At 67.6% G+C, this 57,671-nt stretch carries 49 protein-coding genes; 18 read left to right on the top strand and 31 right to left on the bottom strand.

What is annotated here, in order from left to right:
* The first annotated feature begins 1,854 nt into the window (after positions 1-1,854).
* Positions 1,855-1,992 (top strand): hypothetical protein, encoded by a 138-nt coding sequence (locus ACWIVK_RS09535; protein ID WP_448576426.1) that lies wholly within the window; start codon positions 1,855-1,857, stop codon positions 1,990-1,992.
* Positions 1,993-2,726: 734 nt separating this feature from the next.
* Here ACWIVK_RS09535 and dnaK read toward each other — a convergent pair.
* From dnaK to prfB, 5 genes are all read right to left on the bottom strand, one after another.
* On the bottom strand, positions 2,727-4,628 hold the full coding sequence (gene dnaK / locus ACWIVK_RS09530; protein ID WP_448576424.1) for a molecular chaperone DnaK: 1,902 nt from the start codon (positions 4,626-4,628) through the stop codon (positions 2,727-2,729).
* 2 nt (positions 4,629-4,630) lie between these two features.
* Positions 4,631-5,284: a nucleotide exchange factor GrpE gene (locus ACWIVK_RS09525; protein ID WP_448576423.1), complete on the bottom strand. Its 654-nt coding sequence runs from the start codon at positions 5,282-5,284 to the stop codon at positions 4,631-4,633.
* Positions 5,285-5,286: 2 nt separating this feature from the next.
* A complete protein-coding gene (hrcA, locus tag ACWIVK_RS09520; protein WP_448576422.1) occupies positions 5,287-6,333 on the bottom strand; it encodes a heat-inducible transcriptional repressor HrcA in 1,047 nt (348 codons plus the stop codon).
* A gap of 170 nt (positions 6,334-6,503) precedes the next feature.
* Positions 6,504-7,679 carry a peptidase MA family metallohydrolase gene (locus ACWIVK_RS09515; protein WP_448576421.1) on the bottom strand — a complete coding sequence of 392 codons (1,176 nt, stop codon included), beginning with the start codon at positions 7,677-7,679 and terminating at the stop codon, positions 6,504-6,506.
* Positions 7,648-8,773, bottom strand: a protein-coding gene (gene prfB / locus ACWIVK_RS09510) for a peptide chain release factor 2 (protein WP_448576420.1) whose coding sequence is annotated in 2 segments (ribosomal slippage) — positions 7,648-8,703 and positions 8,705-8,773 — 1,125 coding nt in all. Because the reading frame shifts where the segments join, the coding sequence is not laid out codon by codon here. The genes ACWIVK_RS09515 and prfB overlap by 32 nt, the downstream gene beginning before the upstream one ends.
* Before the next feature lie 186 nt (positions 8,774-8,959).
* On the opposite strand from prfB, the gene ACWIVK_RS09505 reads away from it, so the two are divergent.
* Positions 8,960-9,400 carry an RrF2 family transcriptional regulator gene (locus ACWIVK_RS09505; RefSeq protein ID WP_015922580.1) on the top strand — a complete coding sequence of 147 codons (441 nt, stop codon included), beginning with the start codon at positions 8,960-8,962 and terminating at the stop codon, positions 9,398-9,400.
* Between the two features lie 34 nt (positions 9,401-9,434).
* Positions 9,435-10,607: a cysteine desulfurase NifS gene (nifS, locus tag ACWIVK_RS09500; protein WP_448576419.1), complete on the top strand. Its 1,173-nt coding sequence runs from the start codon at positions 9,435-9,437 to the stop codon at positions 10,605-10,607.
* An 866-nt stretch (positions 10,608-11,473) separates the two neighbouring features.
* On the opposite strand, the gene scpB is transcribed toward nifS, so the two are convergent.
* The 8 genes from scpB to ACWIVK_RS09460 all read right to left on the bottom strand — a co-directional run bounded on the left by scpB (position 11,474) and on the right by ACWIVK_RS09460 (position 19,252).
* On the bottom strand, positions 11,474-12,088 hold the full coding sequence (gene scpB / locus ACWIVK_RS09495; RefSeq protein ID WP_448576417.1) for an SMC-Scp complex subunit ScpB: 615 nt from the start codon (positions 12,086-12,088) through the stop codon (positions 11,474-11,476).
* A complete protein-coding gene (locus ACWIVK_RS09490) occupies positions 12,075-12,794 on the bottom strand; it encodes a segregation and condensation protein A (protein ID WP_448576416.1) in 720 nt (239 codons plus the stop codon). Before ACWIVK_RS09490 ends, scpB begins: the two co-directional genes overlap by 14 nt.
* A gap of 13 nt (positions 12,795-12,807) precedes the next feature.
* Positions 12,808-13,452, bottom strand: a complete 645-nt coding sequence (locus ACWIVK_RS09485; protein WP_448576415.1) for a site-2 protease family protein — start codon at positions 13,450-13,452, stop codon at positions 12,808-12,810.
* A gap of 6 nt (positions 13,453-13,458) precedes the next feature.
* Complete coding sequence (locus tag ACWIVK_RS09480) at positions 13,459-14,493, bottom strand: ABC transporter ATP-binding protein (RefSeq protein WP_448576414.1); 1,035 nt, start codon at positions 14,491-14,493, stop codon at positions 13,459-13,461.
* Positions 14,483-15,508 (bottom strand): ABC transporter ATP-binding protein, encoded by a 1,026-nt coding sequence (locus tag ACWIVK_RS09475; RefSeq protein ID WP_448576413.1) that lies wholly within the window; start codon positions 15,506-15,508, stop codon positions 14,483-14,485. The genes ACWIVK_RS09480 and ACWIVK_RS09475 overlap by 11 nt, the downstream gene beginning before the upstream one ends.
* Before the next feature lie 191 nt (positions 15,509-15,699).
* A complete protein-coding gene (locus ACWIVK_RS09470) occupies positions 15,700-17,424 on the bottom strand; it encodes an ABC transporter substrate-binding protein (protein ID WP_448576412.1) in 1,725 nt (574 codons plus the stop codon).
* A 74-nt stretch (positions 17,425-17,498) separates the two neighbouring features.
* The gene (locus tag ACWIVK_RS09465; protein WP_448576411.1) at positions 17,499-18,449 is read right to left on the bottom strand and encodes a branched-chain amino acid transaminase; all 951 of its coding nucleotides are present in this window, start codon (positions 18,447-18,449) and stop codon (positions 17,499-17,501) included.
* 38 nt (positions 18,450-18,487) lie between these two features.
* Positions 18,488-19,252 carry an HpcH/HpaI aldolase family protein gene (locus ACWIVK_RS09460; RefSeq protein ID WP_448576409.1) on the bottom strand — a complete coding sequence of 255 codons (765 nt, stop codon included), beginning with the start codon at positions 19,250-19,252 and terminating at the stop codon, positions 18,488-18,490.
* 149 nt (positions 19,253-19,401) lie between these two features.
* On the opposite strand from ACWIVK_RS09460, the gene ACWIVK_RS09455 reads away from it, so the two are divergent.
* The 9 genes from ACWIVK_RS09455 to tatC all read left to right on the top strand — a co-directional run bounded on the left by ACWIVK_RS09455 (position 19,402) and on the right by tatC (position 26,569).
* Positions 19,402-19,926: a YceD family protein gene (locus ACWIVK_RS09455; protein ID WP_448576407.1), complete on the top strand. Its 525-nt coding sequence runs from the start codon at positions 19,402-19,404 to the stop codon at positions 19,924-19,926.
* A gap of 96 nt (positions 19,927-20,022) precedes the next feature.
* Positions 20,023-20,232 carry a 50S ribosomal protein L32 gene (gene rpmF / locus ACWIVK_RS09450; protein WP_448576406.1) on the top strand — a complete coding sequence of 70 codons (210 nt, stop codon included), beginning with the start codon at positions 20,023-20,025 and terminating at the stop codon, positions 20,230-20,232.
* A 27-nt stretch (positions 20,233-20,259) separates the two neighbouring features.
* On the top strand, positions 20,260-21,267 hold the full coding sequence (locus ACWIVK_RS09445; RefSeq protein WP_448576405.1) for a beta-ketoacyl-ACP synthase III: 1,008 nt from the start codon (positions 20,260-20,262) through the stop codon (positions 21,265-21,267).
* A 4-nt stretch (positions 21,268-21,271) separates the two neighbouring features.
* Positions 21,272-22,210: an ACP S-malonyltransferase gene (gene fabD, locus ACWIVK_RS09440; protein ID WP_448576403.1), complete on the top strand. Its 939-nt coding sequence runs from the start codon at positions 21,272-21,274 to the stop codon at positions 22,208-22,210.
* Positions 22,207-22,956, top strand: a complete 750-nt coding sequence (fabG, locus tag ACWIVK_RS09435) for a 3-oxoacyl-[acyl-carrier-protein] reductase (RefSeq protein ID WP_448576402.1) — start codon at positions 22,207-22,209, stop codon at positions 22,954-22,956. Before fabD ends, fabG begins: the two co-directional genes overlap by 4 nt.
* A 5-nt stretch (positions 22,957-22,961) precedes the next feature.
* A complete protein-coding gene (gene accC, locus ACWIVK_RS09430) occupies positions 22,962-24,314 on the top strand; it encodes an acetyl-CoA carboxylase biotin carboxylase subunit (protein ID WP_448576401.1) in 1,353 nt (450 codons plus the stop codon).
* Positions 24,315-24,392: 78 nt separating this feature from the next.
* Positions 24,393-24,899, top strand: a complete 507-nt coding sequence (gene nusB, locus ACWIVK_RS09425) for a transcription antitermination factor NusB (RefSeq protein ID WP_448576400.1) — start codon at positions 24,393-24,395, stop codon at positions 24,897-24,899.
* Positions 24,900-25,442: 543 nt separating this feature from the next.
* A complete protein-coding gene (acpP, locus tag ACWIVK_RS09420; RefSeq protein WP_015922563.1) occupies positions 25,443-25,688 on the top strand; it encodes an acyl carrier protein in 246 nt (81 codons plus the stop codon).
* 104 nt (positions 25,689-25,792) lie between these two features.
* The gene (gene tatC, locus ACWIVK_RS09415) at positions 25,793-26,569 is read left to right on the top strand and encodes a twin-arginine translocase subunit TatC (RefSeq protein ID WP_448576399.1); all 777 of its coding nucleotides are present in this window, start codon (positions 25,793-25,795) and stop codon (positions 26,567-26,569) included.
* A 6-nt stretch (positions 26,570-26,575) separates the two neighbouring features.
* Here the strand turns inward: tatC and ACWIVK_RS09410 are convergent, their stop codons facing one another.
* Positions 26,576-28,342, bottom strand: coding sequence for an Rqc2 family fibronectin-binding protein (locus ACWIVK_RS09410; RefSeq protein ID WP_448576398.1), 1,767 nt, complete (start codon positions 28,340-28,342; stop codon positions 26,576-26,578).
* Between the two features lie 116 nt (positions 28,343-28,458).
* On the opposite strand from ACWIVK_RS09410, the gene ACWIVK_RS09405 reads away from it, so the two are divergent.
* Positions 28,459-29,112 (top strand): guanylate kinase, encoded by a 654-nt coding sequence (locus ACWIVK_RS09405; RefSeq protein WP_448576397.1) that lies wholly within the window; start codon positions 28,459-28,461, stop codon positions 29,110-29,112.
* 3 nt (positions 29,113-29,115) lie between these two features.
* On the opposite strand, the gene def is transcribed toward ACWIVK_RS09405, so the two are convergent.
* Genes def through ACWIVK_RS09390 form a run of 3 tightly spaced genes read right to left on the bottom strand, consistent with a single transcriptional unit; the run spans position 29,116 to position 33,148 of the window.
* Complete coding sequence (gene def, locus ACWIVK_RS09400) at positions 29,116-29,646, bottom strand: peptide deformylase (RefSeq protein WP_448576396.1); 531 nt, start codon at positions 29,644-29,646, stop codon at positions 29,116-29,118.
* Positions 29,647-29,690: 44 nt separating this feature from the next.
* Positions 29,691-32,129 carry a replication restart helicase PriA gene (gene priA / locus ACWIVK_RS09395; RefSeq protein WP_448576395.1) on the bottom strand — a complete coding sequence of 813 codons (2,439 nt, stop codon included), beginning with the start codon at positions 32,127-32,129 and terminating at the stop codon, positions 29,691-29,693.
* Positions 32,126-33,148, bottom strand: coding sequence for a D-cysteine desulfhydrase family protein (locus tag ACWIVK_RS09390; RefSeq protein ID WP_448576394.1), 1,023 nt, complete (start codon positions 33,146-33,148; stop codon positions 32,126-32,128). Before ACWIVK_RS09390 ends, priA begins: the two co-directional genes overlap by 4 nt.
* A gap of 101 nt (positions 33,149-33,249) precedes the next feature.
* On the opposite strand from ACWIVK_RS09390, the gene ACWIVK_RS09385 reads away from it, so the two are divergent.
* The gene (locus tag ACWIVK_RS09385) at positions 33,250-34,629 is read left to right on the top strand and encodes an aspartate aminotransferase family protein (protein ID WP_448576393.1); all 1,380 of its coding nucleotides are present in this window, start codon (positions 33,250-33,252) and stop codon (positions 34,627-34,629) included.
* 18 nt (positions 34,630-34,647) lie between these two features.
* Here ACWIVK_RS09385 and ACWIVK_RS09380 read toward each other — a convergent pair whose 3' ends face one another.
* From ACWIVK_RS09380 to dprA, 9 genes are all read right to left on the bottom strand, one after another.
* Entirely contained in the window at positions 34,648-35,610 is a 963-nt protein-coding gene (locus tag ACWIVK_RS09380) for a branched-chain amino acid transaminase (RefSeq protein ID WP_448576392.1), read from the bottom strand.
* A 189-nt stretch (positions 35,611-35,799) separates the two neighbouring features.
* Positions 35,800-37,587: a peptide ABC transporter substrate-binding protein gene (locus ACWIVK_RS09375; RefSeq protein ID WP_448576391.1), complete on the bottom strand. Its 1,788-nt coding sequence runs from the start codon at positions 37,585-37,587 to the stop codon at positions 35,800-35,802.
* Between the two features lie 19 nt (positions 37,588-37,606).
* A complete protein-coding gene (locus ACWIVK_RS09370) occupies positions 37,607-38,584 on the bottom strand; it encodes an ROK family protein (RefSeq protein WP_448576390.1) in 978 nt (325 codons plus the stop codon).
* Between the two features lie 7 nt (positions 38,585-38,591).
* Positions 38,592-39,314, bottom strand: a complete 723-nt coding sequence (locus ACWIVK_RS09365) for a glycosyltransferase family 2 protein (RefSeq protein WP_448576389.1) — start codon at positions 39,312-39,314, stop codon at positions 38,592-38,594.
* 18 nt (positions 39,315-39,332) lie between these two features.
* On the bottom strand, positions 39,333-40,757 hold the full coding sequence (gene hslU, locus ACWIVK_RS09360; RefSeq protein ID WP_448576388.1) for an ATP-dependent protease ATPase subunit HslU: 1,425 nt from the start codon (positions 40,755-40,757) through the stop codon (positions 39,333-39,335).
* Complete coding sequence (hslV, locus tag ACWIVK_RS09355; RefSeq protein WP_448576387.1) at positions 40,735-41,328, bottom strand: ATP-dependent protease subunit HslV; 594 nt, start codon at positions 41,326-41,328, stop codon at positions 40,735-40,737. Before hslV ends, hslU begins: the two co-directional genes overlap by 23 nt.
* Positions 41,329-41,383: 55 nt before the next feature.
* Complete coding sequence (gene topA, locus ACWIVK_RS09350) at positions 41,384-43,621, bottom strand: type I DNA topoisomerase (protein ID WP_448576386.1); 2,238 nt, start codon at positions 43,619-43,621, stop codon at positions 41,384-41,386.
* A 46-nt stretch (positions 43,622-43,667) separates the two neighbouring features.
* Complete coding sequence (locus ACWIVK_RS09345) at positions 43,668-44,741, bottom strand: mannose-1-phosphate guanylyltransferase (RefSeq protein ID WP_448576385.1); 1,074 nt, start codon at positions 44,739-44,741, stop codon at positions 43,668-43,670.
* The gene (gene dprA / locus ACWIVK_RS09340; protein WP_448576384.1) at positions 44,738-45,841 is read right to left on the bottom strand and encodes a DNA-processing protein DprA; all 1,104 of its coding nucleotides are present in this window, start codon (positions 45,839-45,841) and stop codon (positions 44,738-44,740) included. Before dprA ends, ACWIVK_RS09345 begins: the two co-directional genes overlap by 4 nt.
* A 104-nt stretch (positions 45,842-45,945) precedes the next feature.
* Between dprA and ACWIVK_RS09335 the strand changes: the two genes are divergently transcribed.
* From ACWIVK_RS09335 to ACWIVK_RS09320, 4 genes are all read left to right on the top strand, one after another.
* Positions 45,946-46,665 carry a response regulator gene (locus tag ACWIVK_RS09335; protein ID WP_448576382.1) on the top strand — a complete coding sequence of 240 codons (720 nt, stop codon included), beginning with the start codon at positions 45,946-45,948 and terminating at the stop codon, positions 46,663-46,665.
* Positions 46,666-46,730: 65 nt separating this feature from the next.
* Positions 46,731-47,996: a sensor histidine kinase gene (locus ACWIVK_RS09330; RefSeq protein WP_448576381.1), complete on the top strand. Its 1,266-nt coding sequence runs from the start codon at positions 46,731-46,733 to the stop codon at positions 47,994-47,996.
* Positions 47,997-48,331: 335 nt separating this feature from the next.
* Complete coding sequence (locus ACWIVK_RS09325) at positions 48,332-50,800, top strand: hypothetical protein (RefSeq protein WP_448576380.1); 2,469 nt, start codon at positions 48,332-48,334, stop codon at positions 50,798-50,800.
* 136 nt (positions 50,801-50,936) lie between these two features.
* Positions 50,937-51,299 carry an SPW repeat domain-containing protein gene (locus ACWIVK_RS09320; protein WP_448576379.1) on the top strand — a complete coding sequence of 121 codons (363 nt, stop codon included), beginning with the start codon at positions 50,937-50,939 and terminating at the stop codon, positions 51,297-51,299.
* 223 nt (positions 51,300-51,522) lie between these two features.
* On the opposite strand, the gene ACWIVK_RS09315 is transcribed toward ACWIVK_RS09320, so the two are convergent.
* The 5 genes from ACWIVK_RS09315 to ACWIVK_RS09295 all read right to left on the bottom strand — a co-directional run bounded on the left by ACWIVK_RS09315 (position 51,523) and on the right by ACWIVK_RS09295 (position 57,176).
* Positions 51,523-52,821, bottom strand: coding sequence for a DUF1015 family protein (locus ACWIVK_RS09315; RefSeq protein ID WP_448576378.1), 1,299 nt, complete (start codon positions 52,819-52,821; stop codon positions 51,523-51,525).
* Between the two features lie 18 nt (positions 52,822-52,839).
* On the bottom strand, positions 52,840-53,232 hold the full coding sequence (locus ACWIVK_RS09310) for a hypothetical protein (protein ID WP_448576377.1): 393 nt from the start codon (positions 53,230-53,232) through the stop codon (positions 52,840-52,842).
* Between the two features lie 78 nt (positions 53,233-53,310).
* Complete coding sequence (locus tag ACWIVK_RS09305) at positions 53,311-54,462, bottom strand: glycosyltransferase family 4 protein (RefSeq protein WP_448576376.1); 1,152 nt, start codon at positions 54,460-54,462, stop codon at positions 53,311-53,313.
* 10 nt (positions 54,463-54,472) lie between these two features.
* Positions 54,473-56,251, bottom strand: a complete 1,779-nt coding sequence (locus ACWIVK_RS09300) for a glycosyltransferase (protein ID WP_448576375.1) — start codon at positions 56,249-56,251, stop codon at positions 54,473-54,475.
* A complete protein-coding gene (locus ACWIVK_RS09295) occupies positions 56,238-57,176 on the bottom strand; it encodes a glycosyltransferase family 2 protein (RefSeq protein WP_448576374.1) in 939 nt (312 codons plus the stop codon). Before ACWIVK_RS09295 ends, ACWIVK_RS09300 begins: the two co-directional genes overlap by 14 nt.
* Positions 57,177-57,671 lie beyond the last annotated feature (495 nt).

The following is a 57,671-nucleotide window of genomic DNA, read 5'->3' as shown; positions in this document are numbered from 1 at the left end:
TCACGGGCGAGTAACCGTGCCGAGTACTGTGTTGTGCTGACCTGTCCCCGCATCCGGAACAGCCCTTCCAGCCGTGGCCCAACGAGCGAGGCAGCGGTGCGAGACCGATGACGCTGGACGGGCCCCAGCGCTGACCACACCAGTGCCGCAACCCCCGTTTCCGGGCTTGCAACAGACCGAACCGACCGTCACCCCGACGCGCCAGCGCGCCGCGCGCCGGCGAAAGCCCGGACACAACGAACGCGCTCTTTTCCACCCGGGAGGCCAGTGGATCGTGAAGCTGGTCGCGACTGGGCGCGAGCGGGTGCGGGTACCCGATTCCCGCGCCGTCAGCGAAACAGGGCAGTGGGACCCGCGAGAGTCGACGCAGTCGATAGCTCGGTGAGGACAGGAAGGAAACTGTGCCGCTTTGGTTTCACAGCGGCGGTACGAGTCGCGGGTGCCTCGTGCATCCCGCCAGCCGGGTGGTCGGCGAGCGGTCAGCGATCAGGGTCACCGGGCCGTTTTCCCACCGCTGCGCGGGCCGAGTCGGACGGTCGGGTGCGCTCGCGGACACAGCCTCGTCAACCGGCTCGCCGAACGCGCTCGCGCTATCGGCGGCCCGGCGCGCTGGTCACTGGCTCATATGGCCGCGGGCGCGTCCCGCACCTCTGGCTGTTCCGTCGCCGACCGCTCACGCGAGGGGCCAGTCGCGCCCTGTCGGGGGGCCCCTGCCTGCCGAGCAGGGCGGACAGGTTCAGCTGGGTAGGGCTGCTGATCGGAAAGTCAGATCGTCGTCGATCGCACGGTGAGCGTGCGACACCCCAGGCGGCGGAGCGCTCGGGTCACGAAGGTCAGTTGGGCATCAGGCTACCGGCAGGCGCCGCGCGCCTCGGCTGCGCGTCTTCCGGGTTCCGTCACCAGCTGGATCGTGCGCGGCGCTCTGCCATGGGGAGATCGTCCTCATAGTGTGGTAGGCCGTCGCGACGCGGTCCCCCGACCGGCGGCTGTGCCTGCCGCCGCGATGTCGCCGGTAAAACGCCGACGTGCCGGAGTCAGGCGCCGCTTGGTCTGCTACCTTCAACGGCCCAGGCGAGTCCACCTCGGCCAGTCGCCTACGGTTGGGCTGTCCCAAGTACCGCAGGAGCGTACCGCGCAGTCGGTTCCCGGGTCTCCAGCCCGGCGGGCGAGGCAGCGCCTCGCCCCTACATGGGGGCGCTGTTCTCCGTTGCGGCTCGTGTGCGTTACGGCACGACTGTCCCCGACTGGTAGGGGTCAGGCGGTGCCTGACCCGCCGGCCCTGCCGGGCCGGTAAACCCATGCCGTTGGTCGCCGCGCTGCCGTTGCCGATATCGACGGGCCGGTGGCCACGATCGATTGCCGCGCCCCAGGCGCATTCGGGCGAGGCGGCGCCTCGCCTCTACACAAATGGGGCGCCGTATCGCAGGTTGGACATCTTTTTGTCACGGGTCAGCGGCCCGCCCATGTTGTAGGGCTCAGGCGGTTGCCTGACCCTCCGGCCCGGGAGGGCCGGGAATCCTCGACCGGTGTTGGAGGTGTGGTGTTGCCTGATTCGTCGACGCCCGGGATTCGTCGCCACGGTATTTGCCGCGCTGGCGCGCAGCGGGCGACGCAGCGCGTCGCCCCTACAAGGTTCGGTGACGCGTCCCTGGTCAGGCGTCCAGGTGCCTCGAACGGGCGGTGCTGGCCCGGTCTCGTCGGTATCAGGCGATGCCTAGACACGCCGGCCCGCGCGGGCTGGCGCACCTCGGTGCAACGCGATGGCCACGGCATGGCCCGGATGGTGGAACGGACAGGTGGTCGTGACAGCGACGCGGCGGGCGAGGCAGCGCCCTCGCCTCTACAAGGGGCACCATGCGCCGCTTTGCGTTCGAGAGCCTGTCCCGTGCCGATGCATATACCGACGCAGCGGCGGTCATCGAGCGCCCGACGATCCCGATTTTGTTGGGGTCGGGCGTGCCCGATCCGCCGGCCCGCGCGGGCTGGGGATGACCGCAGCGGTGGCCAGCGATATGTTCGTCACATAAAAACCGTGCTGCCGAGCGCTGGTCGGGGCCCGAGCGGTGGATGGACGCCGGTCCACCGTTCGATGGGACGGTGCCAAGCCGCAAGTGGGGCGGGCGAGGTAGCGCCTCGCCCCTACCGGTTTGGCCGGCGGTTGCTCGGTGCCGCCTCTACTTGTCTCGGTTGCGCAGTGTCGACATCGTGTCGTAGGGATCAGGCGGTTGCCTGACCCGCCGGTCCCCTGGGCCGGCAAAGAGACCGCGGCTGGTCGCCAGGGTGTCATGGCGACTGGCCGTGCGGGGAAAGGGGTCGCGGTCGATTGCCGTGCCGATGACGCGGCGGGCGACTCAGCGCATCGCCCCTACCGGGGTTGCCTGGCGTCGCCACGAGACGGCCTATGGTGCCATGGACGGGTGGCGGCCCCGTCCTGTAGGGGGCAGGCGATGCCTGGCCGGGTCCGGCAAGCCAGGGCAGGCGCGGTGGGCAACATGTTGCCCGGCTCGTTGACGCCGACGGTCGTGTGCCACGCGGTTTGCTGTGCTGTCGCGCGGCGGGGGAGGTGCTGCCTCGCCTCTACGGGTGGCGCTCATCAGCGGGCGGAGCCACCCTCACCCCCGCGGCCCTCTCTCCCACGCGACGCGGGAGAAGGGGCGCAGCCGAGCGGCGGGGGTGAGGGGTATACCGAGGTTACCCAGCCCGCACCGAGGGTGCGGGCTGCTCCCTCACACCTCGCGGTACTCGCCCTCGACCGTCTCCTCGCCGGGCGCGCCGCTCGTGCGCCCACCGCCGTCTGGCCCGGTGGAGGCTGTCGCGCCGGCCTGCTCGTACATGCGGGCGCCGACCTGGGAGAGGGTCCGCGCCAGCTCGTCGTAGGCCGGGCGCAGGCGTGCCGTGTTCATCGGGTCGCGCTCGACGATCTCGCGCACCGCCTGCATCTTGTTCTCGAGCTCCAGCTTGAGGTCGGAGGGGATGCGGTCCGAGAACTCGTTCAGCGTCTTCTCAGCTTGGTAGAGGAGCGCCTCGGCCTGGTTGCGCAGCTCGATCGCTTCCCGCTTGCGGCGGTCCTCCTCGGCATGCTCCTCCGCCTCGCGAATCATGCGCTGGATCTCTTCCTCGGTCAGGCCGGTCGAGGCCGTGATGGTGATCTTCTGCTCGCGACCGGTGGCCAGGTCACGCGCCGAGACGGTCAGGATGCCGTTGGCGTCGATGTCGAACGTCACCTCGATCTTCGGCACGCCACGCGGTGCCGGCGGGATCCCGTCCAGGATGAACCGACCGAGCGTCTTGTTGTCGGCCGCCATCGGCCGCTCGCCCTGCACGACGTGGATCTCCACCTGGGTCTGGTTGTCCGACGCCGTGGTGAAGATCTGGCTCTTGCGAGTCGGGATGGTCGTGTTGCGTGGGATGATCGGCGTCGCCACCCCACCCAGGGTCTCGATGGCCAGCGTCAGCGGCGTCACGTCGAGCAGCAGGACCTCCTTGACTTCACCAGCCAGGACGCCCGCCTGGATCGCCGCGCCGATCGCCACCACCTCGTCCGGGTTGATCCCCTTGTGCGGCTCCTTGCCGAAGAACTCCTGCACCTTGCGCTGAATGAGCGGCATCCGCGTCTGTCCGCCGACCAGCACGACCTCGTCGACGTCGCGCGGTGAGAGTCCCGCGTCCTTGAGCGCTTGCTCCATCGGCGGGATCGTCTTCTCCACGAGATCGGCGACCAGCTGCTCCAACTTGGAGCGTGTCAGTGTCTTGACCAGGTGCTTCGGCCCGGTGGCGTCCGCCGTGATGAAGGGCAGGTTGATCTCCGTCTGCTGCACGCTGGAGAGCTCGATCTTGGCTTTCTCGGCTGCTTCCTTCAGACGCTGCAAGGCCATCCGGTCCTGGCGCAGGTCGATGCCGGTCTCGCGCTTGAACTCGTCGCAGAGCCAGTCGATGATCCGCTGGTCGAAGTCGTCGCCACCCAGGTGGGTGTCGCCGTTAGTGGCCAGGACCTGGAAGACCCCCTCCGAGATGTCGAGGATCGAGATGTCGTAGGTCCCACCGCCCAGGTCGTAGACCGCCACCTTCTCCTCGCCCTTCTTGTCCAGCCCGTAGGCGAGGGCCGAGGCGGTCGGCTCGTTGATGATGCGGAGCACTTCCAGCCCGGCGATCCGACCGGCGTCCTTGGTCGCGTTCCGCTGGCTGTCGTCGAAGTAGGCCGGCACGGTGATCACCGCCTTGTCGACCTTCTCGCCCAGGTAGGCCTCGGCGTCCTGCTTGAGCTTTTGCAGGATCATGGCCGAGATCTCCTGCGGCGTGTACCAGCGGTCACCCATCTTGACCTCGACGCCGCCGTTCTGGGCGCGTCGGACTTGGTAGGGTACCAGCTTGATGGTGCGCTGCACTTCGGGGTCGTCGAAGCGGCGACCCATGAAGCGCTTGATCGAATAGATCGTGTTCTCCGGATTGGTGATGGCCTGGCGCTTGGCGAAGCGGCCGACCAGTCGCTCGCCGGTCGGGGTGATCGCCACGACCGACGGCGTCAGTCGCTCTCCCTCGGCATTGGGGATCACGACCGGTTCACCGCCTTCGATCACTGCCATCACCGAGTTCGTGGTTCCCAAGTCGATTCCGATGACCCGTCCCATGGTTACTCCTCACCTCGCTTTCCGTCCGTCGTCGTTTCTGCCGGCATTTCCGGTGGACTCGCGCGACGCTCGACCCGGACCAGTGCCGGGCGCAGCACCCGCCCCCGCAAGCGGTACCCGCGCCGGATCTCTTCGACCACCACATGGTGCGGTCCTTCGCCGCTGACCGCCACTGCCTCGTGTTCCTCGGGTGAGAACGGCTTGCCGACCGCCTCGATCGGCTGGACTCCCTCGGCTTCCAGCACGCTCCAGAGCTTGCGCTCGATCAGGAGCAGCCCCTGTACCCACGGGGAGTCGACGACGTCCGGCGGCAGGTGGGCGATCGCCAGATGGAAGTCGTCGAGGACCGGCAGGAGCTTGGCGATGAGCTCCATGTGTGCAAGGTGCTTGAACTCTTCCAGTTCCTGCTCCACCCGGCGCTTGTAGTTCAGGAACTCGGCGCGCGCCCGCCGCGCCTGGTCCAGATACTCTTCGCTGAGCTGCTTGAGGTGCTCGATTTCCTGCCGCAACGCTTCCACCTCGTCAGCCGGGCCGAGCGGTGGCGGCTGCACCTCTTCTGGTGTCGCCACTTCGCTGGCCACCGGCACTGGCTCGGCTGCCTCGGCGACCCGCTCGCTTGCCTGCACCTGTTCCATCGGTTCTGGTCGCTCGTCCATGCTCATCCTCCCTCCCGATCCGGCCCACCGGAGAGTTCGCTCATCAACTCGGAAACGACTGAAGCTAGGAAGCGCACCGCCGCCACGGCGCGTGCGTAAGCCATCCGCTGCGGACCGAGCACGCCCAGCCAGCCGGTGCTCTCCACTCCCGAGCGATAGGCGGTGAGGACAAGGCTGAACGGGCGCAGCTCGTGCAGCGCCAGGTCCGAGCCGATCAGCACGCGCACTTCCTCGCTCGGATCCAGCCGCGGCAGGAGCCAAGTCAAGAGCATGCCACCACGGAGCACCTCCAGCAAAATGTGCGCCAGATTCGCCTGGGCGAACTCCGGCTGCCGGATGACGTGTTCCAGCCCTTCGGCATAGAGCTCCGAGCGCTGCTGGTGCTCGATGAAGTGCAGCGCCTCGGCGATGCGCTGGAGGACGAGCGCCGCGATCGGTTCGGCACCCTCTGCTCGTCGCTCGATCGCCGCGCGGTCCAGCCAGCGCAACTCCGGATTGAGGCGCTGGCTGAGCGTGCTCAGTTCGTCCTGCTCCAGCGGTCGCGGCAGCTCGAGCAGTGACTGGTGGATCGCCCCCGATTGCGTCACCAGGACGAGCAGCACCACGCGCCGGCGCAGGCTGATCAGCTCGAAGTGGCGCAGACGCTCCACGCGGGCGCGCGGCGGCGTCACCAGCCCGACGTTGCCGCTCGTCTCCGCGAGCACCGAGGCCGCCAGCTTGAGCCAGCTCGGAACCTGCTGCTCGACTTGTCGGAACTGATGCCGGATCATCAGCTGCTCTTCCGGCGTGAGCTGGCTCTCCTCCATCAAGTGCTGGACGTAATAGCGCAACCCGTGCTCGGTGGGGACGCGCCCCGCCGAGGTGTGCGGGTGGGCGAGGAAGTCCAGCGCCTCCAGCACGCTCATGTCGTTACGCACTGTGGCCGGGCTCACGCCGAGCGACGCGCGTTCGACCAGCGCCTTCGAGCCTACCGCGCGGCCCGAGCGCAGGTATTCCTCGACCACGTGACGCAGGATCTGTCGCTGTCGTTCGGTCAACTGCACGCTCATCGCACCTCGCTTAGCACTCGCTCCCACCGAGTGCTAGCCTACGGCAAGGATAAGCCTTGCTACGAATCGTGTCAAGGTCGAGGCGAGGGAAAGGGCCGGCTGGCCGATCTGGGCCTCGGTGGTGGTCCGGCGCACGGAGGCCGGCTCCTGGGCCAGGTCCGGCTGGCGCGCTAGCGGAGTACGATGCCGGCCGCGCTCACCGGGAGAAGCGGACTGGCCGCGCGCGGCTCCGCTGAGCGGGTGCGGGAGGCGCGCTGGGCGAGCCAGGCCCGCCATGCGCGGTCCAGTCGGTCGACGTCGATCCCGAGGCTTCGGGTGAGCGCCTCGTCGTCGCTTATCCCATCGCGATAGGCCGCGAGCAGCCGAGCGATCCCCTCCTCGCCGTAGGTCGTCAGCAGGTAATCGACGACGCTCCGGCTCGCCGCATAGCCGAGCAGGGCTGCCTCCGGATCGGTCCCGAAGCTCGCGCTCAGGGCCCGGAGCGAGGGGAGCGTCCCCGATCGGCGAGCGCGTTCCAGTGCAGCGTCCAGCCACGGCTCGGCCACTTCTTGATACCGCGTCGCCAAGCCCTCGTCGAGCCAGGATGGTGGAGTGCCGAAGGGGTTCTCGGTCGCCTGCGCGACGATCAGGTGCACGACCTCGTGACTGAGAAGACGCGCCAGTTCCTCAGCTGCGCCCACTCCGGGCACCACGCCCCCTAGCACGAGCCGGTACTGTGGGATGGCGACACCACCGATCCATTCCTCGCTCTGGAGCGGCAAGGCGGTCCGCAGTGCCTCCGGTGACGGGTAGAGGACGATCCGCACGGGGCCAGAGAGCGCGAGGCCGAAGCGCTGGCTGAAGAGACTGATCGCGCGCTCGCTCACCGTGAGCGCGGTCTCGACGTAATCGGGGTCGGCCACGGCGCTGAACAGTTGGACCGGTCCGCGGCTCCGCTCGACCCATCGGTAGCGCGTATCGCGATACGCCAATCGCTGCTCCGGTGATTCGACGACCCTGCCGTCAGCCAGGACGAGCCGCCAACGATAGGCGACGTCGATGAACGGCGGTAGGTAGTTGACGCGCATATCGCGCGCGTAGCGCAGCGTGATGGTGGTTCCTGGTTCCACCGGTGGACGGGCGACGAAGGTGACTGCGCCGTCGACCGGCCGGTAGCGGAGTTCCACCCGCTCGATCGGCTGCTCGGCCGTGGCGACCAGCGTGAAGACGATCCGCTCGGGAAACGCGACGACCGCACCGAGGTCCTGGAACTGGACCCGCGGTGCGGCTAGGCTCGCGCTCGGGCCGAGCGCCAGGAACGCGAGGAGCAGGAGACTAGCGATCGCTCGCCGCAGTCGTCTCCTCACCCTCGGCTGCCTGCTGGTGCAAGTAAGCCTCGATGAACGGATCGATTTCCCCTTCCAGGACTGCCTGGATGTTCGGCGTGCTGACCTCGGTGCGGTGGTCGGTGACCATCGTATACGGGTGCAGGACGTAGGAGCGGATCCGGTTCCCCCACCCGGTCACCACCGGCTTCCCCTTGAGGCGGGCCTGCTCTTCCTGGCGCTGCCGGATCTTCAGCTCCAGGAGGCGCGCCTTGAGGATCTTCATCGCCGTCTCGCGGTTCTGGATCTGCGAGCGCTCGTTCTGGCAGGTGACCACGATCCCGGTCGGCAGGTGCGTAATGCGCACGGCCGATTCGGTCTTGTTGACGTGCTGGCCACCGTGTCCGGAAGCGCGGAAGGTATCGATGCGGATATCCTCGTCGCGGATCTCGACGTCGTCATCTTCCTCGACGAGCGGCAGGACCTCGACGAGCGCGAACGAGGTATGTCGCCGGTGCGCGGCATCGAACGGGGAGAGTCGCACCAGGCGGTGCGTCCCGGCCTCACCCTTCAAGTAGCCGTAGGCATAGGGGCCGCGCACCTCGACGGTTGCGCTCTTGATGCCCGCCTCTTCCCCCTCCAGGAGATCGACGACTTCGGCCGCGAAGCCGACCCGCTGTGCCCAGCGCAGGTACATGCGCAGGAGCATCTCGGCCCAGTCCTGGGCGTCGACCCCGCCGGTTCCGGCATGGACTGCCAGGATGGCGTCGTGCCCGTCATACTGGCCGGTGAGGAGCAAGCGCAGCTCCAACTGCCGGACCCGCTCGGCGAGTTCCGTTGCCTCCTGCTCGACCTGCCCCGCCAGCTCCAGGTCGTCGCTCGCCAGCGCGCGCAATTCGAGGAGATCGCGTGCTTGCTGGGAGAGCGTCTCCCATTCCTGGACGAGGTCGCGCAACTGGCTCAGGCGCCGGAGCAGCGATTGGGCGCGCTGCGGGTCCTGCCAGAGGTCCGGATCAGCGGCCTCGTGCTCCAGCTGCTCGATCTGCCGACGCTTGCTGGGCAGGTCAAAGACGCACCCCGATCCGATCGAGCCGCTCGACCAGTTCTTCCAAATCGATGAGCATCGGCTGTGCCATCGTCCACCACCTCCCACGGAAAAGCGGCTGGCCACATGGCCAGCCTCTGCTCCAGTATAGCAGAAACACCATCCGGTTGACGAATCCCGAGCGGTGCGGTAAGGTAAAAGCGCGGGGCGAGAATCATTCTCAGCTGCGAGGAAGTCGCAGGTCGTCTCGCCTGCTTCCAGCGATAGGACACGAGCCATGAAGGTTTCGACGCGTGGCGAGTACGGATTGCGAGCGATGGTTTCGCTGGCCCGCATGTACGGGCGCGGCCCCATGCCGTTGAGCGTCATCGCGCAGGACTCGGCCGTGCCGCTGGCGTACTTGGAGCAGCTCATGCTGCCGTTGCGTCGGGCCGGGCTCGTCGTGTCCACCCGCGGCGCCCATGGGGGCTACGAGTTGGCTCGCCCACCCGAGCAGGTGAAGGTCGGCGAGATCTACCGCGTGATGGAAGGGCCGATCGCTCCCATGGACTGCGTGCGCGAGGACGCCGACGAGGATATCTGCCCGATGATCGACGGTTGTGCGACGCGGATCGTCTGGCTCAAGCTGCGCGACAGCATCGTCGAGGTCTTGGACTCTACGACGCTGGCCGATCTGATCAGTCACGCACCGCGTCCACGCGCCGAGCAGCCGGTCTGATGCCGGACGCGGTCGTCGATACTGGGAGGGATGCGTGAACCGAACCGAGATCTACCTCGATCATGCGGCGACCACCCCGGTCGATCCCCGCGTGCTCGAGGCGATGCTCCCCTTTTTTACCGAACGATTCGGGAATCCCTCGAGCATCTACGCGGCGGGGCGCGAGGCCCGCGCCGCGCTCGATCAGGCGCGTGCCCGCATCGCTCGTCTCCTCAACTGCCAAGCACGCGAGATCGTCTTCACCAGCGGCGGCACCGAGAGCGATAACCTCGCCATCAAAGGTGTCGCGTTCTGGCACCTCGTGAACGGGCGCGGTCGGCACATCGTGACCACCGCTTTCGAGCACCATGCTGTTCTCCACAGCGCTGAGTACCTCGAGCGGTTCGGCTTCCACGTCACCTACGTCGCACCGGACGCGGATGGGATCGTCCAGCCGGAAGCGATCGAGGCAGCGCTCCGTCCGGATACCATTCTCGTTTCCGTGATGTACGCCAACAACGAGATCGGCACGATCCAGCCGATCCGCGAGATCGCCCACTTGTGCCGCGAGCGCGGCATCACCGTCCACACCGATGCCGTCCAGGCAGCTGGCACGTTGCCACTCGATGTCGAGGAGCTCGGTGTCGACCTGCTTTCCATCAGTGCCCATAAGTTCTACGGACCGAAGGGTGTCGGATTGCTCTACGTGCGCAGCGGGACGCCCATCCTCTGGCAGCAGCATGGCGGTGCGCAGGAGAGCAACCGGCGCGCGGGCACGGAGAACGTCCCCGGCATTATCGGCATGGCGCGAGCGCTCGAGCTAGCGTACGAGGAACTCGACGAGCGCAACGCGCATGTCCAGGCGCTGCGCGACCGGTTGATCGAGGGGATTCTCCAGCGCATCCCGGACAGTCGCCTGAACGGGCACCGCCACCAACGGCTGCCCAACAATGTCAACGTGACCTTCGCCGGCGTCGATGGCGAGACGTTGCTCTTGAACCTCGACCTGCACGGGATCGCCGCCTCCTCTGGATCGGCCTGCACGACCGGTTCTACGGAGCCGAGCCACGTTTTGCTCGCCATCGGCCTGACGCCCGAGCAAGCCCGCAGTAGCGTGCGCCTCACGCTCGGCAAGGACAATAGCGCGAGCCAAATCGAGCGGACGCTCGACGTGCTCGAGGAAACGGTCGCCCGGCTGCGCAGGCTGGCTGGCGCACGGATGCGCTAGTCTCCGAGCGACGAGTCCCATCGCCTCCCCATCAGGCGGCTACGTGCTGCGCCCCAGTCCTGGACGGCACCCCGCCGATGTCGGCCGACGTCGCTGCGATGATCGGGCGGTGCCCTAGTCCGGGAGGGGTCAGACGGTGCCTCGTCCCGATAGGATGGGCCGATGCGTCGGCGGTGCGGCGGACACCCGCCCGAGGCGGGCGGCACGGCTGCCGCCTGTAGGGGTCAGACGCTGCCTGACCCGCCGACCCGGAGGGCCGGGAATCATGTCGCGACCGGTCGGCGGGGTGGCATTCCGATCATTGCTGGCCGGTGTGTGCCGAGGGTTGGCCGCGCCGAATGGCCTGGCCGGGCGACGCAGCGCGTCGCCCCTACAGGGGTATGCCATGCGTCCCCGGTCGGGCATTCGTGTGTGACGGGTGGGCGCAATTCCCGTTTGGTAGGGGTCAGGCAGTGCCTGTCCCGCTGGCCCGGAGGGCGGCAAACCCGTACCGATGGTTAGTGCAGTGTCGTTGTCGATCGCCGTGCGGGCAGCCGGCCGCGAGGAATTGCCGTGCCCGTGGTGCGGCGGGCGAGGCAGCGCCTCGCCCCTACACGGGTGGTCCGGCGCTGCATCGCTGGTCGGCCAGTTATGCGCCATGCTTTGGCGCCACCGCCCCCGTTTTGTAGGGGTCAGGCGGTGCCTGACCCGCCGGCCCGGAGGGCCGGCAAACGACACCGTCGCCGATCGCCTGTGTGCGGTCGCGGTCACCGCGGGGCAACGGCCACGGTATTCGGCGCGACGCCATTGCGGCCAGCGACACCGCCCGTCGTTCCGACGGTGCCGGTGAGGCGTCCCCGCGGGAGGGCGCGTTCCGTGGGGAAGGGTCACAGTCGGGCAGTGGCCGACCTCGTGGCGGCTCTGTCGCCGGTTACCCGGCGGGTCGAGCTGGCCGGTGCGCGCTCCGTCTCGCGCCGCCGTTCAGCCAGGAGGGTCGCTAACTCGTCCGGCAACGGTGGAAGCGCCTCCAGGCTCGGGAGGCCGAATCGCTCGAGGAAGAGCGGGGTGGTTCCGTATTCGACCGGTTGCCCAGGCGTCGGTCGTCGGCCGCGCGGCTCGACCAGCCCGTAGGCGAGCAACGTCTGGAGCGCCGCGCTCGAGTCGACGCCTCGCACGGTATCGATTTCGGCTCGCGTGACCGGTTGCAGGTAGGCGACGATCGCCAAGGTCTCCAGTGCGGCCGGCGAGAGGCGTCCCGTTTCGCCGCCTATCAGCTGCGCGATCAGCGGCCCATGTTCGGCCGCCGTGGCCAACTGCACCGTGTCGCCGTGTGCGAGCAGCATCAGTCCTAGTTCAGCTGCACGCTCGGCCAGTTCGTGCAGCGTGGCTTCCAGTTCCTCCGCTGTGCATTCGAGGAGGGCAGCCAGTCGCTCGCGTGCAACCGGCTCCCCGGCCGCGAAGAGGAGCGCGCCGAGCGCGGCGACGCGATCAGTGCGAGCCATGGTCGTCCCTCCGCTCTACCCAGATCTCGCCGAACGGTTCTGGCTGTTCGAGCGTGACCACTCGTCGCCGGGCCAGGACGAGGAGCGCCAGGAGCCCGACCACTACTTCCGGTCGAGTCGGCCGCGCGCCTAAAAGTTCGCGGAACTTGCGACGCCCGGCGAGTCGCTCGCGGATGCGGGCCATCATCGCGGTGAGCGAGATGACCGGTGTCCAGCGGAGGGGCAGTGCCGCGGGGCGCTGCCGTCGCGCCCAGCGCGCAAGTGCACGCTGCAACTGGGCCGGGTCGCCGGTCGGGGCAGTGCGCGGCGCACGCGGGAGGGCAGGCCGCGTCCAGCAGCGGAGCCCCGCGTTTGCCCGTGCCTGCAGCCATACCGCCGCGTCCCGGAAGGCGCGATACCGTTCCAGCTCTTGGACGAGTGACTGAGCGTCCTCGTCCGCGACCTCGTGGTGCGGGAGGAGGGCTCGCGCTTTGAGCACGGTCAAGCGGCTGGCGACGACCAGGAAGTCGGCGAGAAGTTCGGGCTGGTGCGCTTCCAGCGTCTCCAGGGCAGCCAGGAACTGCTCGGTCACAGCGCGGAGCGAGACCGCGGTGATGGGCAGCTGCCGCGACTCGACCAGTTGCAGCAGGAGATCCAGCGGCCCACTGAATGGCCCAGCACTGACCGGAACGTCCCGCAATCGCGTGGAGGGAAAGATCAGGCGCATGCTGTCCTCGAACTCAGAGTGGTGCCCCGCCGACCACGAGCCGGAACAGCAGGCGATAGACGGGCAGGTACATCGCGGCGAGGATGCTGCCACCCAGACTGCCGAAGACGATCAGGACCAGCAAGATCCCGACGCCGTAGCGCTCGAGCGGTGCCAGGACCGGGTACCAGAAGGCTGGCAGCAGCCCGAGCAGGATCTTCAAGCCGTCGAGCGGCGGGATCGGGATGAGATTGAACGCCGCGAGCAATAGGTTCACCAGGATGAGGCGCTGCACGAACAGCGTCACCTGTTCAGGTGCTGCCGGGAGACCGAACCGGTAGGGAAGCGCGAAGCCGATGGCGATGATCACGTTGGAAAGTGGTCCGGCCAGCGCCGTCAACGCCATCCCGCGATGCCCCCAGCGCAAGCGATTGGGGTTGACCGGTACGGGTCTCCCCCAGCCGATGCCGAAGCCCAAAAAGACGATCATCAAGAGACCGATCGAGCCGATCGGATCGAGGTGCGCCAGCGGGTTCAGCGTCACCCGGCCTTGACGCGCAGCCGTGTCGTCACCTAAACGCAAGGCGGTCCACGCGTGCGCGAACTCGTGGACCGTGATGGCGATCACGAAGGCGACGAGCGTGGCGAGGATCGTTTGTGGGTCGAGTCGTCCCAGCACGGCGCGTTACGGCGTGCAGCCAGGATAGAGGTGGCAGGCGACGAAGTGACCACCACCCTGATCGACGAACCGCGGCTCGACCTTGGCGCAGACGTCCATGGCGTACGGGCAGCGCGTATGGAACCGGCAGCCGCTCGGCGGGTTGATCGGGCTGGGGACGTCGCCCGTCAGAATGATCCGCTCGCGCTTCTTTTCGATCTTGGGATCCGGAATCGGGACTGCGCTCAACAGTGCCTTGGTGTAGGGATGCAGCGGATCATCGTAGAGCGCATTGCGGTCCGCGAGCTCGACGATCTTGCCGAGGTACATGACGGCGACCCGGTCCGAGATGTGCCGCACCACGCTCAGATCGTGCGCGATGAAGAGATAGGTGAGATGGAACTTCTCTTGCAGCTCCTCGAGCAGGTTGATGATCTGGGCTTGGATCGAGACGTCGAGCGCCGAGACCGGCTCGTCGGCCACGATGAACTCCGGATTGGCCGCCAGGGCACGGGCGATACCGATCCGTTGCCGCTGCCCACCGGAGAACTCGTGCGGGTAGCGGTTGGCGAAGTAGGGGTTGAGTCCGACGACCTCGAGGAGTTCCTGGACTCGCTGGTTCCGTTGTTCCTTGGGGACGAGATTGTGGATCTGCATCGGCTCGGCGATGATGCTCCCGACCGTCATGCGCGGGTTGAGCGAGGCGTAGGGGTCTTGGAAGATCATCTGCATGTGCCGGCGCATTTTGCGCATCTCACCCGGCGGCAGCTTGGTCAGGTCGACGCCGTTGAAGAGCACTTCCCCCGCCGTCGGCTTGTAGAGCTGGAGGATCGCCCGACCGGTCGTGCTCTTGCCGCAGCCGCTCTCTCCCACTAGCCCGAGCGTTTCGCCCCGAAAGATCTGGAACGAGATATCGTCGACCGCCTTCACCCAGCCGATGCGTCGCTGCAAGATGATCCCCCGGGTGAGCGGGAAGTACATCTTGAGGTTGCGGACATCGAGCAGGACTTCCCGATCGCGCCGACCGCTCGTCGTCGGTGCCGGACGCAGTTCAGTTGCCATCGTCAGCCCTCACCTCTCCGTGCCGTCGTGGACCAGCGAGCGACACCTCTTCCCAATACCAGCAAGCTGATCGGTGTACCGGGTTCACGTCGAAGAGCGGCGGATTCTTCTCGCTGCACTTCTCCCGCGCGAAATCGCAACGCGGGACGAAGGGGCACATGTCGGGCAAATCGATCAAGTCCGGGGGAAGTCCGCGGATCGGATTGAGTCGTTCCTTGCGCGGCGCGTCCAGCCGCGGGATCGAATTCAACAAGCCGACTGTGTAGGGATGCTTCGGGTTCTCGAACAGTTCCTCGGTCGGCGCTGTCTCCACGATGTGACCGGCGTACATCACGTTGATCCGGTCGGTCATGCCGGCGACGACGCCGAGGTCGTGGGTGATCAAGATGAGCGCCGTGTTGTGCTCGCGCTGCAGCGTGCGGATCAAGTCGAGGATCTGGGCTTGGATCGTCACGTCCAGGGCGGTCGTGGGCTCGTCGGCGATGAGCAGGGACGGGTTGCAGGAGAGCGCCATCGCGATCATCACGCGCTGGCGCATCCCGCCTGAGAACTGGTGAGGATACTGATCCACCCGTTGCTCGGCGTTGGGGATGCCGACCATCTTGAGGAGTTCGATGGCCCGCTGCCGTGCCTGCTGCTTGCTCATCCCAAGATGGAGTTCCAAGGCCTCGCTGATCTGCCGGTTGATCGTCAAGACGGGGTTGAGCGAAGTCATCGGATCCTGGAAGATCATCGCGATCTTCCGGCCGCGGATCGACCGCACCTCGTCGTCGCTCATCTTCAGGATGTCTTCGCCCTCGAAAATGATCTCGCCGCTGACGATTTTGCCCGGCGGGCTGGGGATCAAGCGCATGATGGAGAGTGCCGTGATGCTCTTGCCACATCCGCTTTCCCCGACGAGCCCCAGTGTCTCACCGGGCATCAAGTGGAACGACACCCCATCGACCGCCTTGACGACGCCATCCTGGGTGAAGAACTGGGTACGCAAGTCGCGTACCTCGAGCAGCGGTTCCATCGTGCCTCCTTACATCCACCTGGCTCGTCGAACGCTCACACGCCGGAATCCCGCTCGCTGCGGCTACGCGCCCAGTCTACCGGTTCTGCCCTACACCGTCAACAGGAGGCGACGAATCCGGCCGGTCTCGCTGCCTGCGTCAGCCAGGCCGCACGGGCTGAGCCCGAAACCGGGCGCAGTCGCTTCTCGTTTCAACTCCCAGTTCGGAGCCGCCACTGCTCGATCCCGGTTCGGGTCCGCACGACCAGCGCATCGAGCACCGGAATGTCTAGCTGCTCCGACCGCACCACGATCACATCGGGATAGACGAGCGGCAACATGGGCAAGTCGCTCAGGACGAGCTGCTCGATCTCCCGGTACAGCGCGGTGCGCTGCTGGCGATCCGTGGTGGCGATCGCCTCCACCAGCTTCTGGTCGACTTCCGGGTCGAGATAATGGCCGAAATTGAGGCCATCGAAGAACGAGTCGCTGGACCAGACCGCGCTCTGGTCGGGATCGACATCCCACAGAATACCGATCAACAAGGCATCGAAGTCGCGCTCCTGCGTCGCGCGTCGTCGGACCTCGGCCCAGGACCGGAGTTCCAGTTCCACGTCGACACCCAGGGCGCGCCATTGCTGTTGCAGGAGTTCGGCCACTGCTCGGCGACTCGGGTCCGCACCGGTCGCCAGCAGGCGGAAGTGCAGCCGTTGCCCCTCCCGGGTGCGCACTCCGTCGTCTCCCGGCACCCATCCCGCCTCACTCAGCAGACGCTGCGCCTCCTCCGGATCGTAGGGGTAGCGGCTGGCCGGCTCACCGGCAGCCCAGGAAGCCGGTGGTTGGAGCCCTTCGGCGACACGCGCGCGTCCGCCCCAGACGGTCTCGACGAGCGCAGCCCGATCGGTTCCGAGCAAGAGTGCCCGGCGTACCCGTTCGTCAGCGAACAACTTGCTCTTGGCTGGATCCAGCTGGAGCGCGACGACGACCAGCTCGTAGCCTGGCAGCCGATCGATCGTCACCCCATCGATCGTGGGGAGACGGCCCGCCTGTGCGGCATCGATCACCGCCCAGTCGATCGTGCCCTCGCGCAGGCCTCGTTCCAATTCCTCGAGCGTGCTCACGATCCGATATGTGTACTGGGGCACCTGCGGGGCACCGCGGTAATAGTCCGGATTGGCCCGAAAGGTGAGCGAGACACCGCGCAGCCACTGAGTCAGAATGAAGGGGCCCGTGCCGACTGCGGAGGAGAGTCCGAAGGGATCGGTCACCAGCTGCTGTGGCAGCACCGTTCCCAGGACATGCTCAGGCACGATCCCGAGCGTCCCCAAAACCGGCAAGAACGAGGCATCGGGACGGATCAGCGTGATCCGCACCGTCCGGCTATCGACCAGCTCGACCGCTTTGATGCGCTCGGCGAGTCGCGAGTAGCGCGGGGAGCGCACCTCGGGGTCGAGCATCCGCTGGTAGGTGAAGACGACATCGTTGGCCGTCAGTGGCTGGCCATCGTGCCAGCGCACCCCCTCGCGCAGCCGAAAGGTGTAAGTCGTCCCATCGCGGCTCACCTCCCACGACTCTGCGAGGGCGGGAACCGGCTCGGCGGTCTTGGGATCGAGCGTGACTAGTCCGTCGAAGACGAGCCGGCTCAAGGTATCGGAGAGTGGATCAGCCACGAAGAGCGGATTGAGGGTGCGGGGTTCCTCGAAGCCAGCCTCGACGATTCCGCGGCCGGACACGCTCGCTGGTGCAGCTTCGCTGGCCGTCGCGGTCGCGTCGGGCACGACGGGTCCCGGAGCGACCGGAGCGACGGTGGTCGGGGCCGAGACCGGCGCACTCGTTTCGGTCGGAGGAGAAGCCGGCTGCGGTGTGGGGCGCGCGCGACAGCCGATGGCGACCGTGCAGGCGAGGACGATGCTGACGATCCAGAGACTCCGGTGCACGCTCCGCTCCGCTCAGGCGTCCATCGCGCGGCGACCGTACCGGGTATCCGGGCTCCCGAGGTATCTGCGGCGGATCAACGGGCCCCCGCTTGGCGGGCGACCGCCACGCGCGTCAGATAGTGCCGGTACGGCGTGTCCTCACCGCGCACTACGGCCAGATACAGCTGCTGCAAGCGTGCCGTGATCGGGCCGATCTCGCCCGTCCCAACGGTGCGCCCATCGATGTTCCCGATCGGTGAGATCTGGACACCAGTACCGCAGAGGAACGCCTCGTCGCAGATATAGAGCTCGCTCCGATCGATCTCCCGCACTTCGACCGGGATTCCCAGGTCGTGCGCGAACTCCAAGATCGTTCGCCGCGTGATCCCTTCCAGGATGTCGGCTGTCACCGGCGTGGTGATGAGCGTACCGTTGCGGACGATGAACAGATTGGCTGCGCTCCCTTCCGCCACTTTGCCGTGATGATTGAGCATGATGGCATCGTCGAATCCGCACTCCATCGCTTGGTCCTTGGCGAAGGCGGAATTGACGTATGCACCGCAGACCTTGGCCCGGCTGGGAATGACGACATCGACCGTCCGCATCCAGGAGGTGGTCATCAAGCGGATCGGGTGGGTGATGGGCAGGTACTCCTGCATCGGCAGCATGTAGATGGCCAGTTCGTCCCGCACTCCCTTGAGCTTGGGACCGATCTCCAGATCCGCCTTGTAGACGAAGGGACGGATGTAGACATCGGTGCGTGGGGCATTTTGCCGCACCAGTTCGACGATCAGTTCGCCGAGCGACTCGGCGTCGTAGGGCAGTTCTGCTCGGAGGAGGCGGGCCGATTGGAGCAGGCGACGGGTGTGATCCGGCAGGCGGAAAATATTGATCGTCTGTCCGTCGCGGTCGAGATAGCCGCGGATACCAGCGAAGACTCCCGTCCCGTACTGGAGCGCATGCGTCGCGATACTGACCTTCGCCTCCTGGATCGGCACGAAGCGCCCCTCGAAGAACGCGATCGGCAAGAGTTCTGTCCCAGCCATCGCTCGAGCCTCCCGTCCGTAATCCTCTACCTGCCTCCTCAGGCTCGCGCGCTGACCGCGGCGAGCATGGAACGCGCTCCTGCTGCGAGCAGCGCGGTCGTGTTGGTCGCCAGCATGCGGAAGCCGCGCTCCAGCTGGCGTTGCGCCAGTTCAGCGGTCGGCGCGGTCGTCCCCAGCGGCAGACGACCGTCGATGCGCCGCACGATGTCGTCGATCACTGCTTGCACCTCGGGATGGAATTGCTGCCCCGGATAGCCCATCGACTGCGCGAGATCGTTCGGGCCGACGAAGAGGACATCGATACCGGGTACAGCTAGGTATTCCTCCAGCCGCTCGAGCACCGCGATATGCTCGATCTGGACGATGACGAGCGTTTCCTCGTTGGCATGCTGGACGTATTCGTTCAGCGGCATCGTCAAGCCGAAGTTCGCGGCCCGCACCCCGGCGACACCCCGACGACCCTGTGGGTAGTAGCGGCATGCTTCCACGACAGCGGCTGCTTCCTCTGGGGTGTTGACCTGCGGAACCATCACGCCAGCGGCACCGAGATCGAGATAGCGAAGGATGACTTGCCGGTGATTGAGCGGGACGCGGACAATCGGGACTGTCCCGGCGACCTCGGCGGCCAAGACCATGTGGTACGCTGTCTCCTCGGTGATGCGGCCATGCTCGGCATCGAGCAAGACGAAGTCGAAGCCGAGGTAGCCGCAAATCTCCGCCAACTCCGGGGAGGGGTAGGGGATGAAGCAGCCGATGACCGCCTCGCCCGCCTGGAGTCGCCGTTTCACTCGATTCTCCCGCATCTCCGCGCTCCTCGTTGCCCAGCGGGCCCGCGCGGGCATTCTACCCCGTGGAGCGCAGACGGGGGAAGCCCTTTTGGGTATTCTCGGACGTGCCTGTTACACTTAAGGAGTTGCGCATCCCCCGAGGGGCGCGACCGGAGGACTGTCCCATGCGCATCAGGCACCTCGAGAACGATACCATCATCAACGTCTCCCAACTCCTCAAGGCACCGGTCGGTACCGAGCGATACTTCACCGTCCATCTCGATCGGCTCGTGCTGGACAGCGACCTCGAAGCGCGCGATCTTGCCGCCTCGGTGCGCTTGCTGCGGACCTCCAACGGCATCCTAGCGACTGGTCAGCTCCATGTCACGGCGCACCAGACCTGTGTCCGCTGCCTCACCGAGTTCGACGGCCGGTACAGCGAGAGCTTCGAAGCCGAGTTCTGGCCGACTGTCGATATCCTCACCGGTCTCCCCCTCCCACCTCCACCGGACGAGGATATCTTTACGATCGACAAGAACCATCACCTCGATTTGCAGGAAATGCTTCGTCAGTATGCGATCCTGGCTATCCCCCTTTACCCGGTCTGTGGTCCCCAGTGCCCTGGGCCAGAGTCGCTCTGGCAGCGTGAGGAAGAGGTGATCGACGCACGACTGGCTGTCCTGCAGTCGCTCCTTGACGAACGAGCGTGATTGTGCGACAACTTGCAGTCAGCATGGAGCGACCTCCTCGCGGAGGGATTTCGACATGCACCGAGTCGTCGAACGAGATATGGAAGGATCGACCTGATGGGCGCTGTACCGAAGCACAAAGTCAGCAAGCGGCGACAAGGATTCCGCGCCGCACACCAGTACATCGACGTGCCGCCACTCACGACCTGCCGGACCTGCGGTCAGAAGCATCGCACCCATTACGTTTGCCCACACTGCGGTCACTACCGCGGTCGCCTCGTTCTGGATGTCCAGAAGAAAAAGCGGCAGCGACGTCCCGAGGCTTGACGGCGCTGCAGGGCAGGGGGCAGCGCGATGGCGTACCGTGCCGCGATCACCGGGTGGGGTGCCTACGTCCCAGCCCAGGTGCTGACCAATGCTGACCTCGAACGCATGGTCGCGACTTCCGACGAGTGGATCGTCACGCGGACCGGTATCCGCGAGCGCCGCATCGCGGGCCCCGACGAGACGACCGTGCAGATGGCCACGGCCGCAGCACAACGTGCACTGGAGACGGCCCAGCTCGATCCGCAGCGACTCGACCTGGTCATCGTCGCGACCACGACACCCGATTACTTGATGCCAGCCACTGGGTCGCTGGTCCAGGCAGCACTGGGAGCCACCCGAGCTGGGGCCTTCGACTTGGTTGCCGCCTGTTCGGGCTTCGTCTACGCGCTCGGTGTCGGTGCCCAGTTCATCATGGCCGGAACCGCTCGCGCGGTGCTGGTGATCGGCGTCGATGCGCTCACTCGCTGGCTCGACTTCACCGACCGGACGACCTGTGTCCTCTTCGGTGACGGCGCCGGGGCCGTGGTGCTAGAAGCGAGCCATGCCGACGAGGGTGTCCTGTCCACCGTGCTCGGGTCGGACGGCACCGGCGCTCTCCATCTGTATCTCGAAGGCTTTCCCGATCTCCTTCGCGCGAACGGCACGGTCGCACCCAGGCGACCGGTCATCCGCATGGCTGGGCGCGAGGTGTTCCGCTTTTCGGTGCGGATCATCGGTGAAGCTGCCCTGGAGGCAGTGGCGCGAGCTGGACTCTCGCTCGAGGACGTGGATCTCCTGATCCCGCACCAGGCGAACCGGCGGATCATCGAGGCAGCGGTCGAGCGTCTCGGTCTGCCCTGGGAGAAGGTCTGGGTCAATCTCGACCGTTACGGGAACACGTCGGCCGCATCGGTGCCGATCGGACTGGCCGAGGCCGCAGACAAGGGTGCTCTCCGTCCGGGGATGAACGTCGTTCTGGTCGCCTTCGGCGCCGGACTCGCCTGGGCCGCCAGCGTCGTCCGCTGGGGTGCGCGTGGTGTTCAACGCGGAGGATGAGTGCATGCAGGATGCCTGGGTCTTCCCCGGACAGGGATCCCAATGGGTGGGCATGGGTCGTGACCTAGCCGGCGAGGATGCGCTCGCTCGGGCAGTCTTCGCAGAAGCGGATGCGGTGCTCGGCTTCCCGCTTTCGCGCATCGTCTTCGAGGGGCCGGAGGAGGAGCTCGCCGCGACGCGCAATCAGCAGCCTGCGCTCCTCGCCACCAGCATCGCGTACCTCCGTGTGCTCGAGGCACGCGGGTCGCTTCCGGAACCGTGCGTCGTCGCTGGCCACTCACTGGGCGAATACACGGCCTTGGTGGCAGTGGGCAGCCTGACGCTGGCCGATGCCCTGCGGCTCGTCCGCCGCCGCGGTGAACTCATGGAAACCTACGGGCGCGGTGGGATGCTTGCGGTCATCGGCCTGGACCGCACGCGGCTGGCCGCCATCGCTGGCGAGGCCGGCGTCGAGTTGGCCAACGAGAACGCTCCCAACCAACTGACGCTGAGTGGGCCGGACGAGGCCCTCGAGCGCGCAGCCGAACTCGCCCGCGCTGCGGGTGCGCGGCGTGTCGTCCGTTTGCCGGTCAACGCTGCTTTCCATTCTCGTTGGATGCGGCCGGTCGCCGATGCGCTCGCCCTCGAATTGGCGAATGTTCCGATTCGATCGCCCAGAGCGCCGCTGATCGCCTGCTCGGATGCGCGCGTGCTCACCGATCCTGAGGATCTGCGCCGCGAGCTCATCGAGCAGATCGTGGCACCGGTTCGCTGGGTTGCCGTCGTGCAGCGTGCGCTCGATCTCGGCATCGCGCACTTCTGGGAGATCGGTCCCGGCCAGGTTCTGAGCGGCTTGATCCGGCGCATTGCACCCACTGCCGAGACTACTACGGCTGAACAGCTCCTGCGCGCGGAGAATGGCTCGCTCGTCCGGCACCAGCGGGTGGGGAAGGAGGAGCGATGAGCGGGGAACGGGGAGCAGCGATCGTGACCGGTGCCGTTCGTGGGATCGGTCGTGCGACCGCGCTGCGGTTGGCCCGAGACGGCTTCAAGGTCGTCGTCAATTACCGCGGCGACGAGACGCTGGCACAGGCGCTCGTCGAGGACATTCAGGCAGCTGGCGGAACCGCCATCGCTTTCCGAGCCGACGTGACGGACCCAGAACAAGTGGGCGCGATGGTACAGGCGGCCATCGACCAGTTCGGTCGCTTGGATGCGCTCGTCAACAATGCGGGGATCACGCGCGATACGCTCCTCTTGCGGATGCGGGACGAGGACTGGCATGCCGTCCTCGAGACCAACTTGACGAGCGTCTTCTATTGCTGCCGAGCGGCCCTGCGGCCGATGCTGCGCCAGCGCTATGGACGTATCGTCAATCTCTCCTCCGTATCTGGGCTCATCGGGAACATCGGGCAGACCAACTACGCTGCGGCTAAGGCCGGTATCATCGGCTTCAGCAAGGCGCTCGCTCGCGAAGTGGCGAGCCGCGGCATCACCGTCAACGTCGTCGCTCCCGGATTCATTGAGACGCGCCTTACCGAAGCCTTACCGGCCGAGCTCCAGCAAAAGCTCCTCGAGCAGATTCCGATGGGCTTTTACGGCACACCGGAGGATGTCGCCGAGGCGATCGCCTTCCTCGTCTCGCCGGGCGCACGGTACATCACGGGAGCCGTCCTGGCAGTCGACGGCGGGCTCACCATGGCATCGTGAGCGGCATGATCCGCAAGGTCCTCATCGCCAACCGAGGCGAGATCGCGCTCCGCGTCCTCCGCGCTTGCCGGGAACTGGGTATTCCGGCTGTCGTCGCCTACTCGGAGGCTGACCGAGAATCGTTGCCGGTGCGTTTGGCCGACGAAGCGATCTGTATCGGGCCGGCGCCAGCTGAGCGGAGCTACAACCATATTCCCGCCATCATCAGTGCGGCGATCGTCACCGGCTGCGATGCCCTCCACCCTGGATACGGTTTTTTGGCCGAGAACGCGCTCCTGGCCGAGATCTGCGAGGAATGCGGGATCACCTTCATCGGGCCTCGACCGCAGACGCTCCGTGCGCTCGGTGACAAGGCCGAAGCGCGTCGCCTCATGCAGCGTGCTGGGCTCCCGATCGTCCCGGGCAGCGAGGCGCCCGTTCGCGATGCGAGCGAAGCCCGGCGCATCGCGCGCCAGCTGGGCTATCCCGTTCTCGTCAAGGCTGCGGCCGGTGGCGGCGGACGCGGTATGCGGATCGTGCGGGAGGAGCGCGAGCTCGCCACGGCTCTCCCAGTCGCTCAGCAGGAGGCGCAGGCAGCCTTCGGCGATCCCTCCGTCTATCTGGAACGCTACCTGGAGCGGCCACGGCACGTCGAAGTGCAGATTTTGGCCGATCAGCACGGGAACATCGTCGCGGTCGGTGAGCGTGACTGCTCCATCCAGCGCCGGTACCAGAAACTGATCGAAGAGGCCCCCGCACCCGATTTGCCAGCGAAGGTGCGCGAGGCGCTCCACGAGGCTGCTGTGCGCGGTGCACGGGCGGTCGGTTACGTCGGTGCTGGCACCTTCGAGTTCCTGGTCGATCGGGAAGGCCGCTTCTACTTCACCGAAGCCAATGCGCGTCTCCAGGTCGAGCATCCAGTCACCGAAGTCGTGACCGGCCTCGATCTCGTCCAGTGGCAGTTGGCCATCGCGGCCGGCGAGCGTCTCGAGCTGCGTGAGCGCGATTGCGCGCCCCGAGGGCATGCCATCGAAGTGCGCGTCACGGCCGAGGATCCCGACCGCGACTTCGCGCCGCGTCCTGGCCGCATCGAGCAATTGATCTGGCCAGGTGGCCCCGGAATCCGCGTCGACTCGCATGCCTACGCTGGCTACGTCGTCCCGCCGCACTACGACTCGCTCTTGGGCAAGGTGATCGCCTGGGGACTCGATCGGGTACAAGCGATCGAGCGACTCGACCGCGCTCTCCGCGAGACGGTCATCAGCGGCGTGCCAACTCCGATCCCGCTTTTCCGTCGCATCCTGCAGCACCCGGATTTCCGGGCTAGTCGGCACACGACGACCTTCCTGGCCGAGTACCTCGCCAGCCAGCAGGGCTGAGCAGGGTACAATCGATCCGTGGGGACTGCTCGGTAGTCCTTTCGATGGTGCTATGGTTCCGCTCGCCACGAGGATCCCATGGACTCGGTTCCGATCGCGATCACGATCGAGCATGCCGTCATTTCGCCGGAGCGACGAGGGAACCAAAAGGAACTGGACATGTCACTCGCGCGAATCCGACGCCAAGCACGCATCCTGGCTCTGCAGATCCTGTACGAGGTCGATGTCGCCAATCACCCCCTGGAGGAGGTGCTCGAGCGGCAGCGCAGCCAGGCGAGCGTTGCCCAGCCGGTGCGCCGTTATGCGGAGCGACTCGTGACCGGTGTATGGGCCGATCGCGAGCGGATCGACCGGATGATCGCTGAGGCAGCACCGGCTTTCCCGATCGACCAGCTTCCGCCAGTCGATCGCAACATCCTCCGCATCGCGATCTACGAGCTGTTGCACGAGCCGGATGTCCCTTTGAAGGCTGCCATCAACGAAGCCGTCGAAATCGCGAAACAGTATGGCGGCGAGAGTTCCAGCCGTTTCGTCAACGGAGTACTGGGAACGATCGCTGCCAATCTGGCATCCTCGGGAAGCTGACTCGCTGCCGCGAACCGCTGTGGGTTGCGAGCCCCGACCTGGCGGTAGGGCCGACACCGGGGTGATCGTCCCGTAGCGCGTTGTGCGCGATTTCCGTTGACGCGGCACGTTGCTACCCGCGCTCGGCCTCCGCGAGTGGGAAGGCACCCGGTCCAGCAGGCATTTCCCGTGGCCGTGCCAGGCCGGACCAGCCGACCGCGTGCCCGGCCGCGACAGCGTACTGGGCGGTCGGTGTGATCAGTCGAACGAGGGAGTGGGTCGAGCGCTCACCGAGACACTCCCGAGCGGGCAGATGGCCAATGGCCGACCTAAGGGGTCGAGTCGGGCACCGACTGGTGCGCGATCGCTCAGCGTTCCGCAGTACCAGCTCGTGTGCCTGAGATTACTGGAGGTCGCAACCTGCACGGATGGCGATCGAGGAGCGGCGATCGTTGGCGCGTGCACTGGTGCCGATCACTTGCATAGGAGGGCGCGTTCAGTCATACTACCGGGGAAAGCTGGATACCCGCGGGTCAGGATTCGGTCGCTGGGGAGGTGGTTCGCGTGTCGTCGTCGATTTTGGAGCGGGTGCAGGCCGTCGTGGCCGAGCAGCTCGGTGTCGATCCGAGCGAGGTGACTCCGGATGCCGAATTCGTCAAGGATCTCAACGCTGATTCGCTGGACCTCGTCGAGCTGATCATGCAGCTCGAGGAAGAGTTCGGCATCGAGATTTCGGACGAAGAGGCAGCCAACATCGTCACCGTGCGTGACGCGATCAACTTCATCGAGGAGCACCTCGGCAAGCAGTGACGGCGAGCTGACGTGGCAGAGACAGGCGCGGGACTCGTCGTGCCCGCGCCTGTCTGTTACGCTTAGCGTGCGAACGGAGCGCGCAGCGGAGCAGCGAGGGAACCATGGTCAGCCTTCTCGATCGTGTCCGCGGTCAGCCGGCGCCGCAGCCGAACGAGCCCGAACCCGAACCGGAAGAGTTCTACAAAGAGATGACGCTGCAGGAGCACCTGGAAGAGCTCCGGATGCGGCTCATCTACGCCTTGCTCGCTGTCGCTGTCGGCTTCGTCGTCGGTTTGGCGCTCGCCTTTCCGACGATGCGGCTCATCATTCGGATGTCCGGGATCGAGCGCCTCTACGCGATCACCCCGACCGAGTCGTTCATTACCTACACCAAGGTCGCGCTCTATCTCGGCATCGGTTTTGCCATGCCGATGATCGTGTATCAGCTCGTCCGCTTCCTGGCCCCCGGCTTGACGCGCAAGGAAAAGCGTTACTTGTACCGTGCTCTGCCGTTCGTGTCCATCATGTTCGTCGCCGGTGTGGTTTTCGCCTTCTTCGTCCTCGTGCCGCGCGCCTTGAGCTTCCTGTCGCATTTCGGTGGCAGCGTCTTCGAGGCCCAGTTCCGGGCCGAAGAAGTGGTCTCCTTCTATATGACGCTCCTGCTGTGGGTCGGGGTCGTCTTCGAACTTCCCGTGGTGATCTTCATCCTGGCCAAGCTCGGTATCGTCTCTGCCAAGCGACTGGCCTCGCTGCGCAAGTTCGCCATTCTGATCATCGCGGTGGCCGCAGCCCTGATCACGCCGACGCCGGATCCCTTCAACATGTTCCTCGTCGCCGCCCCGATGTACTTTCTCTACGAGCTCGGTGTGCTGTTGGCTCGCTTCGCCAAGCCGGTGTGAGGTGTCTCACCCTTCCAGGAGTCCGAGTTCTTCGGGAGGACGCGGGCGTACGGCCAGCGTCCGCTCGTGGCGGTAGCGAACCAAACCGGGCGCTGCTCCTGGAATGCGGCGCACGTGGCGTCGCTGGGTGACATCGACACTCACTCGTGTCCCCGCGCGTCCCTCGCTGTACCATGCTGCGAGCGCTGCAGCGCGTTCGAGGACATCGGGGTCCTCTGCTCCAGCCCACTGGACGATCACGTGCGCACCGGCTAACCCGCGGGCATGTAGCCAGGTGTCCTCCGGACGCGCGAGCGAGAAGGTGATCCAGTCGTTCTCGCGTGCATTGCGTCCGACGACGATCCGATCCCCACGGAGCGTCCGCCAGACGCGCAACTTGCGCTGGCTGCCGCGCTTCGGTCGCTCGCCAGCGTTCCGGTTCCCTTCGGCGAGCGCGATCTCCTGGTGCAGAGCTTCCAGCGTTTCCGCCGTATCGGCGACCTGCGCGAGTGCTTCGAGTTGCCGCAAGTATTCGAGTTCCAAGCGCGTCTCCTCGATCCGCACGGGTACCTGCTCGGCGGCAGCTTTCGCCTTCCGATAGCGCTCGAAATACGCCTGTGCGTTCTCCACTGGCGTACGGTCCGGATCGAGCGGGATCCGCAGGTCATCGACCACGAGTTCACGTTGTCCCGGCACGAGTTCGCCGAGTGCGGCCAGGATCGCTTCTCCCATTCTCCTCCAGCGCTCCGCCTCCGCCGCGCGCGCTCGCTCCTGCTCCAAGGCATGCAAGCGCGCTTCGACCCGTGCTCGCTCCCGATCGATCGCAGCGAGGACACGGCGACGACGCTGCGCATACCGGTCACGACCGATCTCGTCACCCTGTGGTCGCTCGGCCAAGAATCGCTCGATCGCCATCGACATGCTGGGGAACACCTCTGTCTCGAGCCCCTGACCGTAGTGCAGAGGAATGGCCGAAAATGCCACGGGAATGCCGTTGCTCCAGTACACCGTCGGCGCGAACTGCCCGGTCGCTAGTGGCTCGATGACGCTGGCGATGGCGGTCGCCAGTCGCTCCGGTCCGCTGGGTGCGCCTCGTGCCTCACTGACCGTCACCGCTGTTGTTCCGAATGCCCGGTAGACCGCTTCGCGAGCCATCTGTGGGCTGAAGCCGGCCAGTTGTTGGACGAGTGCGGTCGTGAGCTCCTGATCCGGTCGTCCTTCGAGAAGCAGCGAGCGCACAGCGTCGGTGCTCAGGTGGCGCGGATCGCGTTTCAACTGTGGAGGAGGAGGCTGATAGGGCCGACCTGGCAGGACAGGACGGGCAGCACTCATTTCTGGGGTCACGCGCTTGAGCGCATCGAGGATTCTCCCGTCGGCTGCGACCAGGATGGCGTTGCTGTGCCGCCCCATCAATTCGATGACCAGCTCGGTCTCCACGGGAAGACGCTCGATACGTCCTCGCTGCTCCTCCACGAGAACGGTCGCGAAGCGTAAACGGATGATCCGCTCCAGTGGCACCTGCTCGACCTGCACGAGGCGTGCACCGCGCACGTACTTGCGGAGCAGCAAGAGGAACGGCGTCACCTGCTCCGGGTCGCCAGCCGGAACGGTGCGCGCGAGATACGAGAGGGGCTCCTGGGGACTCACGTCGATGACCAGTCCCCAGCGCTGCCCCGCGTAGAACTCCAGGGCGATGGCCAGCGGTGCGGTCTGGACGACTTTCTGCACGCGCCCACGCAGGAGTGTCTTTCGCAACTCCTCGACCAGTGCCGCGATCGTCAGAACGTCGAACACGCCTGCTCCTTCCGAGTTCGAGTCCGACGAGCGTTCCCAACTATGGCACAATGACGACAGGTGGCCGATCCGAGCCACCCCAGGGTGGGAGCGGACAGCAGGGGAGGTCCGGGCCGGTGACGGACGACCTCGGATTGAATACGCAGGCCGATGAACTCCTCGAAGAACTCCGGCAGCGTGTCCGTCCCAAGTTGATCGTCATTTCCGGACCATCCGGTGTCGGCAAAGACACCGTGATCGAGCGGATGCGGCAAGCGCATCCCGAGTTCCATTTCGCGGTCACCGCAACCACGCGTCCGCGCCGACCTGGTGAGATCGACGGTGTCCACTACATTTTCATGACGCGCGAGGAATTTTTGGCCGCTCGTGACCGTGGCGAATTCCTGGAGTCGGCGGAGGTCTACGGCCATCTCTACGGTGTCCCCAAGGAGCGGGTGCGCCGCGCCTTGCGCAGTGGAAAGACGGTGGTCGTCAAGGTCGACGTGCAGGGAGCAGCGTCGATCCGGCGGCTCGTGCCGCAGGCGATCCTGATCTTTCTCGCCCCGCCCTCGATGTCCGAACTGATGCAACGCTTGCGCAGCCGCAAGACGGACGATCCGACCACGCTCATGGAGCGGATCGCGACCGCATCCCGGGAACTCGCTCAAGTCTACGAGTTCGACTACGTCGTCTTCAACGAGACGGACCGCTTGGACCACACTCTCGCCACGATCGACGCGATCCTCCTCGCGGAGCAGAGTCGCGTCCACCAGGCCGAAATCGTGCTCTGAAGTTCACGTCCCGGTCGCCGCTTCAGCGGTCTCTTCTTCCTCGTCCGGGATGTAGCGCAGCGTCGACCGATCTTCGATCCGATCGACGAAGAGAATTCCCTCCAGATGATCGATCTCGTGTTGGAGGACGCGGGCGAGCAACCCGCTCCCCTTTACGCGCACCTCGCGTCCATCGAGATCGAGCGCCTTCACGGTCACGTGCATGAAGCGGGGCACCTCACCGTACCAGCCCGGGATGCTGAGACAGCCTTCCAGCCCGACCTGGCGACCGCTCGCCCGCACGATCTCCGGGTTGATCAGCGTCAGCTCCACCCCGGGATCGCCTTCCTCGACGTAGTCGGGCGGAATCGCGATGACGATGATCCGGCGCAGGACTCCGATCTGCGGTGCAGCCAGCCCCAGCCCCCGGGCGGCCCGCACGGTGTCCCACAGGTCGCGAGCCAGCTGCCGCACCTCTTCGTCGACCGCGCGGATGCGGATCGCCTTCTGGCGCAACCGCGGATCACCTTCGGTGATGATGGTTCGAACCGCCATCGATGCTCGTCACCCCACATTCCGCTGATTCTCGATTATACCGGTCAAAGCAAGCTCACCGGATCGACATCGACGATCCAGCCACCATGCACCGGTACCGCTGCCACGACCCGCGGCCCATCGGCACCCCGAACCAGGAGTTGCCACTGGTACAGACCGCGGATCCGGCTGACGAACGCTGGGGTGGGACCCAGGATCTCGACGTCGCGTGCGTCGAGTTCTCGTGCCTTCTCGCGCAAGCGTTCCGCCATTTCTTCGCCAGCGAGTCGTCCTGCCACCTCGTCGCGGTGGCGCACCACGAGGCGGACCAGCCGCCGAAACGGCGGGTAACCATGCCGTTGGCGAAATGCGAGTTCCTCCTGGTAGAAGGCGTCGTAGTCCTGCCGGCTCGCGGCGCGGATGGCGTAATGCTCTGGGGTATAGGTCTGGATGACGACGCGCCCTCCTGGGAGATGTCGACCGGCTCGACCAGCGACCTGCGTCAACAACTGGAACGTGCGCTCGGCCGCACGATAGTCCGGGAGATAGATGCCCGTATCGGCATGCACGATACCGACGGTCGTCACAGCGGGAAAATCGAAGCCTTTGGCGACCATCTGCGTTCCGACGATGACGTCGACCTCGCGACGGAGGACACGTCGGAGAAGCGCTCGCGGGTCGTTGCCGCGCTGCACGACGTCGCGATCCCAGCGCAGCACGCGGGCCTGCGGAAAACGTTGCTGCACCTCGCGTTCGACGCGCTGCGTTCCTGCTCCGTAATAACTCAGCGTGGGACGCGCGCACGTCGGGCACGTCGTGCTCGGGAGGCGGCGGAGATCGCAGCGATGGCAGATCAGTTGGCGCCGATCGGCGTGGTAGACGAGCGGCACATCGCAGAGTGGGCACACCTCCACGTGCCCGCAGGATCGACACTGGACCAAGGTCGCTGTGCCACGCCGGTTGATGAGGAGAAGAACCTGCTCGCTCCGCTGCAGCGCTGCCGCGATCGCTTCGTGCAGCGCTCGGCTGAACAGCCCAGCATGGCCGAGTTGGTGCTCGAGTCGCATGTCCACGACTTCGACCCGCGGGAGCTGGAGACGTGCTCGCGTGACCTCACCTCGTTCCCCGACGACCAGTGGTCCGACGCGTTCCCGCAGGCGCGCGACCGCCAGCTGACCAGTCGCAGCTGCATAGGCTGTCGTGACGTCCGGTGTCGCGCTGCCGAGGAGAAGCACTGCGCGATGCAAGGCGGCGAGCCGCTGGGCGACCGCCCGCGCGTGATAGCGTGGCGATGGCTCCTGTTGCTTGTAGGCTGCCTCGTGTTCCTCGTCGATGACGATCAGGCCGATCGACCGCAGCGGGACGAAGAGCGCGGAACGAGGGCCGACCACCACATCGGCTTGCCCGCGGTGGATCGTTTCCCAAACCGCCGCTCGCTCGCTCTCCCGCATGCCACTATGGACCAGGACCGTCCGACCGGGAAAGCGTGCCGCGACCCGCTGAACGACTTGGGTCGCCAGGGCGATCTCCGGCACCAGGACGACCGCCTGCCGGCCTCGCCGGAGACACTCGCCGATGGCTCGAAGATAGAGTTCCGTTTTGCCGCTTCCCGTCACGCCGTGCAGGAGGAGCGGGCGCGGCGGGTCCTGGTCGAACATGCTCCGAATCGTCTCCCAGGCCCGCTCTTGTTCCAGGGTGAGCGCGAGCGGGCGATCGAAACCACCCTGGACAGTCGGTAGCCCCCCACGTGGGAGTTCGACGACCTCCACCAGCCCTCGCTGGACGAGCATCTGCACGGTCGCGGGGGAGAGCCCGAGTCGGTGGAGGAACCGGCGGGGCAGCAGTGCACCGTCGTGTTCCTCGTACCAACGTCGGATGGTCTCGTAGGCGCGGCACTGCGCTGCATCCGCGGGTAGATCGCTGTCCAACCGCGGACACAAGAACTGTTCGGTCGCCACGCGTTGAATAGGACGCACGACGGGGAAGCGCTCGATGAGTCCGGCGCTGACGGCGCGCTCCAAGGCGGTGGTCAAGGAGCGGCCGAGCGCCCGTTGTGCCTGCTCGAGCGTCAGCGGCCCGCGTTGCGCGAGGAGGTCGAGGAGGCGGCGTTGGACAGGTGAGAGTCTCCCGGTCGGTATCGCGCCGGTCGGGCGCAGCAGCACCTCGACACGCTGGGCCAGTCGCGGCGGCAGGAAGAGCGCGACAGCTTCCCAGAGCGTGCAGAGCGTTTCCTCGACGAGCCATTCGGCGAGAGCCCACTGTTCGGGAGTCAGCACGAATTGTGGCTCGACCAGGCCTACGACGGGGCGCACCGCGAACGCTGGTGCCTGCTCGTGCAGGCTGGCCACGACCCCCAACCGAACCTCGTCTCGCAGCGGCACCCAGACCGCCTGATAGAGGCGAATCCGGTCGACGAGTTCAGCGGGCACGCCGTACGTCAGGAGGGGGCGTCGCTCGCCTGGCTCCAGCTCGAGAACGATGTCCGCGTAGCGCGGCTGTGTCACGGTTCCACCACTGGTCGCTGGCTCGCCACGGCAGCGGCCAATCGCTCCGCTTGGGCAAAAAGAGCAGGCGCACCGCCGGTGTGCAGGAAGACGACCGTCTCCCCGGGAGTGACCTCCCCGCGGCGGATCTGCCCGATCAGCGCGGCCATCGCCTTGCCAGTGTACACCGGATCGAGCACGAGCCCTTCCGTTCGGGCAGCCAGTACGATCGCTTCCAGCGTCTCCTCACTGGGCACTCCGTATCCAGGCCCGACCCAGCGGTCATCGACGACGATCGCTTCCGGAGGAAGCCGTCGTTCCAAGCCGAGGAGCTCAGCGGTCGCTTCGGCGAGCGCTGCCACGCGCTGCCGAATCGCCTCGGCCTCGTCCTCGACGGCCACACCGACGATCTCGAACGGTTGGCCGAGCAGCGAAGCGCCGAGGACCATCCCAGCGTGTGTCCCACCCGACGTCGACGTCGCGAGATACACGCGCGTCGCGGTCGCTCCTCGTTCGACCAGCTGAGCAGCCAGTTCCAGTGCTGCCCGCACGTAAGCGGCTGCACCGACCGGCGACGAGCCACCCGTGGGGATGACATATGGGCGGTCACCACGCGCCGCGAAAAGGTTCACCAAGCGCTCGAGTTCGGCATGCCGCTCGTCCCGATGGCGGACGAGGTGCACCTCGGCACCGAAGAGATGATCGAGCAAGAGATTGCCTTGCAGTGGTGGAGCAGGATCCAGCGAATTCAAAACGAGGACGCAGCGCAGTCCAGCTCGTGCTGCTGCGGCGGCTGTCTGCCGGCAGTGGTTCGATTGCACTGGCCCCTCGGTGAGCACGAGCGAGGCTCCCTGGGCCAGTGCATCGCCGATGAGGTATTCCAGCTTGCGTGTCTTGTTCCCACCGAGTGCCAGCCCGGTGAGATCGTCTCGTTTGACCAGGATCCGGACCCCACCGAGGGCGCGGCTGAGTCGGGTCGCCTCCTCGAGCGGCGTCGGCAACTGGGCCAGGGGAAAGCGCGGCAATGCAGCCAATCGCATTCGTCATACCCCTTTCTGTTCCGCGGATCGGCTTGGACGCCAGCGCTCGCCTGACCGATAATGCCTCTCAGCGAGCCGGCAACGCGCGAGGAGGCGAGACGATGGCCCGACGAACGCTGACGATCGAAGAAGAGTATCGCGCCAAGCACCCGACCTCGCAGGCGCGGTACGAACGTGCCTTGCGGGACTTTCCGAGCGGTGTCACCCACGACGTGCGGTACCAGAAACCGTTCCCCCTGTACGTGGAGCGGGCCAGTGGCGCACACAAGTGGGACGTCGATGGCAACGAGTTGATCGACTACACGATGGGCCATGGAGCGCTGCTCCTCGGTCATGCCCACCCGCAGATCGTCGAGGCAGTCCAGGTGCAAATCCGGCGCGGCACACACTACGGTGCCGGGCACGATCTCGAACTCGAATGGGCGGAACGAATCCGCGAGCTCAAGCCTTCCTGTGAGCGGGTGAAGTTCACCGCCTCCGGAACGGAAGCCACTTTGCTCGCCATGCGACTCGCCCGGGCCTATACCGGCCGCGAAAAGATCCTCAAGTTCGCTGGTCACTTCCATGGGTGGCAGGACTATGCGCTCCCCGGCGAAAAGCCGCCGTTCGATGCGCAGTCGATCCCTGGAGTACCTCGTGCTGTCCTCGAATCGGTCGTCGTGGCCCCGGTGAATGACCTCGACTTCGTGGAGCGCCGCCTGGCGGAAGGGGATATCGCAGCGGTGATCCTGGAACCAAGCGGTGCCTCGTGGGCCGCCATCCCCTTGCCCGAGGGCTTTCTGCATCGCCTGCGCGCCGTCACGGAGCGGACGGGAACGCTGCTCATCTTCGACGAAGTGATCACTGGTTTCCGCTGGTCGCCCGGCGGCGTGCAGGGACTGCTCGGTATCCGACCCGATCTCACGACGATGGCCAAGATCGTCGCTGGTGGACTCCCCGGCGGGGCAGTCGGTGGGCGAGCGGACATCATGGCGCTTCTCGAATTCCGCGACGATCCGGAGTGGAATCGCCGGCGCGTGGCGCATCCGGGAACGTTCAATGCCAACCCCTTGTCCGCTGCCGCCGGTTGTGCCTGTTTGCAGCTCGTCGCCGACCCGGCTGTGCAGCGTCATGCCGATGCCATGGCGGCACGCTTGCGTCGCGGGATGAACCGTGTCCTGGTCACTCACGGGATCCCCGGCTTCGTGTGGGGTGAAAGCTCGGTGTTTCACATCGCGCTCGGCCACACCTGCACGAACCAGCATGGCGAGGACATCCGCATGCCCGAGGGGGTCTCGCCGATCGTCCTGAAGACCGGGATGTCGCCAGCGCTCGCCACGACACTGTACCAGGCCATGGTGAACGAAGGGGTCGATCTCTTCCACGGTGGGGGTCTCTTGAGCGTTGCCCACACGCCGGAGGACATCGACCGGACGATCGAGGCTTTCGAGCGTGCCGTGCTCCGGATGCGCGACGAGGGATGGTTCGAGCGATCGACGTGAAGTGAGCGCGGTTCGCGCTCAATCGTCACCTGGGCGTGTACCCACGGTCGCTGCGAGCCCGACCGGCGTCCGCCACTCGGCGCGGCGCGGATCGATCCCGCGCACGATATCGTGGTAGAGCCGCTCCAGCGCACGCGTGACCGGGCCTGGGTGACCGTCGCCGATCGGGTACCGGTCGATCTCGCCGATCGGGGTGATTTCTGCCGCTGTTCCGCAGAGGAAGACCTCGTCAGCGACATAGAGTTCCGTCCGGTCGACCGGCCGTTCCTCGACGGCAAGACCGAGTTCGTCGCGTGCCAGCCGCAGCAGCGTATCGCGGGTGATGCTCTCCAGGATGCTCTGGGTGATGTCCGGTGTGACGAGTTTCCCGTCGCGGACGAGCATGAGGCAGGCACCCGGTGCTTCCGCTACCTTCCCCTGCAGGTTGAGAAGGATCGCTTGGTCGTAACCGTCCAGTTGTGCTTCCATCGCAGCCAGCTGGCCATTGCGATAGTTCGAGATGTTCTTGACGCGTGGCGGCATGACGTCGTCGCTGATGCGACGCCAGGAACTCACCTTGGCGCGTACGACCTTGCCAGACAGGAGGTGCGACGGCATCGGGCGCGTGGCGATGTACAGCCCGGCCTCTTCCGCGAAGCCGCTCAGCGTCTTCGGTCCAGCTGCCCGGTAGGCAACCGGCTGGATGTACGTGTCCTCGCGGCACTCGTTGTCGCGGAGAAGCTGCAGGATCGCCTCGGTGAGTTCCCCGATACTCCAGCGCGGTGCCAGGCGTACCAGGCGCATCGAGCGCAGCAACCGCTCCAGATGCTCGCGCAACCGGAAGACGTACGCTTCGCCAGTTTCGGGATTCCAGTAGGCGCGAATCCCCTCGAACACGGCACCGACCGTCGACCAGCCGAGTTCCGTCACGTGGACTGTCGCCTCTTCCCAGCGTACCTGCTGGCCATTCCACCAAAGATAACGGGGATGTGTCCCGCTCATCGTTCCCTCCTCGCCCCCGGTCACTCGTCTGACGACGGACACGTGTGCTCCCCACTCGGCGCAGGACCGCCGGTCATCGTAGCACACGCTCGCGCCCTGTCCAGTGACTCGGCCGCTCCCCGCTGCAGCCGATCGGATCGCGGATGAAACCGGTTGCGGCTCGACCGCGAAGCACACGAGGACTCGTCGCTAGCTGCCCCGGCTGCTCAGGGCAACGGCACTCAGAAAGCGGCTGAACGATCCATCCGGCCCGAGCAGTTCCCCGGTCGGCGTGCGCGGAAGCGTCACGACCCAGGGCTGCACGAGATAGGTCGCGACGGGATGACAGATCGGCAACAGGACGAACTCCTCTTGCGCGAGCCGTTCGCACTGCCGGTACGCGCCCAGTCGGCGGGTGAGCACGGTTTCGCCGCGAGCGAGCGCCAGCAAGCGATCCAGTGCGTCGCTCCGCCAGCGCAGTCCACGCAGTCTACGCCGCTCGCTGCTCAACAGCCATTCGTAGACGGCAGCGGCGTCGGGGAAGGGTAGCGACCACCGCCACCACAGCAGCTCGAACGTTCCCTCTTCGACAGCTCGCTCCCACTCGCGAGCAGCCAACCGAACGAGTTCGACTGGCACTCCCAAGTTGCTCGTGAGCTGCAGCGCGACGTCCTGCAGGATCGTTTCCTCGTCCGGGGAGCATTCGGCTGGCGCGGTGAGGCGCAGCGGGCGCGGATCGCTCGCCCGCACCCGTTGCCAGGCGAGGAAGGCCTCGAGCGGTGCGAAACGATGTGCTTCGGTCACACTGTCGTCTCGCACGTTCCCCGGGATTCCGGGCGGCACGAGCGAACTCGCTGGCTCGACCGCACCGTAGAGGAGCTGACGCAACCGGTCCCGATCGATCGCGCGACTGAGGGCGCGACGCAACTCCGGGTCATCCAAAGGGGCACCATCCGGCTGGATGACGAGAAACCAGGTCTCCGGCAGGATGCTCCGCTCCACGCGCTTCAAGAGCGCTTCTTCGCCGGTCACGCGAGGCAGCTCCTCATGCGGCACAGCTGCGAAGTCGACCTGCCCCCGATAGAAGGGGAGGAGTGGATCGGTCGACGCCGCGATCGTGACCGTGCAACTGTCCAGACTCGGTCGGTTCCAGTAGTGAGGATTCGCATTGACGGTATAGCCGGATCCTGGCTCCCAGCTCGCCAGGAAAAACGGGCCGTTGGAGACGCAACGTCCCGCTTCGGTCCACCGTGCTCCCCACCGCTCGACCGATGGCCGATGGGCCGGGAGCAACCCCGGTGTCCCGAGGATCCAGAGGAAGTAACCGGCTGGGCGCTCGAGCTCCACTTCGAGCGTCCACTCGTCCAAGGCGCGGACGGCGAGCTGTTCTGGGGGGAATCGGCCCTCGCGGACGGCCTTCCCGTTCCCGACGAGGTCCAGGAGGGACGCCTGGGGTGCTGGGCGGGCTGGATCGAGCATGCGCTGCCACGACCAGACGAAGTCGCTCGCCCGCACGGGATCACCGTTCGACCACCCACTGCGGTTGGAACGCAAAGAGAAGACATAGCGTGTTCCGTCCGCCGAGACCTCCCAGGCGGCTGCCCAGTCCGGTTGGACGCTGTAATCGGATGCCAGGCGAACCAGGCCGGCGAAGAGCTCCGGCTCGCCGCCGCAAGCGGCATCCGCATTGAAGTCGTGGCTCTTCGGCTCGTCGAGACGCAGTCGCACGAAGATCCGCGCCGCTGCTGGTGTCGGCGTCGGTCGCGGACTGGGCGTCGGGACGACTGTTACGAGAGTGGGCATGGGCGTGGGGGTGAGCGGTCGCTGCGGCGGTGTCGGCGAGGGGAGCGGTGTCGCGTCGCTGGCGGTCACGGTCGTCGGGGGCGTGGCCTGGTTCCGGCGGCACGCAGCCAAGAGCGACCCGTAGGAAAGCCACAGCAGTCGCCGGCGCGTCAGAGAGAGCCGAAGGGCTCGGTCGAGGCTGGTTCGTCCGCCCACACGGCGGCTCCCTTACGGATCAGGGCAAGCGAATCTCGGCTCCCGCCTGCTCGCCAGCGAGGAAGGCGCGGGCAGCCGCACCGTAGAGCCCGGTATCGTCACCGAGGGCCGAGAGCCGCAGCTCGGTATGCTCCACGATGTAGTGAATCGCATAGACCGGCAACCAACGCCGCAACGGGTCGATCAGAAGCTCCCCGGCGCGAGCAACGCCGCCACCGATGACGATCATCTCGGGATCGAACACGTTGACCAGACCAGCCAGCCCGACGGCCAGTGCCCGGGCGGCCTGCTCCAGGATCGCTCGTGCCCCTGCGTCGCCGGCTCGCGCCGCTTCCACCACATGGGCGGCAGTCACCGGGCCATCCCCCGCCAGTTCCCGCAGAAGCTCGGAACGCCCGGAGTTGCGCAGGGTCTCGCCGTCGCGGGCCAGTGCCCAACCGCCGATGTATGCCTCGACGCAGCCCACCCCGCCGCAATGGCAGCGCGGCCCGGTCGGATCGACCGGCAGGTGCCCGACTTCGGTGCCGAGCCCGCGCACCCCTTCGATCAGCTGACCATGGGCGATCACGCCGCCCCCGACGCCGGTGCCCAGCATCAGATGCACGAGGTGCCGACATCCCTTGGCGGCACCGAAGAGCGCCTCTCCGAGTGCTGCCCCGTTGCCATCGTTTCCCAAGATCACCCGGCGCCCGAGTCGTTCTTCCAACATCTGGCGGAGCGGGACGCGTTGCCAACCGACCAAGTTGGGGGCGAAGAGCACGACGCCGGTCGCTGGCTCGAGCGGCCCGGGTGCCACGACGCCGACCGGGACCGCGCGATCGACGCCAGCATCCGCCGCGACTTCGTCGACCAACCGCACGATCCGCTCGACGACCGCGACGACGCCATCGCGCGCCCCGGTCGCGGTCTGGCGGTGGAAAGCCAGCGTGCCGTCGCGCCGGACGAGCGCGGCACGCAGGTTGGTCGCTCCGAAGTCGACCGCGAGGACAGCGTCCATCCCGCACCTACCGAGGAGTCGGATCGAAGAAGCGGTATCGCAACAAGGTCGCAAGGACCGTCAGGCTGTCGCGCCAGGTGATCTTCTTTCCTTCCCAATACTCGCGGCCGTTGTAGGAAATGGGTACTTCATAGATCCGGTAGCCGCGCCGGAGGATCTGAGCGGTGATCTCGGGATCGAATCCCCAGCGATCGCTGCGCAGCCGAAGCTGACGCGCGACCTCGGCGGTGAAGACTTTATAGCCCGTCTCCATGTCGGTCAGCGTCGTATCGTACAGCAGGTTGGCGACGAAGGTGAGGAAAAGGTTGCCGACCCAGTGCCAGAAGTACATCGCCTTGTGCTCGCCCAAAAAGCGCGACCCGTAGACGACCTGTGCCCGTCCCTCCGCGATGGGGCGCAAGAGCCGCGGATAATCGCGCGGGTCGTACTCCAGGTCGGCATCCTGAACGATGAGCACGTCTCCGGTCGCTGCCTCGAGCGCTGACCGGATCGCTGCACCCTTGCCGCGATTGACCGGGTGCAGGATCAAGACCAGATCGCGCGCGCGACTCGCTTCTTCCTTCAAGTACTCGCGTGTGCCGTCGGTCGAGCCATCGTCCACGACGACGAGCTCGCGCTCGTATGGGAGTTCGACCGCACGGACGCGGCGGAGGACCTCGCCGATCGTGCGCGCTTCGTTGTAGACCGGTATGAGGATCGACAGCCGGCGGATCGCTCGGGGTTCGTCCATCCCGCTCCTCCGCTCGCTTCACAGGATGAACTTGCTCAGATCCTCGTCCGCCACGATGGTCCCGACGCGCTGGCGCACGTAGTCGGCATCGATGTGGACCGTCTGTCCGGCAAGGTCCGGCGCGCGGAAACTGATCTCCTCGACGACTTTTTCCATGATCGTCGCCAGCCGCCGCGCTCCGATATCTTCTGCCCGGCTGTTCACCAGTGCAGCGAGCCGTGCCACCTCGCGCAGGCCATCTTCGGTGAACGCCAGCTCGACCCCCTCGACCCGCAGGAGTTCGCGGTACTGCCGGGTCAGCGCATTCTCCGGCACGGTGAGGATGCGATAGAGATCGTCCTCGGTCAAGCGCTGCAGCTCGACGCGGATCGGAAAGCGCCCCTGCAGCTCCGGAATGAGATCGGAGGGGCTGGCATTGTGGAAGGCACCGGCGGCGATGAACAAGATGTGGTCGGTGCGCACTGGTCCGTAGCGCGTCATCACGACCGAGCCCTCGACGATCGGCAAGAGGTCGCGTTGCACTCCCTCCCCGGAGACGTCGGGACCGTATTCTCCGTCTTTGGTGATCAACTTGTCGATCTCGTCGATGAAGACGATCCCGCTCTCCTCGGCTCGCTTGATCGCCGCTTCGACCACCGCATCGAAGTCGACCAACCGCTGCGCTTCTTGCTGGGTCAGGATGCGCTGGGCCTCGCGCACGGAAACGCGCCGCGTTCGCCGGCGTGCCTGGAGCGACTCCAGGAGATCGGCGACCGTTTCTTGGAACTCGTCCAGATCGACACCGCCGTTCTCGGCATACGGCGTGACGAAGAGCTCGAATTCGCTCTCCAGATCGAGCTCGATCGTTTCGTCTTCCAGGCCGTCGCGGGAGAGCAAGTCGAGCAGGCGACGCCGCTCGCGGGCCATCCGCCGCTCGCGCTTTCGTCGCTCCTCTGGCGCCTCTTCGTCCGACTCGGCCTCCGCTTCCGACCCCTGTCGCTTGGCCCGCCGGCGCTCGCGCTGCTCGACCAGGATATCGACCAGCCGCTGCAATGCGGCGCGGGATGCTTCCTCGCGGACCGCCTCGAGTCGCTCGCCGTGCAGCGAACTGATGCTCACTTCGACCAGTTCACGGACGATCGACTCGACGTCGCGGCCGACATAGCCGACCTCGGTGAACTTGGTCGCCTCGACCTTCACGAACGGTGCATCGACGAGTTGCGCGACGCGCCGAGCGATTTCCGTCTTTCCGACGCCGGTCGGACCGATCATCAAGATGTTCTTCGGGACGATGTCGCGCCGGACTTCCGCGGGCAGTTGCTGCCAGCGCCAGCGGTTCCGAATCGCGATGGCGACGGCCCGCTTGGCCTCCTCTTGCCCGACGATGTACCGATCGAGCTCAGCGACGATCTCGGCTGGAGTGAGGGGTATGGTACCGCGTTCAGGACGGACGCTCGTCGTCATGCGTGTGCTCATCTTCACCATGCTCGGGTGGTGCGGTGAGGATCGTCACCGCGTGATTGGTATAGACACAGAGATCGGCGGCCACCTCCATCGCGGCGCGAGCGATCTCCGCTGCACTCATGCGGGTATGGCGCAGGAGCGCGCGAGCCGCCGCCGCTGCGTAGGGTCCTCCCGTGCCGATCGCGGCGACGCCGTCGTCCGGCTCGATGACGTCTCCGTCCCCGGAGATCATCAAGAGCTGGCGGGGATCGGCGACCAGAAGCTGGGCCTCCAGTCGTCGCAAGTAGCGATCGGTCCGCCACTCCTTGGCCAGCTCGACCGCGGCACGGCGCAAGTCACCATCGGTGGTCCGCAGATGCTGCTCGAATTTCTCGAACAAGGTCAGGGCATCAGCGACCGCACCGGCGAAGCCGGCCAGTACCTTACCCCCGGCGAGCGCGCGGATCTTGCGGGCGCGCTGCTTGAGCACCACGTCGCCAGCCGTCACCTGGCCGTCTCCGGCGATCGCGACCCGGCCATCCCGGAGAACACCCAGGATGGTCGTTCCGTGCCGCACCGCGCTCTCGCGCACGCTCGCTCCCTCCTGCGGCCGGGGTGGCCGTCGACCATTCAAGTATACCCTCGGATCAGGCTTCGACCGGTGCCGTCTCCTCAGCTGGCCGGTAGCTGCACGACGAGCAGCGTACGCTTTCCTGGCCTCGCCGCACGCTCACCACCAGCACGCCCCCGCACTGCGGGCACCGTTCCCCAGTCGGCCGCTCCCAGCTGGCGAAATCGCAGTCGGGATAGCGGCTGCAGCCATAGAAGGTCCGGCCCTTCCGGCTCCGCCGGACGACGATCTCGCCCTCTCCGCAGTGCGGGCAGCGCACGCCGACTTTCTCCAGGAGCGGACGCTTGTTCTTGCATTCCGGGAAGCCGGAGCAGGCGAGGAACCGGCCGAACCGGCTCTCCTTGATCACCATCGGTCGGCCGCAGAGTTCGCAGAGTTCGCCGCTCGGCTGGTCCGCGAGCCGGATCCGCTCGATGGTCTGCTCGGCTTTCTCTACCTGGCGGTGGAACGGCTCGTAGAACTCCCGGACGACTGGAACCCAGTCGCGCTCTCCCGCGGCGATCTCGTCGAGTTCCTCTTCCAAGCGGGAGGTGAAGCCGACATCGACCACGTCCGGGAAATGTTGGACGAGGAGATCGGTTACCAGCATACCGAGTTCGGTGGGGACCAGCTTGCGATCCTCGACGACGACGTAGCGGCGCTGCTTGAGCGTTTCGATCGTCGGCGCGTAGGTGCTCGGCCGACCGATCCCCAGTTCCTCCAGTGTCTTGACCAGCGTCGCCTCGCTGTAGCGGGGCGGCGGCTGGGTGAAGTGCTGCTCCGGCCGGACGGCGAGCAGGCGCAAGACCTGGCCACTGGCGAGTGGTGGAAGCGGCCGCTGGTCCAGTTCGTCGACCTCGTCCTCGTCGCGCTCCTCCCGGTAGACGACGAGGAACCCCGGGAAGCGGACGACCGAGCCCGTTGCCCGCAGGAGATACGGAGCATCGGCACCGACCATCGGCCCGGCTGCGATCTCGACCGTCACGGTGTCGTAGATCGCCGGTGCCATCTGGCTCGCGATGAACCGCTCCCAAATGAGCCGGTAGAGCTGGTACTGGCGCGGCGTGAGATACGGGCGTACCGACTCCGGATCGCGCGCCGGGTCAGTCGGCCGGATCGCTTCGTGCGCCTCCTGTGCCCCTTTCGCCTTCTTGGCATACACCGGTGGGCGCTCGGGCAGGAAGTCGGCTCCCCACCGGGCTGCGATCACCTCGCGGGCCCGTTGCTGCGCTGATGCGGCTACCTGCGTCGAGTCGGTCCGCATGTAGGTGATGAGGCCGACACTGCCCTCGGGCCCGAGTTCCACTCCCTCGTACAGTTGCTGGGCCAACTGCATGGTCAGGCTCACCGGGAAGCGCAACTTGCGCCCGGCCTCCTGCTGCAGCGTGCTGGTGGTGAAGGGTGGCGCGGGACGACGCTGCTTCTGCCGCTCCTTGACCGAAACCACCCAGTACTGCGCGGCTTCGAGTTCGCGGGCGACCGCGCGCGCCGCTTCCTCGTTCGGCAGGTCCGGCTTCTCGCCCCGCACCCGGACCAAGGCTGCGGCGAAGGGGACCGGTTCCTGCGCACCGTTCCCGAGCGGGGCGAGATCGACCTCGATCGTCCAGTATTCCTGGGGGACGAAGGCCTGAATCTCCCGCTCGCGGTCCACGACCAAACGCAAGGCGACCGATTGGACGCGCCCCGCGGAGAGACCGCTCTTGACCTTGCGCCAGAGGAGCGGACTGATCTCGTACCCGACCAGTCGATCGAGCACGCGCCGGGCCTGCTGGGCATTGACCAACCGCATATCGATGCCGCGCGGATGGGCGAGCGCTTCCCGGATCGCCTCCTCGGTGATCTCGTGGAAGACGATCCTCCGCATCGGCTTGTCGTGGGCCTGCGTCGCCTCGATCAGATGCCAGGCGATCGCCTCGCCCTCCCGGTCCGGATCGGTCGCCAGGATCACCTCGCGCGCCCGTTGCACGCTCTCCTTGAGGTCCTTGACGACCGGCAGCTTCTCCTTGAGGACCGTGTAGGTCGGTTGGAAGTCGTGCGCGACGTCGACCCCGAGCTTGCTCTTCGGCAAGTCGCGCACGTGCCCCATCGATGCCTTCACGGCATACCCTGGTCCGAGGAAACGACCGATCGTCCGCGCCTTGGCTGGCGACTCGACGATGACCAACGCTTCACCATCGGCACGACTGGTGCCGCGCGTCGTCTTCCTCGCTGTCGTCTCGCTCGTGGCCGCTGTCGTCTTCTTCGTCTTCGTCTTTTTCGTCGTCTTCGCTGCCATCGTCCCCCTCTACCGATTTTCGGCAGGCCCGGCGCTCGGCACCAGATCAGAGCAGGTCCTGCCGGCCGAGCTGCTCGAGTCGTCGCACGATCTCCCGCACCTCTTGGGCGCGGGAGCGATGGGCGACGAGCAGGACGTCGTCGGTATCGACGACCACGAGGTTCTCTACCCCGAGCGTCACCACCATCCGACGGCCGCCATAGATGAGCGTAGCACGCGTGTCGAGCCCGAGATGCTCGCAACCGAGAACGACCGACTCGTCGGCATCATCGGCGAGGAGCTGGGCCAGACCGTGCCAATCCCCGAGATCAGCCCACCCGAACTCGGCCGGAACGACTGCTACCTGATCAGCGCGCTCCATGATACCGTGGTCGATCGTGATCTCCGGAATCCGCGGCCAATGCTCCTGCAAAGACTGTTGTCCCTCCGGCGCGTCCCAACCGGCCGCGATCGCCGCGAGCGGCGCATAGACCTCCGGCAGCAAGCGCCGCAAGGCATCGAGAAAGACGTCGACGCGCCAGAGGAACATGCTCGCATTCCAACAGTATTCCCCGGAGCGGACGTACTGCTCAGCAGTGGCACGATCCGGCTTCTCCTTGAACTGTCGGACGCGATGGACGGTCAGTCCCTCGGCCACGAGGAGCGGCTCTCCCAGGCGGATATAGCCGTACCCAGTCTCCGGGTACCGCGCCGGGATCCCGATCGTCACCAGATATCCTTCGCTGGCAGCGCGCAGGCCGGCGCGGACAGCCCGCCGGAACCCTTCCGGATCGGCCACGTAATGATCGGCCGCGAAGGAGCCCATGAGGGCACTAGGAGCGCGCCGGGCGATCAGGAAGGCAGCCAAGCCGATCGCTGGACCCGTGCCGCGCGGCGCTGGCTCAGCGATGATCTGCTCGGCGGCCAGCTCCGGCAGCTCGCCGTGCACGGCCGCGACATGCGCTGCCCCCGTCACCACGAAACAGTGGTGCGGTGCGACGAGCGGCCGAACCCGCTCCCAGGTCGCGCGCAGCATCGAGGCTGGTCCTGGGATCGGCAGAAGGAACTTGGGTCGGTTGCGCCGGCTGGCTGGCCACAGCCGCGTGCCGCTCCCACCAGCCGGGATGACTGCCCACATCATCGCCTGCCTCCTCTCGCCAGCACGGGAGAAGCCAGCGCATAGTGCTGGGCCCCGAGATGCGTCACGATCCCCTCGAGCTGGAGCTCCAGGAGCAGCGCGCTCAGCTGCGCGATGCCCATGCCCAGTTCAGCAGCCAGCTCGTCGATGTGCTTCGGCTCGGGCCCCAGTGCGGCGACGACCGGCCGAGCACGCTCGGGGACCACTGGTGCGGCCGGCAGCGGCAGTTGGCGCACCGCGAGTTGCAGGTCTTCCAGGATCTCTCGAGCCGAGCCGACCGGTGTCGCGCCCTCGCGAAGCAAGCGCAGGATGCCAGCAGTGCCCGGCGAAAAGATCGGACCGGGGACGGCGTAGACCGATCGGTTCTGGTCGAGTGCGAAGCTGGCCGTGATCAGGGCACCGCTCCGCTCCGGCGCTTCGATCACCACGACACCCGCGGAGAGCCCGCTGATGATCCGGTTGCGCACGGGAAAGTTTCCGGCATAAGGCGGCGTTCCCGGCAGGAACTCGGTCACCAGTGCTCCCTGCTCGGCGATGCGCAGGGCGAGCGCGCGGTGCTCCGGCGGATAGACGACGTCGATCCCGGTCCCGAGGACCGCGATGGTCTGGCCGCCTGCCTCGAGCGCCGCTTCGTGCGCGACCCGATCGATGCCGCGGGCGAGCCCGCTCACCACCGTCACGCCTGCCTCGGCCAACGCAGTCGCGAACGTCGCGGCGACTTGGATTCCGTACGGCGAGGCCTGGCGCGTCCCGACGAGAGCGACGGCCGGAGCATCGGCCGGCGGAAGGGTGCCCCGCAGGAAGAGCGCCAGCGGCGGGCTGGCGATCTCCCGCAGGAGCGGGGGATAGTCCTCGTCCGGATAGACGATGACGCGCGCACCTGCCTGTCGGGCCTGGGCGAGGATCTTCTCGGGCAGCCCGGCTCGTCGCGCCGCGACCAGCCGTGCCAGCGGGCCGTCCGGCAGGCCGAGGGTGCGCAGCTCCGCTTCCGGTGCTTGCCACGCGGCGAGCGCGCTCCCAGTGTGCGCGATCACGCGCTCGAGTCGTCGGAGACTGATTCCTTCCACCGCATGGAAGCCGAGCCAAGCTGCGCGCTCGTCCACCCCGCGCCTCCCGAACGTGTGCCGAATCCTACCAGCCGCCCGGTCGCCACGTCGATGCCGGATCGTGCCCGAACCTTGGTACACTTCTCGATCAGGAGGGGGATGTGGCGACCATCCTGCTCGTCGAAGACGACGACACACTGCGAGCGACGATCCGTTACAACCTCGAGCGGGAGGAGCATACGGTCATCGCGGTCGACGATGGTCGAGCGGCGCTCGAGCAGGCAGCCTGCGCCCGTCCCGACTTGGTCATTCTGGACATCATGCTGCCGGGTCTCGACGGCTTCCAAGTCTGCCGCCTGCTGCGCGAGCGGAGCACCGTGCCGATCCTCATCCTGACGGCTCGCGACGGCGAGGTCGACCGCGTCCTCGGACTGGAGCTGGGTGCCGACGACTACCTCACCAAGCCGTTCTCGATGCGCGAACTGATCGCCCGCGTCAAGGCGCTCCTCCGGCGCCGCGAGCTTTTGGCCCGCGAACTGGCGGCCGGCTCGTCGCCCGCGATCCTGGAGATCGGTCCGCTGCGGATCGATCTCGAGCAGCGGCGGGTCTGGCGCGATGGGCGCGTGGTCGCGCTCAAGCCGCGCGAGTTCGACTTGCTCGCCTACCTGGCCCGGCACCGGGAGCGCGTCTGCCGCTCCGAGGAACTGCTCCGGGCGGTCTGGGGCTACGAGACGTTCGGTGACTTCCGCACGCTGGCCGTGCACGTGCATGGGCTGCGGGAAAAGCTCGAGGACGATCCGCGCCATCCGCGGCTGATCGAGACGGTTCGGGGCATCGGCTATCGCTTGACGGTGCGCTCGCCACAAGCGACACGCCGCTGATGGTCATCGCTCCGTCACGATTTCCGCCTGTGCGCTCGGTACGCTCCGCTCGAGGGTAGCCAGCGATGCTCACGCTCTTCCTGGCCACCGTTCTCGCCTTCGCTGCCGGTGCGCTCGTCGCGCTGCTCTGGCAGCGTCACCGGTCGGGCACCGAGCTGAGCCGGGTGCTCGCCCAGCTCCGTCGCGAGCATCCGACGGTCGGCCCGCTCCAGCGACCGCTCCTCGACGGGCAGTCGTTGGAGAGCTTGCGGTTCCTGCTCGACGATGCGCTCCGCTTCCTGGAGCGCGAGCTGGAAGGGGCTTCGGCCCGGCAGAGCCAGCTGGCTGCTCTCTTCGATCACCTGAGCGATGGTGTGGTCCTCGTCGCTCCGGATGGACAAGTGGTGAGCCTGAACCGGGCTGCGCGCGAGCTCCTCCCTGGCGGCCGGAGCGAGGCGCTGGGGCGCTCCTATGCGGAAGTCCTGCGCGACTACGAGCTCAACGAGATGGTCGCCAGCGCGTTGGCTGGCGCGGCGCCGACGACCGGACGCTTCGTCGAGCTCGGTCGACCGCGCCGGAGCGTCCAGGCCCAGGTTTCCGTCCTCCAGGGTGCCGATCGCCCGCTGGTGACGCTCGTCCTGCGGGACATCACCGAGCTCCGCCGCACGGAGACGATCCGTCGCGACTTCGTCGCCAACGTCTCGCACGACCTGCGGACGCCGCTGGCGGCTCTGCAGGCCTTGGTGGAAACGCTCCTGGACGGAGCGTTGGCTGACCAGGCGGTCGCCGAGGACTTCTTGCGACGCATCGCCGTCGAGGTGGAGCACATGACGCGCCTGGTGAACCAGCTCTTGGAACTGACCAAGGCCGAGAGCGGCCAGCTGCAGCTCGCGCGTGTCCCGACCGATCTCGCCGAGCTGGCCCGCGCGACGCTCCGCCGCTTCGAGCCGCGGGCCGCCAGCAAAGGGATCGCGCTCACCCAGCAGGCCGCGCCGGATCTTCCGCCGGTCGCCTGCGATCCGGAGCGGATCGGCCAAGTGCTGGCCAACCTCCTGGACAACGCGCTCAAATTCACGCCGGCGGGGGGGCGGATCACGGTCGAGATCACCGCCGATGCGCGGGAAGCCATCGTTCGCGTCCGCGACACCGGGCCAGGGATCCCTGCCGACGAGCTCGATCGGGTCTTCGAGCGGTTCTTCAAGGGAGACCGGGCGCGGAGCGGGGGCGGCAGCGGGCTGGGGCTGGCGATCGTCAAGCACCTCGTCCAGTTGCACGGTGGACGGGTGTGGGCGGAGAGTCCGCCGGGAGGCGGCGCGATCGTCGGCTTCGCGCTGCCGCTGCAACGGCACTGAATGCAACAGGATCGCCACACACGCCGGCTGCAGAGCGCGTATCGTTCCCGACGGAAACGAATGACGCATACCTCGCGCAGCCCCGTACTCCTCCTCACGTTCGGGCGGTGCCGCCCCCCACCGGCATCGCCCGCTTCTCTGTGTCGCGCCTCGCGTCCCTTCCTGAAACCACTCGACCCCTTCCCGCGTCTTCTCATTGGAGGGTCGGAAGCACCGGCGCGTCAGCGACCCTGGTCGCTCCGGTGTTTGCCGGAGGCGGAGCCTGCTCGACCAGGGCAGTCTCCGGTACACTCCTCCTCGCCGAAACGGTCGGACGCACGGAAAGGGGGTTCACCATGCAGACCGGACGACGACCGTCGCGGCTCTGGCGCGTCCTTCTGGCACTGGCGCTCGCAGCCAGCAGCCTCGCAGCGCTCCTGCCGGGCGCGCGAGCGGCTGCGCCGCTCAGCGAGCAGCAGGCGCGCGTCACGCTGGCAGCCGTCTACAACGCCGAGACGTTGCCCGGCGGCTTCGGTCCGCTCTGGAGCACCGTCGTCGTGCAGAATCTGGAGGCGCTCCCGATCCAGATCCGCCTGCGCAACCAGCGGATCGGTGGGACGAGCCGCGGCCCTTACACGTTGGCACCGCGGGCCACTCGCACGTTCACGGCGGCCGAGCTCGCCGGACTCGGTCTGGTGCCGACCGGTGGGAGCGCGGGGCTGGTGATCGAGGCCGAGTTCCCCGACACGAGCCGCTCCATCCTGAGCGAGCTGGGGATCTGCACGCTCGCCTGCAACCCGGCGATCAGCGTCGTCGCCAAGCATGCTGGGCCGAGCGCGCTCGGCAACGACCTGCGGAGTTCGAGCGCCTTCCAGTTCGTTTCCGGCGCGACCGGGACGCGCGACGACGACTGGGACGCGGCGAACCAGGGGCGCAACTGGGTCCTCCCGGTCGTCCAGACCAACTCCGGTTGGAACACGGTCCTCAAGATCGCCAACCTGCGCAACCAGCAGAACCAGGTCACGGTGACGCTCGGGCGCGCGCGGGGCGTCATCGCCGGGAACGCGAGCTATACGCTCACCCAGACGCTGGCGGCGGGCGAGACGTGGACGCTGGATCTCGGCAGCGTCGTGCCGCCCGAATGGGTCGGTGCCGCCTTCGTCGATGCCCAGCTGGCTGGTGTGGCGGTGGTCGCCGAGCGGTACAAGCCGTCCTGGCGCATGCTCTTGACGAACGAGGGAGTGCCGCGCACGAGCGCGAGCACGCGCTATGCCCCGATCGTCTTCCGCGAGTACAACAACTGGAATACCGGGATCACGCTGGTGAACCTGGATCCGTCCAACACCAACACGCTGACGCTGACCTATTACGACCGCAACGGCATCGCCCAGGTGGTGCCGCCCGAACTCTCCACGATCACGCTCCAGCCGGGGGAGAGCGCCTTCATCTATCGTCCGGACATCAGCGCCGCCCCGAGCCTCGATCCGGCACGGGTCAACGCGGTGGTCATCAGCGGGCAACGCCCGTTCGCGGCCGCGGTGGACGAGGTCAAGTATCTGGCTGGTCCGGGCCAGGGGCAGGCGATGAGCTACATCGCGCCCGCTGCGCCGGACGTCGCGGGCAGCAAGCAGAGCCGGTCGGCTGCCGAGACGCAGGCGCGCACGGCCGGACAGGTCACTGGCCGGGCCTGGTTCACCCACAGCCTGGCCCTGCCGCTCTTCCAGGTCGGTGACGCTACCGGGCAGGGTGACACGAGCGGGTTCACGCTCTTCAATCCCACCGGTCGCCAGCAACTGGCCAACGTGCTGATCCTGAGCGCCAACGGCGCGCCGGTCGCTCCCAGCCAGGTGGGAACGAACGAGAACCCGGTGCTCGTCGCCGTCCCGGCCGGCGGCTACGCGGTCATCTATCCCTATCCCAGCGATTTCGGCACGACCTTCGCCAGCGTGCCCCGCACCTTCACCGGCACGGCCCTCGTCGGCGTGACTGACGGCGCCGGGAGCGGTACCGGCTTCCTCGTCGGCATCTCCAACCTGGTCAACTACCAGGTCGCGGGTGACGGCTCGGGCGTCTTCGTCCTCGCCCCGACCCGTCATCCGGCGCTGACCCTCGGGAACTTCGCGCTGCGTCTCGAGCCGACCGTGACGCTCGCGGTCATCAATCAGTCGGCCACGTTGGTGGCGACACTGACGGCGGGCGACACCCGGCTCGAGGGCCGTACCATCCGCTTCCGGGTGAGCAGCGAGGGAACCCCCGATCCGACGAGCGGCGTGGCCGCGACGGACAGCGACGGGCGCGCGTCCTTCACCTTCACCAACGGCACGGCCGACCGGACCAACACGGTCACCGCCTGGTGGGACCTGAACGGTAACGGCGAACAGGACGCGAGCGAGCCGGCCGATACGAGCCAGGTGAGGTGGGTGAGCAGCCTGAGCGGCACCCTCTCGATCAGCGGGTTGACGGGCGGTCCGGGCACGTACCAAGTGGCCGAGGGAGACCTCGCCGGCACAGCCACGAAGACGGCCCAAGTCAGCTGCGACCTCGACCCGAACGCGCCGACCGGTGTCCCGCTCCTGCTCCGCTTCACCAGCACGGGTGGTGCGACCGCGCGCTGGAGCGGTCAGCCGACGGCGGGCACGTCCGGCACGGCTGCCGTGACCACCAGCGGCGCGAACAACGTGGCGACGGCGAACCTGATCCTGGTCGATGGGAACGCCGGTAACACCTACACGGTCGCGTGCTACCTCGACTACGGTGCGACCGGCGTCTTGGAGAGCGGTCTCGACGTCCTGCTCGATACGGCGACGATCGAGGTGACCAACTGACGCGACGGCGCGCAGCCGCCCCGGGGTCGCGGCCCCGGGGCGGTTTGCTCGCCCGGCACGCTCGGCTACAATCGCGCCGGGAGCGCAGGATGCGCTGTGGCGACAAGTCGATGGAGCGGGAGAGGAGCAGCACGCGATGGCAACCGCACAGCGCCGGTCGTCCGCCCTCTGGGACTATGCGGCAGCCCTGGTGATGGTCCTCGGCCTGTGGTTGGCCGCCTCGCCTTACGTGATTCCGGACGCCTGGCTCTACGACGTGACGCGGCTGAGCGCCACCTTCTTCGGCGGTTGTATCGTCATGTTCGCCATCGCCGAACTGGCGCTTTCGCCAGGGCTCCGCTGGGTGGGACTGGCCAACGTGCCGATCGGTCTGTGGATCGCTGTCGCCCCCTTCGTGAGCGGCGAGACTGCCGTCCCGGCGATGGTGACCAGCATGGTCGTCGTCGGCATCGCGGTCGCGGTCCTGAGCCTTGCCAGCGTCGTCTTGGCCCGCCGCTGATCGTGCCGCGCCGGCGGCGCGGCGGGCGAGGCCGCGCCTCGCCCCTACACCGGTTCGCCGGCGCATCCCGAGTGCGGCACACGCGGGCGACGGTCGGGTGGTCTGCCCCGTCCTGTAGGGGTCAGGCGGTGCCTGACCCGTCCGGCCCGCCAGGGTCGGAACCGCGCCGAGCCGCCGACGCTGGACGGTGCCGACTGTCGCCGGCATCCAGCGCGCGGCGCGGTCAGCCGAGCGTCGCCGGGTCGGCGAGGTCGTAGAAGATCAGCCCTTGCGGGAGCTTCGGGAAGAAGTACGTCGTCTTGGGCGGGAAGAGCCGGCCAGCCTGCGCCCAGGCCAGCACGGTCGCCAGCGGGGTAGGGCGCACCAGGACCGCCAGGAGCGCCCGTCCGTCCCGCACGGCCTGGGCGGCGGCGTGCGCATCGGGCGTATAGTCGACCACCTGCTCGATCGTCTTTTCCTCCAGTCCACAGACGTGCCGGAGCAGGAGGGTATCGACCAGGACGGCATCAGGTTCGTCGTCGGGCATTGTCGGTAGGACCAGCTCGAGGAGCTGGCGCTCCTGGAGGAGCAGGACGCGCGGCTGTGGCGCCTGCGCGAGCTGGGCGGCGAGCGCGGCCGCTTCCGCCGGCGAGGGGGCCGCGCGTACCGCGACGATCCGCGCATGGCGCGCCAGATGGGCGCGCAGCGTCTCCCAGTCGCCGGGCAGCCAGCGGACCAGCCGGTGGATCGCCCGCACAGCGAGCGCCGGATCGGCCGCATCGACCACGTGGACCGGCACCCAGGCAGCGGGATGGTCGAGTGCACCGGCGACCTGCAGGTCGCGGGCGTAACGGAGGGCGGCTGCGAAGCGGTGATGCCCATCGGCGATGACCAACGGCCGGCTGGCGGCCAGCGCCGCGAGTTCCTCGGCGGCTGGACCCGTCACCCGCCACAGCGCCTGTTGCTCGGCGCCGCTCGCCTGCTCCCACAGCGGCGCGTCGCCCGCGATGCTGGCCTCGAGCGCCTGCCGCAAGGTCCCGTCGCCGGCCCACACGGCGTAGACGGCCCCGGCGTGGGCGCGGACGGCGGCGAGTTGGCGCAACCGTCGCTCCACCAGCTCCCGGTTCGTCCCCTCGTGCGGCAACAGCCGCGCGGTGGCATCGGGGGCGAGCGAGGCCGCCAGGAAGACGCCGAGGCGCGTGGCGATTTGCCCGTCCAGCCGGAAGCGGTGCGCGTAGACGTAACAGGCGGGCTCCGCGTCGCGCGCCAGGATCCCCAGCGCGCGCCAGGCTCGATACTGGGTGGCGGCGCGCTGGAACGAGTACCCATCGGCATCGGGGACCTCGAGATGCAAGCAGTGGTAGGGGTGGCGCGCAGCCAGGGCGGCCGCCTGCTCGGCCGTCGGCACGTCGTCGGGCGGGCCGAGCACCGCGGCCAGGTCGCCGACCCGTTCGAGGTCGTAACGGACGGCGCGGAACGGCCGCAGCGAGCGCGTTCGGCCGTGCGCTCGCTCGGACGCTCGTTCCGGCCGCGACCCGGTCACCACTGCCTCGTCGCGCGCTCAGGAGCGTTGCGCCTGCAGGGCAGCCAGTTGGGCGAGCACCGGTTCGTCGTCCTCTTCCGCGCCCAGCAGCACCAGCACGACGGCCTCGGGAGCCGGGTCCGTCTCGGCCAGTGCTTCTTCGGGGGAGGGGACATAGCGGTCGTCGCTCCAGTGGCCGGGGCGCTCGGGGTGGTAGGTCTCCACCAGCCAGGTGCGGCTGACGATGGCGTTGCTGCCCAGCTTGCGCCGCGCGCGCTCCTGGTAGCGGTCGATCCGCCCGTCGGGGTGGAGGACGAACAGTTCGACGACTCGTCGTCCCTCGTGGCGCCCGCGGTGGAGGATCTGCTGCCCGGTCGCCTCGTCCAGTTCCCGCGCTGGCTGACCACGCTCGGTCTTCAGGAAGTACCGCACGGTCGTTCCTCCTGGTCGGCACGCGTTCGCGCGCAGCGGTCGAGACGCGCTGCAGAACACAAGTGTACCGCGTGTTCTTCACCGTCTCGCCGACGATGACCGCGCGAGGACGAGCCGGTAGAGCTGGTCGTGGCGCGCGGCGATCCGTTCCCAGGCGAAGACCGGGGCGATGGCGCGCGCCCCGGCCCGCAGGTGCTCCCGTCGGGCCGGATCGGCCGAGAGCTCGGCGAGCGTCGTCGCGAGGGCGATCGGATCGCCGGGTGGGACGAGCCGGAGGTGCTCACCGTCGCGGAGCGGCCGCAGCCGCGCCGGATCGGGCGGTGCGGTCGTCACGACGGCGGCACCGCAGGCGAGCGCAGCGATCAGCGTACCGTTGCGCAGCGAGGCACCCTGCCGGAAGGGGAGAACGACGAGATCGGCTGCCGCCAAAAGGTCGGCCACCTCCTGGGCGGGGCGATAGCCGAGGTCGCGCACCGGGAGCGCCTGGACCGGCGCAGCGCTGGAGGGAGCGCTCGCTCGACGTCCCTCCGTGTCCGGCCGCTCGCCTCCCACGAGGACCAAGGGCGGCCGGGGTTCCGGCAGGCGGGCCAGCGCGGCCAGCAGCGTCGCCAGTCCTTTCTCCGGTTGCCGGAAGCCGAAGAAGACGAGCAGCGGCTGCTCGGGGGGCAGACCGAGCCGCTGACGGACGGCCAGGGGGTCCCGCGGTGCCGGCAGGTTGGAGCCGATCGGGATGCGCCAGAGCCGGGCGCTCGCCACGCCCCAGCGGCGGAGGACCGATTCGTCCTCCGGATTCGTCACCACGACGGCCATGCTCGTGCGCGCCAGCAGGCGCAGCGCCAGCTGGCGCAGCGGGCCGGCCTTCGGGAAAAGATAGGGGACGCGGAGATCGTGGAAGGTGGTCACGACCGGCAACGGCCGGGCCAGCAGCGGGAGCAGGAGCGGGGCTCCCCGCAGCGCGAAGGCCCCGGCCTGATACTGCAGATGCAGCAGGCGCGGCGGCTCGCGTTCCCACAGGCGACGCCGGAACCGGACCAGCGACCGGAGGCTCCAATCGGGGAGCTCCTCGCGGACCGGGGGGCCCTCGTCCGCCCGGTGCGGGAGCGGACCGGTCGCCACCGCGACCGACCAGCCCAGCGCGCCGAGCGCCGCGCCGAGCCGCTGCGTGTAGGCGCCGACACCGCCGCGCAGCGGGGGATACTCACCGGTGACGAACAGCACCTGCCCGGCCATGGCGGACCGCTCAGCGACGGGTCGCCCACGACCGGACGACCGCTGGCCGCAGCAGCGAGCGGAGCGCGTGCCAGTCGCGGACCATCCGCCGCCAGCGCAGCGACCGCTTGTGCCCGAGCAGCCACTTGGCGCTCTCGCGCGCCAGGCGCACCAGGTAGGTCGCCAGGAGAAACGCCCGCAGCAGCTCGGCGGCCAGCGGCCCATGGAGCCGGCGGTAGAGCTGCACTTTGGCCGTATCGAAGGCGATCTGGCGGAAGGCCGATTCCGGCTCGCTCGACCCGCCCTCGACGTGGACGACCTCGGCATCCGGCAGGTAGACGACGCGCCAACCGGCCCGCCGCAGCCGCCAGAACCACTCGACCTCCTCCGAGTAGAGGAAGAATCGCTCGTCCAAGAGGCCGACCGAGCGGAGCGCTTCGCGCCGGATAGCCAGGCAGGCCCCGACCAGCCAATCGACCTCCTGGCGCTCGTCGTCGCTGCGGTCGGCCACGTAATAGCGGGCGAGCACGCGGTTGGACCGCCAGTAGTCCTGGACGAGCGTGCTTTCCAAAAACCCGGTGAGGAGCGTGGGGAACCGCCGGCGCGACGGCTGGGTCCGGCCATCGGGATAACGCAGGCGCGGGCCGACCACCCCCACCGTCGGATGTCGCTCCAGGAAGCGGACCAGGCGGCCGAGCGCGTCGCCGACGACGCGCGTATCCGGGTTGAGCAACACGACGACCCGGCCGCGGGCCAGCCGCAGGCCGCGGTTGGCGGCGGCAGCGAAGCCGCGGTTCTCCGCCTCGGCGACGAGGCGTACCCAGGGATAGCGCTCGCGCACCAGCTCCGCTGTCCCGTCCGATGAGCCGTTCTCGACCACGATCACCTCGCCGGCCAGCCCGCTCGCTTCGAGGCTAGCGCGCACCGAATCCAGGCAGGCGCCGAGCAGCGCGCGGCTCCGGTAGCTGACGATCACGACGGAGACGTCGAGCGTGGGCGGCTCCGCCAGGTCGGGCACCCGCTCGACCCGGCGCTGCGCCTGGCGGCGGAGCTCCCGCGCGACGAGCAGCCAGGTCACCAGCGTCGCCCCGGCGAGCGTCCCGGCCAGGAACAGCCCGTCCAACCCGTCGCGGTAGCCGCGCAGCGCGACGAAGCGGCGCCAGAACTCGCGCAGCGGCTGGCCGAGGAACGTCCGCCGGCGCGGCCGCTTCCCCTGGCGCACGAGCGAGCGGGCGGCCAACCGCGCGTAGCGGAGCTGCTTGCGCACGAACTCGCCGCGCGACTCGTAGTTCAGGTGGACGAGCGGGGCGCGGAGATGCCGCGCGTCCCCGGCGAGCTCCACCACCTCGTGGACCGCGATCTCGGGACGATAGCGGGCGCGCCCGACGCGCAACAGCCGCAGGTGCTCGTCCGGCCACCAGCCGCCGCCTCGGATCCACTTCCCCCACATCCAATTCTGGGTGGGGATCCAGAACCCAGCGACGCGCTCGTCGACCTGGGCGAGCGCGGCCCGGATCTCCTCCGCCAGCTCGGGGCTCACCCGCTCGTCGGCATCGACGAAGAGGACCCACGGTTCGCGCACCAGCTCCAGCGCCGCGTTCCGCTGGGAGGGAAAGTCGACGAAGCGGTGGGTCACCACCTCGGCACCGGCGGCGCGCGCGAGCTCGACCGTCCGGTCGGTCGAGCCGGAATCGACGACCAGGAGCTGGCGCCCGAGGTCGCGCACGCTCGCCAGGCAGTCGGGGAGGTGGCGCTCCTCGTTCAGCGTGAGGACGACGACGGCCAGCGGCAAGGGCTCAGGTCGACTCATGGCAGGCGGCAGCGTTCCGATAGATCGCGGCGACCTCGCGCCAGCGGCGCGCCCGCTCGACCAGGTCGGGTCGGCGGGTCAGGCGCGCGCGGAGGGTGCTCCAGGCAGCCGCGAGCTCGGCCAAACGGGCCAGGCGGCGCACGAAGGCTGGGCCGTGCCAGCGGCCGAAGTAGCGGGCGCGGCTCCGGTGCAGCTCGAGGAAGCTCTCCCGCGCGACCTGCCGGGTGCTTCCCCCAGCATGGTGGACCACCAGGGCAGCTGGTGCGGTGAGGATCGTCCAGCCGGCGGCCCGGATGCGCCGGCACCAATCGATCTCCTCGCTGTAGTACCGGTACCCCTCGTCCAGGCCGCCGACCTGCTCGACGACCGCGCGGCGCACGAGCATGCAGGCGCCGAGCGGATGATCGATCGCGAAGGGCGTGAGCCCGTCGCCGGGGCCGAACCGCCCGTTCAGGCGCGAGCCGACGAGGCGCGGGTGCACCGGGAAGAAGTCGAGCAGGTTCTGGACGTAACCGGGGAACCGGTAGCCGGCCGATTGCAGCGACCCATCGGGGTTGAGCAGGCGCGCGCCGACCAGTCCGACGTGCGGGGCTGCCCAGAGGGCGCGCCAGAGCCAAGCGAGCGCACCCGGCCGCACTTCGGTGTCCGGATTGAGCAAGAGGATGGCCCGTCCGCGGCTCGCGGCGATGCCGACGTTGTTGCCTGCCGCGAAGCCGCGGTTCTCGGCGAGCGGGATCGGGCGCACCCAGGGGTAGCGCGCGCGCAGCAGGTCGACCGTCCCGTCGCGCGAGCCGTTGTCGACGACGATCACCTCGCCGGCGAGCTGGCTGTGCGCCAGGTCGGCGGCCAGACTGTCCAGGCAGGCCGCGAGCAGTTCGCGGACGTTCCAGCTGACGATGACGACCGAAAGGTCGAGTTCGCGCACGTTTCCCGTCTCCCCCGCGCGTCGCCGGGCATCATCGTAGCGCGCCGGACGGGCGAGCGTCGAACCCGGCCGTGGGGGAGGCCGCGCGTCGTCCCGATCGCGGGGTGCCGCAGCCGCGCTCGAGCGCCGCCCCGTCGCGATCCGGCGCGACCCCGCCACCCTGTAGGGGTCAGGCGGTGCCTGACCCGTCCGGCCCGCCCGGGCCGGTAGACCGCATCGTTGCCGTCCGCTGTGCCGATGCATTCGCCGCCGACTGGCGTGTGCCGTGCATTCCCCGCGCCTGGCGGCGCGGGCGGGCGAGGCACCGCCTCGCCCCTACGAACGTGGCGCGGTGCAGCCCCGGTGAGGCGATGGTGCGCCACGGAAGGTGGCAGCCCCGTTCTGTAGGGGTCAGGCGGTGCCTGACCCACCGGCCCGCCAGGACCGGCAACGCATGGCAATCGGTGCCGCGGTGCGGTTGCCGATCATCCTGCACGCGGCCGGCCAGGACGAATC

Source organism: Thermomicrobium sp., from assembly GCF_053493975.1.
The sequence above is the reverse complement of the archived record's forward strand: the minus strand, read 5'-3'. Positions and strand labels throughout refer to the sequence as shown.

What these genes read in the sequence shown, in the direction of transcription:
- ACWIVK_RS09535 (WP_448576426.1), top strand. Translation starts at nt 1,855, where the DNA reads ATGCGCCGCTTTGCGTTCGAGAGCCTGTCCCGTGCCGATGCATATACC.
- dnaK (WP_448576424.1), bottom strand. Translation starts at nt 4,628, where the DNA reads ATGGGACGGGTCATCGGAATCGACTTGGGAACCACGAACTCGGTGATG.
- ACWIVK_RS09525 (WP_448576423.1), bottom strand. Translation starts at nt 5,284, where the DNA reads ATGGACGAGCGACCAGAACCGATGGAACAGGTGCAGGCAAGCGAGCGG.
- hrcA (WP_448576422.1), bottom strand. Translation starts at nt 6,333, where the DNA reads ATGAGCGTGCAGTTGACCGAACGACAGCGACAGATCCTGCGTCACGTG.
- ACWIVK_RS09505 (WP_015922580.1), top strand. Translation starts at nt 8,960, where the DNA reads ATGAAGGTTTCGACGCGTGGCGAGTACGGATTGCGAGCGATGGTTTCG.
- scpB (WP_448576417.1), bottom strand. Translation starts at nt 12,088, where the DNA reads ATGGCTCGCACTGATCGCGTCGCCGCGCTCGGCGCGCTCCTCTTCGCG.
- ACWIVK_RS09490 (WP_448576416.1), bottom strand. Translation starts at nt 12,794, where the DNA reads ATGCGCCTGATCTTTCCCTCCACGCGATTGCGGGACGTTCCGGTCAGT.
- ACWIVK_RS09480 (WP_448576414.1), bottom strand. Translation starts at nt 14,493, where the DNA reads ATGGCAACTGAACTGCGTCCGGCACCGACGACGAGCGGTCGGCGCGAT.
- ACWIVK_RS09475 (WP_448576413.1), bottom strand. Translation starts at nt 15,508, where the DNA reads ATGGAACCGCTGCTCGAGGTACGCGACTTGCGTACCCAGTTCTTCACC.
- ACWIVK_RS09465 (WP_448576411.1), bottom strand. Translation starts at nt 18,449, where the DNA reads ATGGCTGGGACAGAACTCTTGCCGATCGCGTTCTTCGAGGGGCGCTTC.
- ACWIVK_RS09460 (WP_448576409.1), bottom strand. Translation starts at nt 19,252, where the DNA reads ATGCGGGAGAATCGAGTGAAACGGCGACTCCAGGCGGGCGAGGCGGTC.
- ACWIVK_RS09455 (WP_448576407.1), top strand. Translation starts at nt 19,402, where the DNA reads ATGCGCATCAGGCACCTCGAGAACGATACCATCATCAACGTCTCCCAA.
- rpmF (WP_448576406.1), top strand. Translation starts at nt 20,023, where the DNA reads ATGGGCGCTGTACCGAAGCACAAAGTCAGCAAGCGGCGACAAGGATTC.
- ACWIVK_RS09445 (WP_448576405.1), top strand. Translation starts at nt 20,260, where the DNA reads ATGGCGTACCGTGCCGCGATCACCGGGTGGGGTGCCTACGTCCCAGCC.
- fabD (WP_448576403.1), top strand. Translation starts at nt 21,272, where the DNA reads ATGCAGGATGCCTGGGTCTTCCCCGGACAGGGATCCCAATGGGTGGGC.
- fabG (WP_448576402.1), top strand. Translation starts at nt 22,207, where the DNA reads ATGAGCGGGGAACGGGGAGCAGCGATCGTGACCGGTGCCGTTCGTGGG.
- accC (WP_448576401.1), top strand. Translation starts at nt 22,962, where the DNA reads ATGATCCGCAAGGTCCTCATCGCCAACCGAGGCGAGATCGCGCTCCGC.
- nusB (WP_448576400.1), top strand. Translation starts at nt 24,393, where the DNA reads ATGGACTCGGTTCCGATCGCGATCACGATCGAGCATGCCGTCATTTCG.
- tatC (WP_448576399.1), top strand. Translation starts at nt 25,793, where the DNA reads ATGGTCAGCCTTCTCGATCGTGTCCGCGGTCAGCCGGCGCCGCAGCCG.
- def (WP_448576396.1), bottom strand. Translation starts at nt 29,646, where the DNA reads ATGGCGGTTCGAACCATCATCACCGAAGGTGATCCGCGGTTGCGCCAG.
- ACWIVK_RS09390 (WP_448576394.1), bottom strand. Translation starts at nt 33,148, where the DNA reads ATGCGATTGGCTGCATTGCCGCGCTTTCCCCTGGCCCAGTTGCCGACG.
- ACWIVK_RS09385 (WP_448576393.1), top strand. Translation starts at nt 33,250, where the DNA reads ATGGCCCGACGAACGCTGACGATCGAAGAAGAGTATCGCGCCAAGCAC.
- ACWIVK_RS09380 (WP_448576392.1), bottom strand. Translation starts at nt 35,610, where the DNA reads ATGAGCGGGACACATCCCCGTTATCTTTGGTGGAATGGCCAGCAGGTA.
- ACWIVK_RS09370 (WP_448576390.1), bottom strand. Translation starts at nt 38,584, where the DNA reads ATGGACGCTGTCCTCGCGGTCGACTTCGGAGCGACCAACCTGCGTGCC.
- ACWIVK_RS09365 (WP_448576389.1), bottom strand. Translation starts at nt 39,314, where the DNA reads ATGGACGAACCCCGAGCGATCCGCCGGCTGTCGATCCTCATACCGGTC.
- hslU (WP_448576388.1), bottom strand. Translation starts at nt 40,757, where the DNA reads ATGACGACGAGCGTCCGTCCTGAACGCGGTACCATACCCCTCACTCCA.
- topA (WP_448576386.1), bottom strand. Translation starts at nt 43,621, where the DNA reads ATGGCAGCGAAGACGACGAAAAAGACGAAGACGAAGAAGACGACAGCG.
- ACWIVK_RS09345 (WP_448576385.1), bottom strand. Translation starts at nt 44,741, where the DNA reads ATGATGTGGGCAGTCATCCCGGCTGGTGGGAGCGGCACGCGGCTGTGG.
- ACWIVK_RS09330 (WP_448576381.1), top strand. Translation starts at nt 46,731, where the DNA reads ATGCTCACGCTCTTCCTGGCCACCGTTCTCGCCTTCGCTGCCGGTGCG.
- ACWIVK_RS09325 (WP_448576380.1), top strand. Translation starts at nt 48,332, where the DNA reads ATGCAGACCGGACGACGACCGTCGCGGCTCTGGCGCGTCCTTCTGGCA.
- ACWIVK_RS09320 (WP_448576379.1), top strand. Translation starts at nt 50,937, where the DNA reads ATGGCAACCGCACAGCGCCGGTCGTCCGCCCTCTGGGACTATGCGGCA.
- ACWIVK_RS09305 (WP_448576376.1), bottom strand. Translation starts at nt 54,462, where the DNA reads ATGGCCGGGCAGGTGCTGTTCGTCACCGGTGAGTATCCCCCGCTGCGC.
- ACWIVK_RS09300 (WP_448576375.1), bottom strand. Translation starts at nt 56,251, where the DNA reads ATGAGTCGACCTGAGCCCTTGCCGCTGGCCGTCGTCGTCCTCACGCTG.